Source organism: Bacteroidota bacterium (assembly GCA_016720935.1).
GTDB lineage: Bacteria > Bacteroidota > Bacteroidia > AKYH767-A > 2013-40CM-41-45 > JADKJP01.
The window spans coordinates 230,686-288,356 of record JADKJP010000003.1 but is presented as its reverse complement, the minus strand read 5'-3'; the positions used below and the strand labels follow the sequence as shown (position 1 = coordinate 288,356).

48 protein-coding genes and 1 tRNA gene (2 of these 49 only partly in view) are annotated in these 57,671 nt (G+C 41.1%); 31 read left to right on the top strand and 18 right to left on the bottom strand.

Features of this window, described 5'->3' with window-relative positions:
* From IPP86_03680 to IPP86_03665, 4 genes are all read right to left on the bottom strand, one after another.
* Positions 1-2,055, bottom strand: the start of a protein-coding gene (locus IPP86_03680; protein MBL0137617.1) for a CotH kinase family protein. 6,159 nt of this gene lie to the left of the window's left edge; only the first 2,055 of its 8,214 coding nucleotides appear in the window; it begins with the start codon at positions 2,053-2,055; the stop codon falls past the left edge of the window.
* A 207-nt stretch (positions 2,056-2,262) separates the two neighbouring features.
* Positions 2,263-2,335, bottom strand: a tRNA-Gln gene (locus tag IPP86_03675).
* A gap of 220 nt (positions 2,336-2,555) precedes the next feature.
* Positions 2,556-3,329, bottom strand: coding sequence for a class I SAM-dependent methyltransferase (locus IPP86_03670; protein MBL0137616.1), 774 nt, complete (start codon positions 3,327-3,329; stop codon positions 2,556-2,558).
* 151 nt (positions 3,330-3,480) lie between these two features.
* A complete protein-coding gene (locus IPP86_03665) occupies positions 3,481-4,638 on the bottom strand; it encodes a T9SS type A sorting domain-containing protein (GenBank protein ID MBL0137615.1) in 1,158 nt (385 codons plus the stop codon).
* Positions 4,639-5,154: 516 nt separating this feature from the next.
* Between IPP86_03665 and IPP86_03660 the strand changes: the two genes are divergently transcribed.
* The 3 genes from IPP86_03660 to IPP86_03650 all read left to right on the top strand — a co-directional run bounded on the left by IPP86_03660 (position 5,155) and on the right by IPP86_03650 (position 9,861).
* Positions 5,155-8,235: a DUF2723 domain-containing protein gene (locus tag IPP86_03660; protein MBL0137614.1), complete on the top strand. Its 3,081-nt coding sequence runs from the start codon at positions 5,155-5,157 to the stop codon at positions 8,233-8,235.
* Between the two features lie 123 nt (positions 8,236-8,358).
* Positions 8,359-8,961 (top strand): polysaccharide deacetylase family protein, encoded by a 603-nt coding sequence (locus IPP86_03655; GenBank protein ID MBL0137613.1) that lies wholly within the window; start codon positions 8,359-8,361, stop codon positions 8,959-8,961.
* 15 nt (positions 8,962-8,976) lie between these two features.
* Positions 8,977-9,861 (top strand): hypothetical protein, encoded by an 885-nt coding sequence (locus tag IPP86_03650; protein MBL0137612.1) that lies wholly within the window; start codon positions 8,977-8,979, stop codon positions 9,859-9,861.
* Between the two features lie 20 nt (positions 9,862-9,881).
* Here the strand turns inward: IPP86_03650 and IPP86_03645 are convergent, their stop codons facing one another.
* Positions 9,882-11,345 carry a hypothetical protein gene (locus IPP86_03645; GenBank protein MBL0137611.1) on the bottom strand — a complete coding sequence of 488 codons (1,464 nt, stop codon included), beginning with the start codon at positions 11,343-11,345 and terminating at the stop codon, positions 9,882-9,884.
* Between the two features lie 94 nt (positions 11,346-11,439).
* Between IPP86_03645 and IPP86_03640 the strand changes: the two genes are divergently transcribed.
* Together IPP86_03640 and ispG are read left to right on the top strand one after the other, a co-directional pair.
* Positions 11,440-12,120, top strand: a complete 681-nt coding sequence (locus IPP86_03640; protein ID MBL0137610.1) for a T9SS type A sorting domain-containing protein — start codon at positions 11,440-11,442, stop codon at positions 12,118-12,120.
* Positions 12,121-12,240: 120 nt separating this feature from the next.
* On the top strand, positions 12,241-14,256 hold the full coding sequence (gene ispG / locus IPP86_03635; protein ID MBL0137609.1) for a (E)-4-hydroxy-3-methylbut-2-enyl-diphosphate synthase: 2,016 nt from the start codon (positions 12,241-12,243) through the stop codon (positions 14,254-14,256).
* Positions 14,257-14,384: 128 nt separating this feature from the next.
* On the opposite strand, the gene IPP86_03630 is transcribed toward ispG, so the two are convergent.
* The 5 genes from IPP86_03630 to nifJ all read right to left on the bottom strand — a co-directional run bounded on the left by IPP86_03630 (position 14,385) and on the right by nifJ (position 20,839).
* Complete coding sequence (locus IPP86_03630; protein ID MBL0137608.1) at positions 14,385-14,672, bottom strand: transcriptional regulator; 288 nt, start codon at positions 14,670-14,672, stop codon at positions 14,385-14,387.
* 33 nt (positions 14,673-14,705) lie between these two features.
* Positions 14,706-15,302, bottom strand: coding sequence for a hypothetical protein (locus IPP86_03625; GenBank protein ID MBL0137607.1), 597 nt, complete (start codon positions 15,300-15,302; stop codon positions 14,706-14,708).
* Positions 15,303-15,412: 110 nt separating this feature from the next.
* Positions 15,413-16,015 (bottom strand): hypothetical protein, encoded by a 603-nt coding sequence (locus IPP86_03620; GenBank protein ID MBL0137606.1) that lies wholly within the window; start codon positions 16,013-16,015, stop codon positions 15,413-15,415.
* Positions 16,016-16,216: 201 nt separating this feature from the next.
* Positions 16,217-17,176, bottom strand: a complete 960-nt coding sequence (locus IPP86_03615) for a tryptophan 2,3-dioxygenase (GenBank protein MBL0137605.1) — start codon at positions 17,174-17,176, stop codon at positions 16,217-16,219.
* Between the two features lie 87 nt (positions 17,177-17,263).
* Positions 17,264-20,839 carry a pyruvate:ferredoxin (flavodoxin) oxidoreductase gene (gene nifJ / locus IPP86_03610; protein ID MBL0137604.1) on the bottom strand — a complete coding sequence of 1,192 codons (3,576 nt, stop codon included), beginning with the start codon at positions 20,837-20,839 and terminating at the stop codon, positions 17,264-17,266.
* Positions 20,840-20,903: 64 nt separating this feature from the next.
* Between nifJ and IPP86_03605 the strand changes: the two genes are divergently transcribed.
* The gene (locus tag IPP86_03605) at positions 20,904-21,125 is read left to right on the top strand and encodes a hypothetical protein (GenBank protein ID MBL0137603.1); all 222 of its coding nucleotides are present in this window, start codon (positions 20,904-20,906) and stop codon (positions 21,123-21,125) included.
* Here IPP86_03605 and IPP86_03600 read toward each other — a convergent pair.
* The 5 genes from IPP86_03600 to IPP86_03580 all read right to left on the bottom strand — a co-directional run bounded on the left by IPP86_03600 (position 21,112) and on the right by IPP86_03580 (position 29,907).
* Positions 21,112-23,937 (bottom strand): PKD domain-containing protein, encoded by a 2,826-nt coding sequence (locus tag IPP86_03600; protein ID MBL0137602.1) that lies wholly within the window; start codon positions 23,935-23,937, stop codon positions 21,112-21,114. The genes IPP86_03605 and IPP86_03600 overlap by 14 nt on opposite strands.
* Positions 23,938-24,500: 563 nt before the next feature.
* The gene (locus IPP86_03595; protein ID MBL0137601.1) at positions 24,501-24,989 is read right to left on the bottom strand and encodes a hypothetical protein; all 489 of its coding nucleotides are present in this window, start codon (positions 24,987-24,989) and stop codon (positions 24,501-24,503) included.
* Between the two features lie 83 nt (positions 24,990-25,072).
* The gene (locus IPP86_03590; GenBank protein MBL0137600.1) at positions 25,073-25,858 is read right to left on the bottom strand and encodes a DUF3108 domain-containing protein; all 786 of its coding nucleotides are present in this window, start codon (positions 25,856-25,858) and stop codon (positions 25,073-25,075) included.
* A 250-nt stretch (positions 25,859-26,108) separates the two neighbouring features.
* Positions 26,109-27,035 (bottom strand): SMC-Scp complex subunit ScpB, encoded by a 927-nt coding sequence (gene scpB, locus IPP86_03585; GenBank protein ID MBL0137599.1) that lies wholly within the window; start codon positions 27,033-27,035, stop codon positions 26,109-26,111.
* Between the two features lie 115 nt (positions 27,036-27,150).
* Entirely contained in the window at positions 27,151-29,907 is a 2,757-nt protein-coding gene (locus tag IPP86_03580; GenBank protein MBL0137598.1) for a leucine--tRNA ligase, read from the bottom strand.
* 250 nt (positions 29,908-30,157) lie between these two features.
* On the opposite strand from IPP86_03580, the gene IPP86_03575 reads away from it, so the two are divergent.
* The 5 genes from IPP86_03575 (at position 30,158) to queA (ending at position 34,415) form a co-directional block, all read left to right on the top strand.
* The gene (locus IPP86_03575; GenBank protein MBL0137597.1) at positions 30,158-31,033 is read left to right on the top strand and encodes a cell division protein FtsX; all 876 of its coding nucleotides are present in this window, start codon (positions 30,158-30,160) and stop codon (positions 31,031-31,033) included.
* Positions 31,034-31,317: 284 nt separating this feature from the next.
* Positions 31,318-31,563 (top strand): DUF3098 domain-containing protein, encoded by a 246-nt coding sequence (locus IPP86_03570; protein ID MBL0137596.1) that lies wholly within the window; start codon positions 31,318-31,320, stop codon positions 31,561-31,563.
* Between the two features lie 117 nt (positions 31,564-31,680).
* On the top strand, positions 31,681-32,499 hold the full coding sequence (locus IPP86_03565; GenBank protein ID MBL0137595.1) for an undecaprenyl-diphosphate phosphatase: 819 nt from the start codon (positions 31,681-31,683) through the stop codon (positions 32,497-32,499).
* A gap of 9 nt (positions 32,500-32,508) precedes the next feature.
* Positions 32,509-33,255 carry a tRNA pseudouridine(55) synthase TruB gene (gene truB, locus IPP86_03560; GenBank protein MBL0137594.1) on the top strand — a complete coding sequence of 249 codons (747 nt, stop codon included), beginning with the start codon at positions 32,509-32,511 and terminating at the stop codon, positions 33,253-33,255.
* A gap of 110 nt (positions 33,256-33,365) precedes the next feature.
* On the top strand, positions 33,366-34,415 hold the full coding sequence (gene queA / locus IPP86_03555; protein MBL0137593.1) for a tRNA preQ1(34) S-adenosylmethionine ribosyltransferase-isomerase QueA: 1,050 nt from the start codon (positions 33,366-33,368) through the stop codon (positions 34,413-34,415).
* Between the two features lie 67 nt (positions 34,416-34,482).
* On the opposite strand, the gene IPP86_03550 is transcribed toward queA, so the two are convergent.
* Positions 34,483-35,907, bottom strand: a complete 1,425-nt coding sequence (locus tag IPP86_03550) for a Glu/Leu/Phe/Val dehydrogenase (protein ID MBL0137592.1) — start codon at positions 35,905-35,907, stop codon at positions 34,483-34,485.
* Between the two features lie 133 nt (positions 35,908-36,040).
* Between IPP86_03550 and IPP86_03545 the strand changes: the two genes are divergently transcribed.
* Complete coding sequence (locus IPP86_03545; GenBank protein ID MBL0137591.1) at positions 36,041-36,388, top strand: phage holin family protein; 348 nt, start codon at positions 36,041-36,043, stop codon at positions 36,386-36,388.
* Between the two features lie 57 nt (positions 36,389-36,445).
* Here IPP86_03545 and recJ read toward each other — a convergent pair whose 3' ends face one another.
* Both recJ and IPP86_03535 read right to left on the bottom strand, forming a co-directional pair.
* The gene (recJ, locus tag IPP86_03540) at positions 36,446-38,170 is read right to left on the bottom strand and encodes a single-stranded-DNA-specific exonuclease RecJ (GenBank protein ID MBL0137590.1); all 1,725 of its coding nucleotides are present in this window, start codon (positions 38,168-38,170) and stop codon (positions 36,446-36,448) included.
* 467 nt (positions 38,171-38,637) lie between these two features.
* Positions 38,638-39,816, bottom strand: a complete 1,179-nt coding sequence (locus tag IPP86_03535; protein ID MBL0137589.1) for an acyl-CoA dehydrogenase family protein — start codon at positions 39,814-39,816, stop codon at positions 38,638-38,640.
* Positions 39,817-40,176: 360 nt separating this feature from the next.
* Between IPP86_03535 and IPP86_03530 the strand changes: the two genes are divergently transcribed.
* The 19 genes from IPP86_03530 to yidD all read left to right on the top strand — a co-directional run.
* A complete protein-coding gene (locus IPP86_03530) occupies positions 40,177-41,361 on the top strand; it encodes a DUF2029 domain-containing protein (protein ID MBL0137588.1) in 1,185 nt (394 codons plus the stop codon).
* Positions 41,362-41,366: 5 nt separating this feature from the next.
* Positions 41,367-42,563, top strand: coding sequence for a polysaccharide biosynthesis C-terminal domain-containing protein (locus IPP86_03525; GenBank protein MBL0137587.1), 1,197 nt, complete (start codon positions 41,367-41,369; stop codon positions 42,561-42,563).
* Entirely contained in the window at positions 42,541-43,407 is an 867-nt protein-coding gene (locus IPP86_03520; protein ID MBL0137586.1) for a class I SAM-dependent methyltransferase, read from the top strand. The genes IPP86_03525 and IPP86_03520 overlap by 23 nt, the downstream gene beginning before the upstream one ends.
* 236 nt (positions 43,408-43,643) lie before the next feature.
* Positions 43,644-44,006 (top strand): hypothetical protein, encoded by a 363-nt coding sequence (locus IPP86_03515; protein ID MBL0137585.1) that lies wholly within the window; start codon positions 43,644-43,646, stop codon positions 44,004-44,006.
* Between the two features lie 142 nt (positions 44,007-44,148).
* Positions 44,149-45,723, top strand: a complete 1,575-nt coding sequence (locus tag IPP86_03510) for a B12-binding domain-containing radical SAM protein (GenBank protein ID MBL0137584.1) — start codon at positions 44,149-44,151, stop codon at positions 45,721-45,723.
* A 394-nt stretch (positions 45,724-46,117) separates the two neighbouring features.
* Entirely contained in the window at positions 46,118-46,822 is a 705-nt protein-coding gene (locus tag IPP86_03505; GenBank protein ID MBL0137583.1) for a methyltransferase, read from the top strand.
* A 129-nt stretch (positions 46,823-46,951) separates the two neighbouring features.
* Positions 46,952-47,920: a hypothetical protein gene (locus IPP86_03500; GenBank protein MBL0137582.1), complete on the top strand. Its 969-nt coding sequence runs from the start codon at positions 46,952-46,954 to the stop codon at positions 47,918-47,920.
* Complete coding sequence (locus IPP86_03495; GenBank protein MBL0137581.1) at positions 47,917-49,377, top strand: B12-binding domain-containing radical SAM protein; 1,461 nt, start codon at positions 47,917-47,919, stop codon at positions 49,375-49,377. Before IPP86_03500 ends, IPP86_03495 begins: the two co-directional genes overlap by 4 nt.
* A 45-nt stretch (positions 49,378-49,422) precedes the next feature.
* Positions 49,423-50,235 (top strand): class I SAM-dependent methyltransferase, encoded by an 813-nt coding sequence (locus IPP86_03490; protein MBL0137580.1) that lies wholly within the window; start codon positions 49,423-49,425, stop codon positions 50,233-50,235.
* Between the two features lie 97 nt (positions 50,236-50,332).
* On the top strand, positions 50,333-51,754 hold the full coding sequence (locus IPP86_03485; GenBank protein MBL0137579.1) for a radical SAM protein: 1,422 nt from the start codon (positions 50,333-50,335) through the stop codon (positions 51,752-51,754).
* 73 nt (positions 51,755-51,827) lie between these two features.
* Positions 51,828-52,385 carry a sigma-70 family RNA polymerase sigma factor gene (locus IPP86_03480; protein MBL0137578.1) on the top strand — a complete coding sequence of 186 codons (558 nt, stop codon included), beginning with the start codon at positions 51,828-51,830 and terminating at the stop codon, positions 52,383-52,385.
* A gap of 3 nt (positions 52,386-52,388) precedes the next feature.
* A complete protein-coding gene (locus tag IPP86_03475) occupies positions 52,389-53,198 on the top strand; it encodes an anti-sigma factor (protein ID MBL0137577.1) in 810 nt (269 codons plus the stop codon).
* A gap of 134 nt (positions 53,199-53,332) precedes the next feature.
* The gene (locus IPP86_03470) at positions 53,333-53,659 is read left to right on the top strand and encodes a hypothetical protein (protein MBL0137576.1); all 327 of its coding nucleotides are present in this window, start codon (positions 53,333-53,335) and stop codon (positions 53,657-53,659) included.
* Between the two features lie 45 nt (positions 53,660-53,704).
* Positions 53,705-54,259 carry a YceI family protein gene (locus tag IPP86_03465; GenBank protein MBL0137575.1) on the top strand — a complete coding sequence of 185 codons (555 nt, stop codon included), beginning with the start codon at positions 53,705-53,707 and terminating at the stop codon, positions 54,257-54,259.
* A 33-nt stretch (positions 54,260-54,292) separates the two neighbouring features.
* Positions 54,293-55,177, top strand: a complete 885-nt coding sequence (locus IPP86_03460; GenBank protein ID MBL0137574.1) for a hypothetical protein — start codon at positions 54,293-54,295, stop codon at positions 55,175-55,177.
* 127 nt (positions 55,178-55,304) lie between these two features.
* Positions 55,305-56,261: a DUF4271 domain-containing protein gene (locus IPP86_03455; GenBank protein MBL0137573.1), complete on the top strand. Its 957-nt coding sequence runs from the start codon at positions 55,305-55,307 to the stop codon at positions 56,259-56,261.
* Positions 56,262-56,438: 177 nt separating this feature from the next.
* Positions 56,439-57,188 carry a uroporphyrinogen-III synthase gene (locus tag IPP86_03450; protein MBL0137572.1) on the top strand — a complete coding sequence of 250 codons (750 nt, stop codon included), beginning with the start codon at positions 56,439-56,441 and terminating at the stop codon, positions 57,186-57,188.
* A gap of 8 nt (positions 57,189-57,196) precedes the next feature.
* Complete coding sequence (locus IPP86_03445; protein MBL0137571.1) at positions 57,197-57,613, top strand: ribonuclease P protein component; 417 nt, start codon at positions 57,197-57,199, stop codon at positions 57,611-57,613.
* A protein-coding gene (yidD, locus tag IPP86_03440; GenBank protein MBL0137570.1) for a membrane protein insertion efficiency factor YidD crosses the window boundary here: on the top strand, positions 57,591-57,671 show its 5' portion. Its footprint extends 144 nt past the window's final position; 81 of the gene's 225 nt are visible here — the first part of the coding sequence; the start codon lies at positions 57,591-57,593; its stop codon lies off the right edge, out of view. The genes IPP86_03445 and yidD overlap by 23 nt, the downstream gene beginning before the upstream one ends.

The following is a 57,671-nucleotide window of genomic DNA, read 5'->3' as shown; positions in this document are numbered from 1 at the left end:
ATCCATCATGGTTGCCATAGTGGAATAATACGATGCACCAGAGGGTGAACTGGTGGTCGCGTAATTGTACATCGTCCAGAAAGCAGCGTCACTTCCCTTTTTCACTTCTATCGTTGGATAGAAATAACTTTCTTTTAAAAGATCTATTTCGTCTTTCTTGTATCCGTAGTTCCCTTCTATCCAATGGTGATCATCATTCTCTCTTGTATAATAAACTCCCCAACTTTGTCCATTGATATACAAGAGACAAGGTTCATAAGCGAGGTAATCTATATTGGTAGGCTTCAACAAACGCTCCATCATTGGATCACGCATGTGACATACACCACGATCATTTCCGGTTGTATGCAGGATGAAATCATCCCATTTATCATTCCAGGTTTTGTCTGATTCAAGCGGGTAATTCAGTTTTGATAAACCGTATTTATCACTCAGCATAATCTCCAGACTTTTCTGATCCGCCATACGAGACCATCCACCTGTAATTTTTAAACCGGAATTAAATTTGAAAGCTCTGATTTTATCTCTGTCAAAATACTCAAGGTAGATAGGCTTTTCCCAATCCATCCAGTAGTTGGCACCGAAGTGCGGACTTGAAGCCTGTGCATTGGGACCTTCCACGAAAATTCCGTTGTTGTAATCGTACAGATTGTAAGGATCAGTTGTCAGAGCATATACCGGCAAACGACAATTCAGATTAATAAAAAAAGTACTCGTGACCGTCTGGCTGGCAAGAGCGCTTGTAGAAAAGACACGCGCTTTTACCGTGGTTGTGGTGCTCAATGAAATGGGTCCTGTATACAATGTTGACGATGAAGTAACATCAGTTCCATCCAGAGAATAGCGAATCTGGCTGTTCGGAAAAGATGTACTTAAAACCAGGGATTGAGTAACCGGATAAAATCCGGAAGCCAGTGAAAAAATCGGAATAGTTGCGTATCCGTTGAAACAGGTGACGCTGTTATTGCTTGTTCCGGGAGTAGGTGTGGCACTGATACACCACGTAGAACTACCATCAGGGTTTCTCCCTAAAGAATTATCCGGTTCGATAGAACCTGTAAATTTGCTGTCCAACAAATTCCCTGATCCATCCACAAGAAACAACTTCTCACCTGCACGATTCAATTTAAACTTTGCATGAAGGTATTGTACAGGCGCCGGATGAAACCAGGAAGGAATCGGGCCAAAGTAAGAGATAGAATTATCGACAAGGAAACTCAGCCAAACCCGACCACTCAAATCGGTACTTGTCGAAGTCTGATTGTGTACTTCAACTGCAAGTACGTTTGTACCATTACGAAGAAGTGATCTTAAAACATTTTTTGACAGGTAAAATGAATCCGGAAATCCACCGGAATACATTACTGCTTCACGTGATGCTGGAGCTAAATCATTCCAGGCCGGACGAACACCGGCTGTACCCACATTAACACGGGCAATCTCTACTCCATTCAGGTACGCGACAAAACCATCATCGTAATCGACATTCAATACACTTTCAAAAATTTTTGAGGTATCCGCAATTGTAAAGGTCTTTCGGGAGTAAACGGAAATACATGTTGCTACTGTGGTACCATCATCAGTATCACCAAAACCAATTCCTCCTGTTCCACCTGACCACGACCCGTCATTGAAAGATACATTTCTCCAGTTAGTATCGGGAGCAGCAGTTGTGTTAGCGCGGTATTTCCAGGTATCATTTTCCTTGACTGCAGTCTCCCAGTGAGTGTTTACAGAAGTTTTATTTGTATCCGAAGCAAAAATTAAAAGATAGCCTCCGGAAGCAATGCTCATGCTCGGAAATGTAAAACGATAGTAATTCGTCGAGTCATCTGTCAATCCATATCCATTCAGGTTGACCGCACTTGCTCCGGCATTATACAATTCGATCCAGTCATCATATTGTAAGTACTCATCCTGGATGGTGGTAAGATTTGATGTCTGGATTTCATTGATAAGAATCTGTGCAGGAACCTGGAGAGAACCTATCAATAAGAATAAGCAGGCAAGAAGAAATCTGAATCTTTTGGAATTGAAGAAATAAGAAGAAATCATTGAGGTAAATTTTGTTCAGGTACCCCAAATTGTCATTTTTTTAGCCAAAATTCAAGCATATTTGACCAACGTCATGTTTTACTCCGTAAACGATAGGTTAAAAATTGGTAGAAATACGAAACAACTTGGCAAAGTGTTAAAAATAATTAATTGATATTCAATAAGTTAAAATCAAAAACGGTGGCCTTTAGGGGACCACCGTTTTTGTTGACCTACTAGGGCTCGAACCTAGACTCTTCTGAACCAAAATCAGACGTGTTGCCAGTTACACCATAGGTCAATTTTGGGAGGGCAAAAGTAGAAAAAGGATATTCAAGAACAAAGATTTTTTGGAGAATTCACAGATGGCTCTGTTGAATTGGTATAAAGTATTAGGTATTAGGTATTAGGTATTAGGTATTAGGTTCTTGATGCTTAGGTTCAATAACTTAATAACTCAATAACTTAATAACTCAATAACTTAATAACTCAATAACTTAATAACCAATTAACTCAACAACTCACTTCGTCGCAATCAGGTAAATATCCCAGCATTTGTCCAGATTGCTTGTTTGCAAATGAAAGTCCTTGGTGCTGATGTCAGTGGTGGTGCTCACTTTTTCTTTGAGCTTACTCCGCATCATGTTGGTAACCAGATTATAAGGTTTAGTAAGCCATGCTGATGGCAATCTTTGGTGCAATTTGAACACATCCCATTTCAGGATCATGCGAACAAATTTTCCGTTTTCTTCATAGTATTTATTTACCCTCTCATTTCCGTTCAATCCCTGAAGCTCAAACGTTTTGGTGATCGTGGAAACTTCGGTTCTCATTTCATCAAAAGTGTATTCATGCACGTGAAATGGATTTCTTGCAAGAGACATCTTATTATTAGGAGTCGTAACCAGGAGTTTTCCACCCGGCTTCAATACTCTTAAACATTCTTTGATGAATTCAGCACGTGGGTGGATATGTTCGATAAACTGAAAAGAGGTAATCACATCATAACTCTGATCGGCTAATGGCAAAGGCGGAATGACCGCCCTTTCAAAATTCAGATTTTTAATTGAAGCATATTGGTTCCTGTTCGACTGAATGGTTGACTCATCATAATCCAGACCTGTAATTTCAGAAGCGGATTCAGCCATAAGGGCTGTGCCATAGGCATTGCCACATCCGACATCCAGTACTTTTTTGCCTGTGATAAAAGGCCTTGCGAATTCGTATGCAAACTGACATCGCTGATACGTTACATTATTGGCCTCATCATGGTGGGCACGCTCGTGTGAACTCATAGTTTTTTAATAAGGGCATCAAAGGTAAAAAGTTCACTAAACTTCTATCAGAATTTCTAAAAATCAAAAAGCCCCTCAAATTCCTACAAACAAAAAAGACGAATTCCCGGTCATTTCCGGAGAATTCGTCTTCAAATTTCTTTAGATCTTCTTAGTGTGAAACCACCAGACGTGCAGTTTTCAACTCTCGTCGATCCGCAACAAGCTTGTAAAAATAGACCCCATTCGGTAAATCAGCAGTTTCCATCCGAATCATGGATACCGGCTCTTTTACAATCACTTCTCTAACCATTTTGCCTGTCAGATCAAACAAACGAAGTTGTACTCCTTCTGTATGCGGTGTTGTTAATTGAATGGAGAAAGATGCATTTGCAGGGTTCGGAGCCGCGGTAATATTTTCGTTATCAGAAATGGTATGATCCGAAACACCTGTAAGTGTTGCGGGAACCCATGCACTAAGATCAATATAATAAAGGTGATTGCCACTGCCGTTATCTTCGTCTGTCAGGTAAATTTCATTACTGCTCCAGAAAGTAACTGCTTCTTTTTGTGTCCAGGTACCACTGATATTAATTTGTGTGTGCTGACCTTCAAAGAAATTACTTCCCTGAAAATTTCTGAAGAGATGTAAATGTGTATTTGAAATAAGTATCAATGTTGAACCATCAGGACTGATGTCCGCAGAAGTGGTTCTGTCGTTGGTATAAAAACTATCTACGAGAGTAGCAACATAAGTACCGGGAACATCCGGCAAAGAATACATTTTAGTATAACCTATTGCTGATCCATCCGTTTTTGTAAAAAGAAAAAGATGTCCATTGTGATGAACAAACGATTCCACATCAAAATTCATCCATGGAGAAGGAAACTGCTGCTGATCTGGATATGTGAAATTGATTACTTCAGCGGTAACTGATGAGCCGGAAACAGTGGAAGGATAAGGAGTACGGTAAATGTGCAGATTTGTACGATCACAGGCATTATTTCCGAAATCTCCGATAAACATGTAGGTCCTGGAATAATCATGGGTAATGTCTTCCCAGTCGTAATTCACAGCTCCAACAACATTCACTGTACGGGTGAGTGTACCTGAATTGCTGACTTTATAAAGATTATTATCACCATAACCATCGTTATGAGTCCAAAAACTTGATCCACCCGTGAAATCCACACCCGATGATTCAACCAATTGTCCGGGTAAATTGCCCATAACCGTAGCGTTCACTGCAAGAAGCCTTGCGCTGGACAAGCCCAGTACGGAGCAGACAATAAAAGTTCTAAAGAAGAAATTAAGTAGTGTGTTTCTCATTGAAAATTATATTTTGATTAAGGATTTTTCTTCCCCTCTGAAGGAAAATGAATGACCAAAATATACAACGGCGCAAATGTAAAACAATTCTTAATTAAATGATATTCTTACAGTTAAATACCAATTTCCCCCTCTTCATTTTATCAACAACCTAACTCGGTTTTTGAAATAAAAAGGGACTCTTTCTTAAATTGGGAATGAATTTAACATGAAAAAAATTGTTGTTTAACATAATACTGAATTGAGGACGTCGATTTTTCCTTTCATGAACTATTGGAATGAACAGAATGACTATCAAAAATCAGTTTCCGGCTCAAAATATTAGTGCCTACAGGTCAAAGTTTTAATAGCCGACATCCGATTTTTCAGAAAAAGCATTGCAATCCAGTTTATCTCCTTTATCCACCCAAGGGCCGGAATTCTTGAGAATCTAACCTGTCTGACTGTACTTAAAGCGTTTTTAGATGTGCCCTTATTTTATACCTTCGCAGGCTATCAAAATTTTTATAATCTCCTATGAATTATAAACGTACCAACAACCTTGTCGGCTGGTTCACGTTCCTCATCGCCGCGTATGTGTATATCTCTACGATCGAGCCAACAGGAAGCTTTTGGGATTGTGGTGAATTTATCGCCACAGCTCACAAACTGGAAGTAGGTCACCCACCGGGCGCTCCACTGTTTCTAATGCTTGCACGAATCTTTATCCTTTTTGGGGGAGATGATGTCCGCATGTATCCGATTGCTGTGAATATATTATCAGCATTGATGAGTGCTTTCACAATCCTTTTCCTGTTCTGGACCATCACTGCACTGGCACGCAAAATTGTAATCGGTAAAGGAGAAATTTCCACTGATAAACTCATCGCTGTCATGGGAGCCGGGCTCGTTGGTGCACTGGCCTATACATTCAGTGATTCATTCTGGTTCTCTGCTGTAGAGGGTGAGGTATATGCGAGTTCATCGTTCTTCACCGCGATTGTTTTCTGGGCCATTTTCAAATGGGAAAATGCCGCTGACGAACCTCACAATTTACGATGGCTGATCCTGATCGCATATCTGATGGGGCTTAGTATTGGAGTCCACTTGTTGAACCTCCTTACCATTCCCGCGCTTGCCTTTGTGATCTATTTCAAAAAATACAAAGTATCCACAAAAGGAATTATTTACACTGCTATTCTCGGGACACTTGTACTTGGTTTTATTCAGTATGGAATTATCCAGGGAGCAATAACACTTGCCGGAACATTTGACCGGGTCTTTGTGAACGGCTTCGGAATGCCATTCGGTTCAGGAATTATTTTTTACGCATTACTTATCGTCGCAGGTGTTATCTGGGGCTTGATCTACACGAAGAAAAAAAATCATCCGATCTGGAACACGGCAATTCTTTGTTTCGTTTTCATCATGATCGGTTATTCTTCCTTTGCGCAAATTGTAATCCGCTCCGCGGCGAATCCTCCGCTCGATGAGAACAATCCTGAAAACGTGTTCAATTTCATTTCCTATCTGAAACGTGAACAGTATGGAGAGCGTCCGTTGTTTATCGGTCAATACTACAATGCAAAAGTTATTGATCAGAAAGTTGGCGATGATACCTGGGCAAAAGTGGAAGGCGAATCAAAATATATAAAAGGTCCTTCTAAAATCGATCCGGTTTACGAACAGGATAAAACTACTGTCTTCCCACGAATGTGGAGCAATCAGCAAAGTCACATCAACGAATATAAAAAATGGGCAGATGTAAAAGGTGACCGCACACCAACCTTTGGAGAAAATCTGAAATTCTTCTTTGTTTATCAGATGGGAGAAATGTACTGGCGTTATTTCATGTGGAATTTCGCGGGACGTCAGAATGACCTACAGGGACCCGGAGGAATTACAAAAGGCAATTGGTTGAGCGGTGTAAAATTCATCGACGAAATGCGTCTTGGCCCTCAGGATAACCTACCGGAAACAATGACCAACAATAAGGCACGCAACTACATGTATTTCCTGCCTTTCATTCTCGGTATCATCGGAATGGTTTATCACTATTCCCGCGATAATAAAGATGCCTGGGTTGTTATGTTGCTCTTCTTCTTCACCGGTATCGCGATTGTAATCTATCTGAACGGAACACCACTCCAACCACGTGAACGGGATTATGCTTATGCAGGATCCTATTATGCATTCGCGATCTGGATAGGCCTTGGTGTACTTTCACTGTATGAGTTTTTGAAAAAACGTGTCCCTGCTACTGCTTCTGCTGTAGTTACCACAGCTCTTTGTCTTGTCGCAGTTCCTGCAGTGATGGCCAAAGCGGAATGGAATGATCATGATCGTTCTAACCGTTATACTTCACGCGATTTCGCGACTGATTATCTCAACTCCTGTGCACCGAACGCGATTTTGTTTACAAATGGAGACAACGATACTTTCCCCTTATGGTATGTTCAGGAAGTTGAAAATGTGCGTACAGATGTGCGTGTTGTCAACCTGAGCCTCCTGAATACGGAATGGTACGTTGATCAGTTGAAACGTAAGTATTATGATTCTGATCCAATAGCGATCAGCTGGACTCAGGATAAGTATATGCTTGGACGCCGTGACTATATTCCGTTCTATGATCGCGGTATTAAAGAGCCGGTTGAACTGAAAGAACTTGTCGATTTCATGGGTAGTGATGATCCACAGGCAAAAGCCCGCACAAATTCAGGCGAAGAAATCAATTATTTCCCGACTAAAACAGTAAAACTCACCATTGATTCCGCTGAAGTAATTGCTAACGGTGTCGTTCCTGCAAAAGATGCGGATAAAATCGTGAAAGTGATGCAATGGACACTCGATGGAAGCTACCTCATGAAAAATGATCTCATGATCCTGAACATCCTGGCCAACAATCACTGGAAACGCCCGGTTTATTTCGCGACAACAGTTGGTTCTGAAAATTACCTCAATCTTGAACCTTACTTCCAGCTTGAAGGACTCACCTACAGAATTGTTCCTATCCGCACTGAATCCAGGAGCGAAATGGTTCCCGGACGTGTAAACACTGACATCATGTACAATAACGTGATGACAAAATTTGTCTGGGGCAATATGAAAGATCCTGCTGTATATCTGGATGAAAACAACATGCGGATGACTACCAATTTCCGAATTAATTTCAGCCGTCTTGCGGAAGAATTGATGAACGAAAACAAACGTGACTCAGCAATCAAGGTTCTTGATAAATGTGTGGAAGAAATGCCTGATAAAACTATTCCATACAATTATTTCATGACCAAGATCGCTGAACTCTATTATCGTGCAGCAGGTGCTTATAACCGTCAGGATACGCTGATGGCAGCCGATATGGAACTCACAAAGAAAAATGAACTTATTGCAAAAGGCAATGCTATCTCAGAACGTATCGGCGCGATATATGGTGATAACATGAAGTATTATCTTTCACTGAAAGGAACAAAGTATTACAAACTTCTGGATCAGGACATGAACCAGGCTTTGTATATCCTTCAGTCTTTAACAAGTATTCTGAAACAAACCAACCAGAAAGAGCTTTCGGACAAAACAGAAAAAGCTTTCCTTGGCTTTGCCAAAGAATCCGGATACTAAAACAATTCTATTTTCCATTTATAAAAAGGCTGCCTCGATCGGGCAGCCTTTTTTATTCTTCAAATATCATTGTAATCCTTCCCGCTTTTCGATAATTTTACAGACAACCGGAATTCTTCAATCATGTTTCGATTACTTTCTTTCTTTTACCCATCTCTGCTTTGGCATGTCCCGGTTAAAGACAAAATTCTTTATCTCACATTTGACGACGGACCGATTCCGGAAGTCACACCCTGGGTTTTGGAAGAATTAAAAAAGAGAAATGTCAAAGCGACATTTTTCTGCATCGGAGATAATGTAAGAAAACACCCAACGATATTTCAAAGCATTCGTGAAAATGGTCATACTACAGGGAACCACACATATCATCATTTGAATGGATGGGATACAGCAGACAAAAAATACAGCGAAGACATTGAACTTGCCAACAAATTAATTTCTTCCAGACTTTTTCGTCCACCTTATGGAAAAATCAGGATTTCACAGATCTCCGCGCTCAAAAAAAAATACAGGATTGTGATGTGGGATGTTTTGAGCAAAGATTACGATACCAACCTGAACGGTGAGCAATGTTATCAAAGGGTAATAAAAAGTGCTCTGCCCGGCTCAGTGATTGTTTTTCATGACAGTCTTAAAGCACAGGATCGCCTTCGGCTTGCGCTGCCAAAAGTCATGGATCATTTTATCAAAATGGGTTATACATTTGCAGCCTTACCAGAAAATTAAAACAAACATTCCAATTTGTCACGGCTCACATTCCTTTTACTTTTTATTTTCTTCATCCCCTTAAATTCAGGAGCACAGGAAGCACGTGGAGTCATGGGTGTAGGTCTTTCAGCAGGTGCATCCAATTACGCGGGTGAACTCGACGATAATTTCACCCTCATCTTCACCCGGCCGGGGTTTGGCGCGCATATCAATTTTCTGTTTTTCTCCCGGGTCCATATTCGACTTGCCGCTTTTCACGGCCGTGTAACAGCCAGTGACGCGAATGGAGTCAACTTGTCCGGAAACCAGTATCGCAATCTGAGTTTTTATTCCGATATCGATGAAGCAGGAATTCATTTCATCTATAAACTGGAAAACCGAAAAAGAGGATTTTCAAAACGCAACATTCTTGCACCTTATGTCTTCGCCGGTTTCGCTTATTTTCAGTTCAACCCGAAACGTGACCTGAACGGAAAGACTTATGAATTGCAAAAAGTAGGAACAGAGGGACAATACCTCCAGGGACCATATCCTAAACCCTACTCCCTTCAACAGTTTTCAATTCCTGTGGGAGGAGGTTTTATGCTCAAAGTGACTCAACATTTTGATGTTGGCGCGGAAATCGGTTTCAGAAAAACTTTTACCGATTATCTAGACGATGTAAGCACACATTATCCCGACAAACAAGAATTGCTCGCAGCCCAAGGACCTGATGCTGTCTTTTTATCCGATCCATCCAATGATCCGGATTATCCCGGTGGCAAACCAAATTTTGGCGCAAGAGGAAATCCCGACAATCTTGATTGGTATGTGTACACCAATATTAACTTTACATATTATTTTACGACCAATCTCTTCAAAGCCTATAAACCAAAAAATAAATTCAAAGGCGATACATGCAAAGGGCTTTTATTCTGAAGCAGGATTTTTTCCGGAAATTACATTGTTAGTTTTTCCTTCAACCAGGTTTTATAATTCAATATTTCGGAATCTCCTGAATCTTCTTCTTCCGATGTAAAAATAAGTTGCTTTACTTTTGCCATCAGATTTTTTTCTTGTTTAAGTGAATCACTTTCGATGAGTTTTCCAATGACGCTGACCATTAAAATCTCCCTTGAATTCACCTGCTTGTTGAAGAACTCTTTGAAATCCTTTTTCACCTGACGGATTTTATTTTCGAGGACATCAAAATCTTTCAATTCATAACGAATCATTAATTCGGCAATCGCGATTTTAAATTGCAAAGAACGATCGGCTTTCGCGTAACCGTCAAGCAGATAAAGCTTGTTGAGATTACGTATCGACAAATGGAAATCCTTTTTATCGAACCATGAAACAGCAAGGTTGAGATAAACAAACATCTCGTAAAATGGATTGGAACGGATTTTTTCATTCCCTTTCATCTCTTCCAATATTTCTATCGCACGATTACGGTCGAGACGTGAATAGTTGATCACAAGAGAATTGTAATAAAAGAACAGGTACTTGTCATAATACAAACGCTGATATTCCTCCATCGCCAAACGCAACTGTTCGGTGTAATGCAGGGATTCTTTCAGCTTATTGTTTTTGAAAAGTGAGTTCACCAGGTACACCAGCATCTGCAATTTCGTATCATGATTGGTCCTGACAAAAAGTTTTTCTTCATTAAATTCCTTAAAGACAGATAATAAATATTCTTCAAGTGCTTTGTAATCTCTTTTTTGAAGCAATATCTGAGTAACCGCATGATATATCCTGAACCTCAATTTCGCGCTGCGGATCAGTTCTTTGTCCTGTGAATAATTTTCTACCGTTTGCTGTAGCAATGGGAGAATTGGATTTTCATCAGAAGCGAAGTTCTGAGTCAGTTTCATTTTATAACTGACCACGGCCAGAATATCCTCGATCGCACGCAGCTGGCGGATTTGTTCCTGGTTTTCTTTTCTTTTCTGAATGTATTCTTCAGGATTGATGGATAACAATTCATGAGAAAGCCGGATGAAATCCCCGTAAATAATATCGAGCAATTCAAAATTCTCAGTCTTTCTCGCCTCTGCTTCCGCCTTTTTCAAAAAATAATTCGCTACCCGTGTATTGTTCCTGCTGAAATAAAATTTTTCAAGTGCCAGCAAATGCAATGTATAACCGGTCTCATCATCATCGTAATGTTGAATGAGGGTGCTTTTATTAAGATCCTGCAGCAAACGGTTACGCAACCGGTAAAAGGAATTTTTATCTTCAGAATGATATAGTTTTTTGAAGATTTTCTCTTCATCGTACTCCTCCCCGGTCTTACGCATGTAATCAAAAAGCTGGATATCGAGCCGGTCGTCACGGTCGTGACTTCGACTGAGATACACTTTGAAATACCGGACCTGTTCTTTGCTCATGCCGGCCACAATGGAATTCAATATGTCCATATTCTGGTTTTGAACGGGTAAGAAATATAGAAAATATATTTCGAATCTGAAACAGATTTTGATACATTTGATCAACTTATTAAAACGGACAGGTATGAAACTTCGAAGCTTATTGATTTTCGCTTTTTTCGGGCTCGGTTTGCAGCTGAGTTTTGGGCAGGCGAGGCTCTCAATTACCAGCCTGGCAAACTTTCCGGTCGCCAGCCAGGATACCGCATATGATATTCAATCCTATGATTCTGTTACCATAAATATCAGCAACACCGGAAACCAAACATTTACCGGAGCTTTTGACGTTTTGGTACAGGGTAACCCGGGTGTAACGGACACAATTTATTCCGACAGCAGTGCAACTCTTCAGATCTTTCCGGGCGACTCTGTTATTGCCAGACCACTACCCTATCAATTTGATTTGACACATTACGACGATGGTGATAACATCGTAGTCGTATGGCCTGCGGCAAGAACCGCCGGTGTTCAATCCGACACCCTCACGGTGCATGTGTATTTTGTTCGGCTGAGTGGAATTGAAGAACCCGGAACGCAGTCAATTCTGGCCTATCCGAATCCTGCGGTACAATTTATCAGGCTGGAATCGAGCCCGGATAACGATGTTAAATACGTAAGAATTATTGATTTAAAAGGGGCTGTATTGTATTACTCAACGGTGTTTAAGAGTTACCTGGATGTGAGCCAATTGAGCCCGGGAAATTACCTGATCGAACTTGGTCGTAAGAATGGAAAATCCCGTTTCGCGAAAATTATCAAGGAATAAATAGCGATAAATAAAGAGTATTGTTGAGTTTAAGGTTTAGGAATAGAAACGCCGGAACAATCCGGCGTTTCTATTTTCAGAAAATTGAAACATGTTTCCCCTATCTTTGTTCAGTTTTTTATGGCAAAAATTCTTTCTTATCCGGCCTATTGCACCAGCCTTACACGTTACTCCCGTTATGTGACACGGGAAGTGAAAGTTGGTGATCTTGGTATCGGTGGCAAAAATCCGATTCGTGTTCAATCCATGACGACCACGGATACCATGAACACCATAGCCACAGTTGAACAAAGCATTCGGATGATTGAAGCCGGATGCGAGCTTGTACGCATCACAGCGCCAAGCATCAACGAAGCGAAGAATCTCGAGAACATCAAAAAAGAACTACGTCAACGGGGATACAATACTCCTCTGGTTGCTGATATACATTTTACTCCCAATGCAGCTGAATGGGCTGCGCGTGTAGTGGAAAAAGTACGTGTGAACCCAGGCAACTACGCGGATAAAAAGAAATTCGAATCGATAGATTATACCGATGCGGCTTATGATGCTGAACTGGAAAGAATTCGAGAACGTTTCACTCCTCTTGTAAAAATCTGTAAAGAATACGGTACTGCCATGCGAATCGGCACCAATCACGGTTCGCTGAGTGACCGCATCATGAGTCGTTATGGTGATTCTCCTCTCGGTATGGTTGAATCCGCCCTTGAGTTTTTAAGAATTTGCGAGGAGAACGAGTACAAAAATATTGTGCTCTCCATGAAAGCGAGTAATCCACAAATCATGGTTCAGGCTTACCGGCTTCTCATCCAAAAGATGGAATTGGAAAACATGAATTATCCTTTGCATCTCGGTGTTACTGAAGCAGGCGAAGGAGAAGATGGAAGAATAAAATCAGCCGTTGGAATTGGGACGCTCCTTGAAGACGGCATCGGAGATACTATTCGTGTGTCTTTGACGGAAGATCCGGAGTTTGAAATTCCTGTAGCGCTTTCATTGGTGGGACGGTATGGTGAGAGGGAGAAAGTTCAGGATGAGATTGTGGTGATTGAAAGAAGGGACGAGGGACGAGGGACGGGGGACGATGGGGCTGAACATAAGCTGACTTTACCCTATTCGCCGTATGAATATAATCGAAGAAATTCTTTAACGGTTTCAAACATTGGTGGTCATGAGGTACCTCGTGTAATCGCGGATTTTAGTCATAAGGAAAAAATTACTGCCGCTTCCTTATTTCCGGTTGGATACAATTACGCGGTAGCAAGCGATAAATGGAACCTGAGTGATCAGGCATGCGATTATATTTATACAGGAGATAAAAGTATCGACTTTGAAATTCCCGGAACGTTGGGTGTCATACTAAATGCTTCGATATGGCAGAATCTGAAAACACGGGATCGACATTTTCCTTTGCTCACTTTTTCTGAATTTCTAAAATCAGGAGTACTAAGCGGGCAATTAAATTTTATTTCTGTTACAATAAGTGATCTGTTAAAGGCGGAGTTTTCTTCATCAATACAAAAGGCATCAAAGTCTGTATTGATTCTGGAAACTTCAAATCCGCACGGGATGGCAGAACAAAGAAGAGCGATGATTGCCTTGATGGAAATGGACTGCCAGATCCCTGTCATCCTTAAAAGGAATTACTCAGGAATTTCAAGCGATGATTTGCAGCTTCATGCATCAACCGATTTCGGAGCTTTGCTTCTGGATGGTTTTGGTGACGGTATCTGGGTTTCAGCTCCTGAAGTCGCTTCAGAAAAAATGATCAACGCGACAGTCTTTGGAATCTTACAGGCTACACGTACGCGCATTTCAAAAACAGAGTACATCAGTTGCCCAAGCTGCGGACGAACTCTTTTCGATTTGCAGGAAACTACAGCGAAAATCCGTTCACGCACGGATCACCTCAAAGGCGTAAAAATCGGGATCATGGGTTGTATAGTAAACGGTCCGGGTGAAATGGCGGATGCGGATTACGGATATGTTGGAACCGGACCGGGAAAAATTACCTTATACAAAGGCAAAGAAGTTGTAGAACGAAACATTGATGAAAACCAGGCGGTGGAAGCACTTGTTGAGTTAATTAAGAAGCATGGGGACTGGCAGGAAGCGAGGGCTTTGATTGATTGCTGATTGTAGATTGTAGATTGTAGATTTGATGCGCGATTTGAGAATTTCTTTGTGTGCTTTGTGAACCCTTTGTGATGCAGGATTTTTTCAAAATTTAGGTTACAGTTATTAATTTTCGCAATACCTGAACTTCATTTTGTTCCAAGATAGCCTTTAATACTTTCAACATATTTTTCGAAAGCCTGAATACCTTTAGGGGTAACCTTACACGTGGTAAGAGGATAATTGTCGCGGAAGGTTTTATTTACAGTTATGTAATCCGCTTCCGATAATTTTGTGATTTGCACACTCAGGTTTCCTGCAGTTGCACCGGTTTTCTCTTTGAGAAATGAAAAATCCGCTTCCTTCACGCTGATGAGCAAGGACATGATTGCCAAACGCAATTGAGAGTGAAGGAGCGGATCGAGATCTTTAAACATCTTGAATTGTTTCGAAACAAATTTATTTTCTGATCAGGAATTAACCAGGTTGTTTTCTTTGGTAAATTTAGAACGTAACATGTATCCGGGTACAATATAACCGAAGAGGACCGCAGCAGAAAGTAGAATCAGTTGTGATTCAAAATTTACGAACATAGCGATACAAGCGAGTGACCAGTTAATGACACCTCCAAGAATCAAAGGCTTGAATTTCATCGCGCCGCCGGAAATGAACAACCAAATACCGTACACGACCATTACCATTGGATAGGTTTCAAGACCCAGTTTATTCATGAAGAATAATACAAAGAACAATGAAAAAGCAAATGCGCCCAATACATACATCATGACTTCATCAAGGTAGCTTTTGTATTGCTGTTTTTTACTTTCTTTTCTTCCATAAAAAAAACTGATCACACCACCCAAAGGCATCAGAATCATCCAGCCTATCCAATTGTATTCGAAATTAATTTTAAGCAAAACATAATTGGAAATACAGGCAATGAATACAAACCATCCCCAGAGGAGATAGAAAAATCCATTGTCTTCAAATTGTTTTTTTGCCGAGTGAATCATTTTGTGAATGAGTGCCAGGCTTTCTGCTTCGGTGAGGGGTTGGTTGGACTCCATGGTGGTTAGTGGTTAGTGGTTAGTGGTTAGTGGTTAGTGGTTAGTGGTTAGTGGATGTGGATGCGGCTAAAATCTAAAATCAGCAATCTAAAATCAAAAATTTGAGATTCTTATTTCTTCCGACATTCTTCCAGCATCTTCATTGCAAGGTCGGCTCCCCAGTGTGGGGCGACGGGCGAAATGGGTTTTTCGGTGGAGAATTTATTCACTGCTGCTTCCAGAGTTGGTAAGGCGATCTTTTTCCCTCCGCCATATTCTATAGGTGTATACATATCGGAAACGCCACGGAGATACAATGCGCGCGGATTGTCAGGAGAAATCTGCATGGCACTGTCAAGATAAGCTCTTGAAAGGATGCCAAACTTTTGTCCTCTGTTATATGGATCCACTGTGATTTTCATGCATGCTGCATAACAACGAAGAATCAAAATTTCCGCATTGTGTGGATTGAGTGAATCGGCAAGAGCTGCGAATCGCGTTGCCTGATCATAATATTCATCTTTCATCCTGCTTTCCTTTTGAAACATGCCCAATTGCAAAACAGAATACCCTTCATAATAAACGGGCAACCATTCTGCCGGTCTTTCAGAGGAAAGATTTTCAAATGCATGAAATAAATCGCTCCAGGTTTTTTCGTCTTTCGCCGAATCGAGTTGTGATACTCTGATTTCTAAACTATCAATATCGCTTTGAGCAAAGGATGAAATGCTCATCAGAAAGAAAATTAACCCGAGACTCTTTTTAAGATTCATATGTAATTTCATCATCATGGGCACAAACATAAAGTAGTTTATGTTATAAACCATAATAATTCGATAAAATATTTTTCATTTAGCTGATTATCAGCCTAATAATTTTGATTGAAGATTGCTTTTACAGCGGATTGATAGAGGAATCCTGGAAAAAAGTATGACTTACATACCAAAAACTTCCCTTGCGACCCAACCTTTACCCCAGTTTTCCATCTCTTCCGCATTCCAGAGTTCAGGATAAAAAACACGTTTTTGAAAACGCGGTGGGAGATATTTCTGCCAGTTGGTTCCTCCTGTCGCTTTGATGTCTTCAGGATCTTTTTGCAGATAACGGACAGCTGATTTGTAATGACTCAATGGCCAGTTGACATTGACATTCGTATCCAGCATCTTCAGGGCATTGATGATTTGCGGATTGCTCTGATCCGCTTCAGGAAGCATTTTATAAAGTTGCCACAAGTTGCAGGAATTGTATTTCCGTGCGAGCTCGATTAAATCTTTTGAATATTTTTCTTCGAATTGTTGCAGAGTAAGTGTCTTCTTTCCGGTTGCAAGTTCCGTCGCTCCGGCCTTCCAATAGATCTTTTCAAACATCTGGGGAATAGAAGCATTTTTATGTTCGAATTGAGCTCTTGAATTTTTATCTACCAGGTGAATGAAATCCGTAGAGCAAATTTCGATCATACGGTATTGCGCACTCTGAAAACCACTCGCCGGTAACAAACTCATTCGGAATTTCAGGAACTGATCCGGATCCATTCCGGTGACCATGATGTCGAAGGAACGAACGAGGTTTTCGAAATAGCTGTTGATGCGATTGACCCGTGATAAAAAGTATTTGCCATCGAGCGGAGATGCATCTGCCAGTTGTTTGTATTCATGCAGACTGAGTTTGAAATACAACTCGGTAATCTGATGATACATGATGAAAATTTCCTCATCCGGAAAACTGGTCTTGGGATTCTGCAGGGATAGTAAAGTATCCACGTGGATATAATCCCAATAGGTCAGATAATCCGCGTAGAGCAAGCCATCCAGATAAGACAGGATATCCTGTCCCATTGTGCTAAATTTCTTTTCCAGAGCTTCCAGCTTCTGGACCAGTTCGGGTTTCATTTCCATGGGTTGTAAGGTCGGAAACTCTTAGGAAATAGCAAAAAATGACTTTGCGTCTTTGCGTGAAAAAATTTCACACAAAGACACAAAGGTTTACATGCCTTTTAACATTTCAAGTCGTGACCAGCGGTCTTTGATTTCTTCGCTGGCGTGGTTCATGAAACTCAATGCGAGTTCGGGGTCTTTGGTTTTTACTACAGTGAACCGTGTTTCGCCGTCGAGGAAGACACTGAGTGGCAGAGAAGGTTCTTTGGAATCCAACACGAAGCGTTCGCCTTTGGGTTTGGATGGGTTGTAATGGAACAATGGCCAGTAACCGGTCTTCACCGCGTTTTGTTGATGTGTCGGTCCCATGCACATGTCGTAACCGTGCGCGATGCAATGGCTGTATGCAATGACAATAGATGGTCCGGGATAGGCTTCTGCTTCACGCAGGATGCGAACTGTTTGCGCGTCGTTGGCACCGATGGCAATTTGCGCGACGTAGGCTTTCTCGTGCGCGATCGCCTGCCATGCGAGATCTTTCTTGCCTGTGGTTTTTCCGTTGATAGAAAACTTCGCGCTCGCACCGAGTGGTGATGCTTTGGATTTTTGTCCGCCTGTATTGGAATACACTTCCGTATCCAGTACCAGGATATTTACATTCTCTCCGGTAGAAAGTACGTGATCGAGTCCGCTGAAACCGATATCGTAAGCCCATCCATCACCACCGACAATCCAAATGGATTTTTCGCTGAGGTAATCGGCCAGTTCAAAAAGATTTTTCGCTTCCGGTGTTCCGATTTCTTTCAACTTATCTTTCAATGTCGCGATCTGGTGTCTTTGCAACTGAATCGCTTTCTCATCGGTTTCTTTTGTATTGATGATGGCTTCGCTGAGATCCGCTCCAACTTTATCTTTCATCTTGTTCAGCAGGTATGTCGCCAGCTCACGTTTTTTGTCGGTTGCCAGTTTTATTCCCAATCCGAATTCCGCGTTGTCTTCGAACAGTGAATTCGCCCATGCCGGTCCCCTGCCCTCATCGTTTACTGTCCATGGTGTAGTAGGAAGATTTCCGCCAAAGATGGATGAACAACCTGTAGCATTGGCGATGATCATTTTTTCTCCATACATCTGAGAGAGCAGCTTGAGATACGGAGTTTCTCCACATCCTGCGCAGGCGCCGGAGAATTCAAAGAGTGGTTGCAGCAACTGTGTTCCTTTGACAGTGTTTTGATTCACACGGGAACGATCAATTTCTGGTAAGTCAAGAAAGAATTCCCAATTTTTCTTTTCCTTTTCTTCGAGAGCAAGTTTGTCGACCATGTTGATGGCTTTGTGTCCGGGTTCTTTCTTGCTTTCAACAGGACAGAACTCCACACAAAGATTACAACCGGTACAATCCTCCACAGAAACCTGGAGAGTATAGGCTTCATTCTCTTTCACAAATTCTTTTCCGATAGGATCCACATGCATGAATCCGGCAGGTGCATTTTGCAATTGTGTTTTGTCATACACCTTTCCGCGAATTGCAGCATGCGGACAAATCAGATAACACTTACCGCATTGAGAACAAAGTTCCGCGTCCCAAACAGGAATTTCATCCGCGATGTTCCGCTTCTCCCATTGTGATGTAGCAGTAGGAAAAATTCCATCGGCAGGGAAAGCGCTCACCGGAAGCTGGTCGCCTTCTCCGGCGATGATGCGGGCAATCACACTGTTTACAAAATCCGGAGATTTAGAAAACAGAGATGTTTGCATGTGACGCGTTCCAATCGGAAGATTCGCGTAATCCAATTGATACAGGTTTTCAATGGCTTTGTCGACAGCATCATAATTTTTCTGTACGACTGATTCTCCTTTTTTCCAATAGGTTTTATAAATCGCCTGTTTGATTTCCGCGATGGCTTCTTCCTTTGGAATTACGTTACTGATAGCGAAGAAGCAGGTTTGAAGAATGGTATTGATACGGCTTCCCATTCCGGTTTCCCTAGCCACCTTACCTGCATTCACCACATAAAATTTCAGCTCTTTGTGTTTGATTTCCTGCTGGATTTCTACCGGGAGTTTGTCCCAGACTTCTTCTTTTGGATATGGAGCATTGAGCAGGAAGGTCGCGCCTTTCTCCGCGTCTTTCAGAATATCGTATTTGATGAGGTAATTGAAATGATGACAGGCAATGAAGTTCGCGGAGTTAATCAGATACGCTGAACGAATTGGATTTTTTCCGAAACGCAGGTGAGAAACCGTCAGTGATCCTGATTTTTTTGAATCATACACAAAATAACCCTGTACATAATCGTCGGTTTTATCACCAATGATCTTGATAGAATTTTTGTTAGCACTAACGGTTCCATCCGCGCCAAGTCCGAAGAAGAGGCCACTGAAAAGATGTTGTTTCTCTATTGAAAATGAGGGATCATAATCGAGGCTGGTAAAAGTGACATCGTCTTCGATTCCTATTGTAAAATGATTCTTTGGTTCTGTTTTGGTGAGTTCCGTAAATATGGACATCACCATTGCAGGAGTAAATTCTTTTGAAGCGAGCCCGTAACGTCCTCCGATGATATCCACCTGTTGTGATTTTCTTCCTTCACGGAATGCGTTCACTGTATCCATGTACAAAGGTTCTCCTATGCTTCCCGGTTCTTTGTAGCGATCGAGTACGGCGATTCTTTTTACAGTTTTTGGAATTGCTTCGATAAAATCTTTGACAGAGAAAGGGCGGTATAATCTCACCTTCAGAACGCCGACTTTTTCACCGCGAGGATTAAGGTAGTCGACGATTTCGTGAACCGTTCCTCCACCGGAACCCATGATGATAATGATACGGTCAGCTTCCGGATGTCCGCAGTATTCGTACAGCTTGTAATTTCTTCCGGTAAGCTTGCCGAATTGTTTCATCGTTGCATCCACAACTTGCGGAACATTCATGTAGAATGTATTGGCCGCTTCGCGGCTTTGGAAAAACACATCCGGGTTTTGGGCTGTTCCTTTCAGACTGGGATGATCGGGAGAAAGTGAACGATTGCGGTGCGCGTGAACAGCATCTTTATCGATCATCTCATCAATGATTTCATCGGAGATCACTTCCACCTCTGATAATTCATGAGAAGTACGGAATCCGTCGAACACATTCAGGAATGGAATCCGTGCTTTCAAGGTCGCGGAATGCGCGATCAGCGCCAGATCCATTGCTTCCTGCGCGTTGTTTCCAAAGAGCATCGCCCATCCTGTAGAACGAACCGCCATAACATCACTATGGTCACCGAAGATTGATAATGCGTGTGTGGACAAAGCGCGTGCTGCAATATGAAAAACTGTCGGTGTAAGCTCGCCTGCGATCTTGTACATATTCGGGATCATGAGTAACAATCCCTGCGAGCAGGTGAATGTTGAAGAAAGAGCTCCGCCTTGTAATGCGCCGTGAATAGCACCGGCTGCACCGGCTTCACTTTGCATTTCGATGACTTTTGGAACTTGTCCGAAAATATTTGTTTGTCCTTTTGCCGACCATTCATCCACCCATTCACCCATCGCTGAGCTTGGGGTAATTGGATAAATCGCGCAAACTTCATTGGTTTTATAGGCGATATAAGCCGCGGCTTCATTTCCATCCATGATGGAAACATTTTTACGCTCTGTTAAATTCTTTTTTTCCTCCTGTACTTTTTCGACGCCGGTATCCATGTAAATCGATTGATTTTGAATAATTAATAACATCGAAAATTAGGTGCTTTCAGCGTTATAAAACATGATACAAATCAGAGCAAAAATGGGCCGTAGAGGGGAAAGTATGAGAAAAGTCATGTATCGACAATCGCAAAAATCTTTGCGCTCTTTGCGTAAAAAATTTCTCGCAAAGACGCGAAGAGCGCAAAGTCAATTTATGAATGAATCCCAGCTCAAAAAAGAAAGCCCCGCTGTTGGGCGGGGCTTTCGGGAATTGCATTTAGAGCAGATTATTGTTTTATGAGTTTCTTAGAAACTGTTGCTCTGCCTTCTGATTGTAAACGGAGGGTGTAAACTCCATCAGCCTGATCTTTCAAATCGATCACCTGGATTTGTGTACCAGCGGATGTAAAGTGTTTCGCGAACACTGTTCTACCCATGAGGTCACTAACAGTGAGTGTAAAGTCACCGGCGCCTTGTGTAAGGACATTGAACAGGTTGTTTGAAGGGTTCGGGTAAACGCTTACTTTGGCTTCCGCGAGAGGGTTGCTGATACCAACTGTAGTAACAGTCATACACTCTGAAGTATCAGAACAAGCGCCTACAGTGACAACAACCGCGTAGTTACCATTTGTTCCAACGTGGAAGCTTTGTCCGGTTTCACCGGAAATCGCCGCATTTCCATTGTTACAATCGATCCACTGGTAAGTTGCACCTGTCGCAGCCGCGATAAGAATTGTATCGGATGCGGAAACATCTGTCATAGGAATTGACAATGTATCACTCACAAAATCAGTACATCCGTTACCGTTCGTGATAAACAAATCGGCATATTTTACTCCACAGGTAGTAAATGTCTGAGATGGATTAGCTGACAAAGAATAGGTCAGGTAGTTGTAATTCTCATCGTAGAAATTCCATACATAAGATGTAATGTTTCCAACGGATGTACTTGTGAAATCTACAGTGTTACCATTTTCTGAATACGTGAAATCCGCATAAGGATCACTTTGTACCTCTACATTTTTCTGGATGTAACTGCTACAACCGGTTGCAGTAGTCACGGTATGCCACACTGGCTTTCTGCCTCCACAAGTGAATGTATGAGTCGGGTTCGGGTCAGTGGATGAAGCTCCATCAGCGAAATCCCAGTAATGAGTCAAACCTGTTCCTGTAGATGCATCTGTAAAAGTTACAGTTGAACCATTTACGCTATAAGTATAATCAGCTACCGGGGAACCAGAAATTTCGACTCTTTGATAAGTTACAACGTTGCATGTATTGCCATAAGCTGTAAGAAAAACATAGTATGCTCCGGGGCAAGCGTAGACGTGCGTTGGAGCAGACTGGTTGCTGGTTGTACCATCACCGAACTCCCACAGAAAACCGGTTGTGGTTCCGGTAGATGTATTACTGAAGCTTACAGTCTGATTTGGTAAAATGTTCGGGATAAATCCGGGATTAGGATCACCTACTACAACAACTTCTTTGTAGATATAAGAAGTGCAACCTGTAACATTCGTAATTTCGAGTGCAACATTGTATCTGCCTCCACAACCAAAATCATGAGTTGGGTTTGCGCTACCGTCCTGACCTCCATCACCGAAATACCAATGATAAGTAAGCGCTGTACTGGAGACAGAAAGGTCTGTGAAGTTCACAATTGTTCCTGAAGCACTGAAGCTGAAATCCGCCTGAGGATCACCGGTAACAGTAACATTTCTGGAACTTTGGTTAGAGCATCCGACCGTATAAGCAGTAAGACGAACAAAATAATTTCCCGGGCAGAGATAAGTATGAGTCGGGTTAGGTGCTGTACTGTTAGAACCATCACCAAAATCCCACTCGTAATTTGTAATACCTGAACCCGTAGAAGTGTTCACAAATGTTGCAGTCAATCCAGTGCTGGTTGAGAAGAATGAAGCTGTCGGGCTTCCAACAACTGTCACATTACGCGAAAATATCCTGCTGGTACAAGGACCAAAAGAGTTTACTGTGAGCTGGATGTTATAATTTCCAGGGCAAGCATATGTATGCGAAGGATTTTGTGTGTTATCAGTATTTCCATCACCGAAATCCCAATTCCAGGCAAGGTTTTGGCCAGTTGATTCATCTGTCAAACTAACAGTAGTTCCATTGACTGATGCAATCGAGAAAGAAGCCTGAGGATCACCATTTGCATAAATTCCATCGGTATAGCTGCTGGTACATAAATTGATATCTGTAATTGTTAAGGTCACAATATAGGAACCTGAACAAGTGTAGGTTTGAACGGGAGACTGCGCGATACCTGTTGAACCGTCACCGAAATCCCAAAGATAAGATGTTGGTGTACCTGTAGAAGTATTTGTGAAGCTAATCACATTACCTGCAGCAGAAGTTGTGAATGAAGGAGAAACAAGTGCACCTGAAACTGTCACACTATTTTGGTATTGGGTTGAACAACCAGTTGCATCAGTGATTACTAATGAAACAGTATAGGTACCCGGACAAGTGTAAGTATGAATTGGATTCTGAATATTATCAGTACCACCATCACCAAAATTCCATTGCCAATCAGTAATGTTTCCACTAGAGGCATCTGCAAAATCAACAGTATTACCGTTTACAGTGGTATTGTATGATGCAGAAATGTTTGTAGTCGCCTGGTAAGAAACCGCGAAATTACCGCCGATATAATCCCAGTCATCAGTTACAACGAGGAAATACCATTGAGAAACAGTAGCAGTGTAAGTTAAAATTGAAAGGTAGGGACGAGGATCGTCACATGCGTCTTCATTGCTTGCCATGAAGGTTCCGTCAGGCCAATTGTAAAGTGCCAGATAGGTGTCAAAGTCAGCGTATGCACCGTCACCGCAGCCCGTTTTAAAAGTATAAGTTGTACCGGCGTTACCAAAGAAATAATACCATTTGCAATTTCCGCCCGGTGCAAAATCGTAAAGTGTTTGCCAGGAACAGGTAGGATCTGGTGAAAGCGCAGCATACTGATAATTGTTATAGACGGTTGTTGCGTCACAACTTTGTGCTGATACGGACAAATTGGATCCGGTCAGTAAAGTCAGAAGCAACAGGAACCATCCCTGTCGATTGAAGAGATTTAGTAATTGTTTTTTCATGTTGGTTTTTGGTGTTTAGGTATGAGAGATTAGTTGTTAGTGGTTGGTGGTTAGTGGTTAGTGGCGTGGGATTGCGGATTGGGTCTCAATCTTATTATGAATTGATTTGCGGGCAATTAAATGTCATTAGTTTTTGGGGAAACAGGACAACAGGAATGTTGACCAATCATAGTTTAGAATTAATCAGTAAAATAATCCGATGCGAAGAGTCGCACAGAAATTCAATCGTTTAGCAGTTTAATAGGTAATGGAAGCTTAAGTGTTCAGGCTAATTTATTCAACAGGGCAATCAATTCAATATTTCAATAAGTTAATCAATGATTAGGTTAATAGGGTATTCAAGAAGGAGTTCAAATATATCAAAAATTGATTAAAAACAAGCATTTTTGAATAAATTAGTTGAATCGAAAAAAAGATAAAACAGGCAGTTAACCTAAAAAACTTCACTAATGAGCTGAAATCAATCCGGCCCGGGTTATTTGCAATAAACCAAGTTCTTTATGCAATCTGATTAGATGGCCTCTGAGGTGGTGATTTCCAGGGTTCCTTCCCGAATCAATTATTTATCGAATGCCTTGTAAAAAATCCAGATAATCCTGACCACGCTTTTCGGCAAAAAAATCCAGCGAGAGCATGAGGGCTGATTGAATGAACAAGCCGATTCCAATACCTTTCAGGAAAAATGACTGATCGAACAAAAACATCAACAGCAAACCGGAAACAAGAAGTACAATTTCTACATAACGATAAATGATAAAGTTTTTCATCACTACCTGCATGCGTGGAATTTCTTCTGAAGATATTTTCTCCTTTTCAGTTTGAATAATTGATGTTACCCGTTGAATATCTTTCGGACTTCGAAAATATACCGAAGTGCCTACAGTGATTTGTATAAAAGCAATAGCAATCAAGGGCCAACACATGCCATTGTAAAAAGGTTGTTTGATCTGCAGAATAAAATATGCTGAAACTGAAATCGCGATTATTCCGACAAGGATAAAAAGAAGGCTTTCGGATTTTTCGGCGTTAAAATAATTTATGACTGGCTCCATCAGGAATTACATTATAAATCTTTGCGTTCTTTGTGTGAAATAATTTTCGCGCAAAGGTGCAAAGAGCGCAAAGATTTTCTTGATTATTTTTTAGTGATCGCCGGTTCGTTGGCGAGGTTATCAAAATCGACAAGATCCATTTTGATCGATCCGATCAGGATGTCTGTTTGTACGCGTACGGGAATTCTGTTTTTATCGTCGCTGATCCAGACTGTCATGTCCTCCTGATCTTTGAATACTCGTCCTTCCTGTAACATCGGACGAAACTTTACACATTTAAATGTTCCCTTTTTTGTTTTCACTTCTTCCCTACCAAGAAATTTCAGGTTGAGCGGAATGGTGGCATCATCCAGATAACCCATGATTGGAAAAATATCTCCTTCCTTTGCATTCGCGAAATCGAGTGTGCGTGCATAATAAAATGCGGAAATAAGGTCCTGGGTATTTTCCGGAATTGAAATCGTTTTTTTCTCGCTGTAAGCGGAGTCTTTGTAATGATTGAAACTGACGTTTTGATTGATGATATAACCGCCTTCATTCACGCGACGGATAAACATCCATGGAAGCATTGCATCTTTGTCAACTACACTTTCATATCGGTCCCTGACTTTAAAAAACCAGTCGAATGCTCCAACAGTGCTTCCGGTGCCGACAACATGATAACAATCGCGGCCACCAAAATTTTTCAGATCACTTTTAACTTCCAGAATGGCTTCTCCGGCATCCATAAATCCGTAGTGAATGCGGAATTTTAGAATTTCTCCGGGTTTGAAAGATTCATTCTTGATTGTACGGAGCTTCTTTTGCGCTGGGACAACACCGCTTGCACCGAAGGAAAAAAGAATGAAGAGAAGGATGAGCTTTTTCATGAAGGGGGAGAAAGCAAATACCGGACCGGACCGCTGATTATGCTGATAAGGATGATGAATAGGATGGTCCATGTGATGGCAAAGATAGGGGCAAATTTATGAAGGACAGAATCGGAATGTACTTGCTGTCCAAGGAATAAGTATCCTATAATCAGCGGTTTAAGTGAAAATTTAGGATACTAAGAAGCCGGCTGATTTCGTCCTTTTTAACGAAAACCGGCCGGCTTTAGTTTATTCTTGATTTATTTTCTCAGGAAGGATCAGCTTCCCCGCGAAATTCAGAGTTTTCTTCGGTGACATTTTCATCCGTCGACTCGACCTGGTTCTCCATAAAAATAGATTTCCGATCCGGGATCTGCAGGTCCTCCTCCTCCCCCATGACCGGAGGAATTTCTTCTTCAGAATTTTCTATTTCAACCTCTTCTTCAGCAATGACTTCTGGAAGATTCTCTGACTGTTCAAGAGAATTTTCTTCATTGCTTTCTTCTGAATTCACAACTGCTTCAACTTCTTCTGAAATTTCAGCTGTAATCTCTATGCCTTCAGTTTGTTCTGTTCCCAAAACATCTTCAGGCGTCATTTCGACAGGTGTATTGTCTTCGAGTTCAGAATCGGCATACTCGCTGGAAGAACCGATTTCATTCTGTTCGATGTGAAGGTCTTTGAGCTGTGGAAGATCTTTCACGGATTTGATTCCGAAGTAATCCATGAAACTCTGGCTGGTGCTGTACAATACCGGACGACCGGGACCATCGCTTTTTCCGGAGATGGAAATAAGATCTTTTTCCAGCAGTTTCTGAATCGCATAATCGCAACTTACTCCACGAATATGTTCCATTTCAGACTTGGTGATGGGCTGGCGGTATGCGATGATGGACAAGGTTTCCATCTGCGGAACAGACAACTTCTTTTTTGATTTGTGCTGGATCAGGGCGTTGATCGTAGCATGGTATTCCTTTTTGGTCATGAACTGATAACCTTCAGAAATTTCCACCAACTGAAAAGAATAGTCTTCCCCTTCGTATTTGGCTTTGATCTCTTCGATGGCCCTCAGGATCGCAGCTTCGGCAGGTTCCCAGTCAAAAGTTAATTTCAGCGAAGCGGCGATTTCTTCGAGCGAAATACTTTGCTCGGAACAGAAGATCAGGGCTTCGATATGCTGATTTAATTGATTCATAATTAGTTAAAGGGGAGAGAATTAAATGATGTCGCAAATTAGAATTTTTTGCAGAATCTGACCAAAAAATCAATTCACAATCCAAATAACCCTCTGTAAGTAAAGGTAATAGTTTTTACACAACGATGTTTACGATTCTTCCGGGAACTACTACTACTTTTTTAGGAGTTGTTCCGCCCAGGAGTTTTTTGACCTCCTCCGCATTCATCACTTCCCGTTCGATTTCCTCTTTTGATAAAGAAAGCGCGATGTTGAGATTGAATTTGGTCTTTCCATTTACTGAAATCGGATAATCGAAAGCATCTTCAGTCATATATTCCTCACGGAATTCAGGAAAGGAAGCCTTCGTGATACTTTCATTGTGCCCAAGCTTTTCCCATAATTCCTCAGCAATATGCGGTGCATAAGGAGAAACGATGATGGCAAGGGGTTCAAGGATGGCACGTTTATTACATTTCAAATCCGTGAGTTCATTTACACAAATCATAAAATTACTAACTGATGTATTGAAAGAATACCGATCAATATCTTCAACTATCTTCTTGATGGTTTTGTGAAGTGCCTTCAACTCGGCTTTTGTCGGTTCTGTTTCAGAAACATCCCAAACGAGATCTCTGCTGGCTGCATCCTGACGGTGGTAAAGCTTCCACAGCTTGCGAATGAAATTGGAAGTTCCGCTGATACCATTGGTATTCCAGGGTTTTGAGAGCTCAAGGGGACCGAGGAACATTTCGTATAGACGAAGACAATCAGCGCCATAACGGTTCACCATGTCATCAGGATTTACAACGTTGTGCCAGCGTTTGGACATTTTTTCAATTTCACTTCCGCAGAGGTATTTACCATTCTCTAAAACGAATTCCGCGTTTTCAAATTCAGGTCTCCACAACTTGAATTTTTCAATATCGAGTTCATCATTTTCAACAAGGTTTACATCCACATGCAAAGCTGTTGTTTCGTGATTTTTCCTCAGTCCGAAGGATACATATGTATTCGAATCTTTCACTCTGTACACAAAATTTGACCGTCCCTGGATCATCCCCTGGTTGATCAATTTTTTGGCTGGTTCCTGCACAGGAATATATCCCAGGTCATACAGAAATTTTGTCCAGAAGCGAACATAGAGCAAATGCCCGGTGGCATGTTCAGCGCCACCCATGTACAGATCTACATCTTGCCAGTAATTAAGCGCTTCTTTGGAGGCAAATTCTTTGTTGTTGTTTGCATCCATATACCGCAGAAAATACCAGGAAGATCCGGCCCATCCGGGCATAGTCGTAGTTTCAAAATCGTATTTGCCCTGGTATTTCCAGTTTTTTGCTCTGGCCAATGGTGGTTCTCCATCTTCTGTCGGAAGATACTTGTCTACATCGGGAAGAATTACCGGCAAATCTTTTTCATCTACTGTATAAGGAATTCCATCCTTATAATACACCGGAATCGGTTCTCCCCAATACCGTTGTCTTCCGAAGATCGCGTCACGCAAACGGAAATTTACTTTGCCTGTTCCAATCTTTTTCTTTTCGATTTCTTCGATCGCCTTTCGTATTGCCTTTTTTACTTCCAGTCCGTTCAGGAAATCTGAATTCATGCATTTGCCTTCTTTTGCATCAAAGGATTGTTCCTGAATATCGATTCCTTCAGGGGATTCTACGACCTGGATAATCGGCAAAGCAAAATGTTTTGCGAATGCATGATCACGTTCATCATGACCGGGAACAGCCATGACGGCTCCGGTTCCATAACCGGCTAACACATAATCTCCAATCCAGATTGGAATTGCTTTTCCTGTAAAGGGATGCTCCGCATAAGCTCCGGTGAAAACACCGGTAATGCGTTTTACTTCGGTCATTCTTTCACGGTCGCTGCGATTCTTTGCTTCTTCTACATATTTCAGGACAGCAGGTCTTTGTTCTTCTGTTGTGATTTCTGAAACAAGTGAATGTTCCGGTGCAAGTGTCATGAATGAAACTCCGAAAATTGTATCCGGACGGGTGGTGAACACCTCGAAAGCCTTGTTAGAATTCATCACTTTGAATTCAAGCTGCGCTCCTTCACTTCGGCCTATCCAGTTACGCTGCTGTTCTTTTAGAGAGTCAGTCCAGTCGATGGTATCCAGATCATCGAGCAATCGTTGTGCATACGCAGTAATCCGAAGGCTCCATTGTTTCATGAGTTTGCGTTCGACGGGATATCCACCGCGTTCGCTTACACCGTCTTTTACTTCTTCGTTGGCAAGTACTGTTCCCAGAGCAGGACACCAGTTGACTGTCGTTTCACTTAGAAAGGCGAGGCGATAGTCTTGCAAAAATTCCTGTTGAGATGCTATGGAAAGTTCATTCCACTTTTTATTCCCGGGCACAGAGATCTTTCCAGCGTTGATTTTTTCGATCAGCGTATCGATGGGTTCTGCCTTGTTAGTTTCAGAATTGTACCAGGAATTGAACAGTTTGATAAAAATCCACTGAGTCCATTTGTAATAAGAAGGATCGCTTGTTCTGACTTCCCTGCTCCAGTCAAAAGAAAAGCCGATGTTATCAAGTTGCTCCCTATATCTGGCGATATTTTGTTCTGTGGTAATCGCGGGATGTGTCCCGGTTTGAATCGCGTATTGTTCAGCAGGCAAACCGAATGCGTCATATCCCATCGGATGCAGGACATTGAAACCTTTTAATCTTTTATAACGGGAATATATATCCGAAGCGATATAGCCAAGTGGATGACCGACATGCAATCCAGCTCCTGAAGGATATGGGAACATATCCAATACATAATATTTGGGTTTTGACAGATCAATATCCGCCTTGTAAACCTGCTGTTCCTTCCAGCGGTTCTGCCATTTTTTTTCTATTGATTTGAAATTGTACTCCATTGTTATTGGTTTCGGGTTTCGGGTTGGTTAGTTGGTTATTGGGTTATTGGGTTATTGGGTTATTAGGTTATTGGAAGATTAGGATACCGAATTCAAATATTTCCAAATTCTTTTCTGCAATCAGTTAAAAGCTGAACCCGGAACCAGACAAATCTTTGCCAACATGCGAATGTAGAAAAATAAGACGACAGGTTGGATTTGGCGGGTTTGGGAGGGGGAATCTTTATGTACTTTCGTGATTCGAATTTTCATGGAAAAAGATCCCCAAAAAGACAGCAATAAGCGCTTACGTTCATCTTACGTTTCCGCTATCATCAGTATTTCACTGGTGCTTTTCATGCTCGGTTTGCTGGGTTTATTGGTCATCGATGCCCGGAAGATTTCAGACTATGTAAAGCAACATGTAGAACTGAATATTTTCCTTCAGGACCAGGTCTCTGACGCGGATGTACAGTCCTTCAGGGAAATGCTTCAAACATTGCCTTTTGTCAGTAACACACGTTATGTATCGAAAGAAGAGGCTTTGGACAGTCTGAAAAAAGACCTCGGAGAAGGTGCCGTGAGCATGCTGGAATCAAATCCATTACCTGCAACGATTGATATCAGTTTGAAAGCGGATTACGCTCAAACCGACAGCTTACGACTGATCAGTGAATTGTTGTCCCAGAATAAACTGGTGAGAGATGTGGTTTACCAGGAAACCGAAATCAGCAGGATGAACAAAAACTTCCGGACGGTTGCTTTGGTAATCCTCTTCTTTTGTCTGCTTTTGTTTGTTGTGGCGGTGGCTCTCATTCACAACACGATTCGTTTATCCATGTACTCCAAAAGATTTTTGATCAAGAGTATGCAGCTGGTAGGTGCGACAAAAAATTTCATACGATGGCCTTTTATCCGAAAAAGTCTGGCTCACGGATTGTATGCGGGTTTCGTCGCCATAATATTGTTAGGTGGTATTGTATACCTCATTGAAACAAGATTTCCTGTCCTGGGCCAGTTGTCGGATTTGAACATTATGATTTTACTTTTTGCCTGCATTCTTGTACTCGGTATTTTACTATCAGGTTTAAGTACCTATTTCGCGGTGAATAAATATCTCCGGCTGAGAACAGAAGAATTGTATTAAAGTTCTTTCGAGCTGCCATGCTTCAATACGAACAATCCTGAATCACAAAGTGCTCCAAAGTTTCACAAAGTTCTACTAAGATTTTTGGATTAATACTCACAGTGTTCTTTGTGAAGTCTTAGTGTACTCTGTGCTTCAAGAGTGTTTTGTCAACCGGAACGATCCGATAATAAGAAAAGCAAAAACGCTTAAAATCCCTCTTTTCTTGAATTTTCACCTTGTTTTCAGGTGGATTTAAGAGAAAACAGTATACTTGCAGCTCTATTCAGGTGAATTCAAAGAACATGGCTAAAAAAGAAAACAAACCGACGATTGACTTTGCATTTGGCAAGGAGAATTATGTATTGATGCTGATTGCCATCGCGCTGATTTTTATTGGCTTTGTTTGCATGTCAGGCGGAGGTTCGAAAGATCCTTCCGTTTGGGATCCATCCATCTTCAGTTTCCGCAGGATTACACTTGCCCCTATCCTTGTGATCGGAGGACTCGTTGTAGCGGTTGTTGCGGTATTGAAAAAAACGAAAGAATAAAACTAATACTTCCTGATGTGCAGATACTGAAGGTATAGATCTTCCTGTCTGCACATTTTTTATTGAAGGAATCTTCTGATCAGATCGATCTAATAAACTTAGTTTTCTTATTCTGCTATGAATTATCTCCAGGCGATTATCCTTGCCATTATTGAAGGGCTGACCGAATTCCTTCCTGTTTCATCTACAGGTCATATGATCATTGGTTCTTCTGTGATGGGAATCGCCAAGGAAGACTTTACAAAAACCTTTACAGTTGTCATCCAATTTGGCGCTATCCTTTCGGTGGTCGCATTGTATTGGAGAAAATTTATTCCGACCGATGGAAACTTGCAGAAAAGTTTTGCTTTTTACCGACGTCTTTTGCTCGCGTTCATTCCAGCCGTGGTATTCGGATTGCTGTTCAAGAAGTACATCGATATGATGTTGGAGAATGTAATCGTAGTAGCTGTTTCACTTTTACTTGGAGGAATATTATTCCTGATGCTGGACAAATGGTTTGCCAGGGCTGAAGAGCGTGGATCTCCTGACTTGGAATCCAATTCGAAAGCTGTCAAAATAGGTATGTTCCAGGTTATCGCGATGATCCCCGGTGTTTCCCGTTCTGCAGCAACAATTATCGGCGGACTTACACAGGGATTAAATAAAAAAGCTGCAGCTGAATTTTCATTTTTTCTTGCGGTACCAACTATGTTCGCAGCAACGGTAAAAGATTTGTACGATTTGTACAAACATGGCGGAGGTTTTCAGGGAAATCAGATTGAATTACTGATCGTAGGAAATATAGTTGCATTTTTTGTGGCCATGCTTGCCATTAAATCATTCATTGGCTTTCTGACGAAAAATGGATTTAAATTATTCGGCTATTACAGGATTATCGTCGGCGGGACAATCTTAATTCTGTATTTCCTGGGTTTCGAACTTACTTTGTTCTAATTCCGAAGTATGGCATATGATTTCATCCGGGATGCGGAACAATTAATCAGCGGACAAATATTCCTGATCAATAAACCCTATCAATGGACCTCATTTGATGTTGTTCGAAAACTCAAAGGAGCGCTGAGCGCTTTTTACAAAAGCCGGCATACCGGAGAAAAAGAAATCCGGAAATTAAAAATCGGTCACGCAGGAACTTTGGATCCTTTGGCTACAGGTTTACTCATTTTGTGTACGGGAAAATTCACAAAGAGAATTTCAGAGATTCAGGATGCTGAAAAGGAATACACCGGCACTTTTGTTTTGGGGGCAAATACGGTTTCCCATGATCTGGAATCCGAAGTAATTGCCCGACCGAATGTGCGCCTTCCAAAGGCGGAAGAATTGCTATCCATTGCTAACCAATTCATTGGCATACAAATGCAAACACCTCCGGCACATTCTGCGGTGAAGGTTGGAGGAAAACGAGCCTACCAGTTAGCAAGACAAGGCAAAGAAGTAGAAATCAAACCTAAAGAAATCGAAATCAGAGAATTTGAAATAACCCGCATAGAACTCCCTGAAGTGGATTTTCGTGTGGTTTGTACCAAGGGAACATACATCCGGACACTTGCTTTTGATTTCGGTGAAAAACTTGGAACGGGAGCCTACCTTTCGGCGCTTTGCAGGACCCGTATCGGTGAGTACAAATTGCAGAATGCGGTTGACCCGATAGAATTCTCAAGTCAAATTACTGACAAACAGATCATTTCATAGTTCTTGTCAATCAAAAATAATTATTCACAAACCCTTTACAAGGGGGGTAGCGGTATATTATCTTTGCCGCCCCTATTTGATTTTCAGAGGGTTTTACATATCGAACAGAAATGAAATTATCCCAGTTTAAAATTAGCATCCCCGAAAGCCTTATTGCCACACATCCGGCAAAAAACCGAGAAGACGCTCGTCTGATGGTTTTAGACAGGAAAACAGGAAAAATTGAGCACAAACATTTCAAAGACATCCTTGGTTATTTCAACGAAGGTGACGTGATGGTTGTGAACAATACCCGTGTATTCCCTGCACGTTTGTATGGTAACAAAGAAAAAACCGGCGCCAAGATTGAGGTCTTTTTGCTGCGTGAATTGAACCGTGAGAGCCGTCTTTGGGATGTATTGGTAGACCCTGCAAGAAAGATCCGTATCGGCAACAAGCTGTATTTCGGTGACGATGATTTGCTTGTCGCGGAGGTTATTGACAATACTACCTCACGCGGAAGAACTCTTCGGTTCCTTTTTGATGGTCCTTATGAAGAGTTCAAAAAAGCGATTACTCAGTTGGGAAACACTCCGCTTCCAAAATATATCAAGCGTAAGGCTGAACCGGAAGATGTGGAGCGTTACCAGACTGTTTTTGCAAGACATGAGGGAGCTGTAGCAGCACCAACAGCCGGATTGCATTTCAGTATGCCACTTGTGAAAAGACTTGAACTCAAAGGCGTTCATTTTGCAGAACTTACTTTGCATGTTGGACTTGGAACTTTCCGTCCTGTTGAAGTTGAGGACCTCACCAAGCACAAAATGGATTCCGAGCAAGTGATTATCCCGAAAGATTGCTGCGAAATTGTCAACAAAGCCAAAGGAGCTAAAAAGAGAATTTGTGCTGTTGGAACAACTGTAATGCGTGGTATTGAAACTTCGGTTTCAACACAAGGTGAGTTGAAACCATTTGATGGCTGGACGAATAAATTCATTTTCCCTCCTTACGATTTCAGTGTTGCCAACACCATGATCACCAATTTCCACATGCCGGAATCAACGTTATTGATGATGGTTGCTGCGTTCGGCGGTTATGAGCATGTTATGCATGCTTACAAAGTAGCGATCAAAGAAAAATACAGATTCTACAGTTATGGTGATGCGATGTTGATCATCTAAACACAAGGATCAAAAAAAAGAGGCGGCCCCAAACTGGTGACCGCCTCTTTTTTTTGTGCAATACAAATCAAGGGAAAATTCCCAGGTTCTGATAAGCAACACCAAGCTTACGGATACCGCAAACAAAAGCCGCAGTTCTGAGGTCCTTGATGCGTGAATCTTTCAGACGAATATCACGAATGTCGTTGAAGGCATGAATCATTGTTTCTTCCAGTCCGGAACGTACGATATCGATTTCATCCGCTCCGTGAGTTAACACTTTGCGTTGTTTCGCGTCGAGATTTTTCCCGGTTATTTTTTCAACTGCGCCAATCAATTCAGAATTCGACATTTCCTGAAAACGTTTTTCCATACGTCCAAAGTGAACGTGAGAAAGATTTTTCAGCCATTCGAAATAGGAAACTGTCACACCACCGGCATTGAGGAATAAATCCGGAATGATCATGACGTTTCTTTGGAGCAGAATATTTTCAGCATTAGGAGTCACCGGACCATTTGCACCTTCAGCAATGATTTTTGCTTTCAGTCGTGGCGCATTATCTTTGGTGATTTGGTTTTCAAGAGCAGCCGGGATGAGAATGTCACATTCCTGTTCGAGGACTTCAAGGGAGTTTGTGAAATTTTTTGCTCCGGGATAATTCAGAATTGACTTGCTTGCCTTACGGTGTTTGAAAACAGCCTCTACATCCAATCCGTTTTCGTTGTAGATACCACCTTCATATTCAGCGATACCAACAATGATTCCACCTCCGTCGGAACAGAATTTTGCGGCATAATAACCTACGTTACCAAGACCCTGAACGATGATGCGTTTTCCCTGAATACCGGTGGTAAGTCCGATTTCTTTCATGTCTTCCGCATTATTCAATGCTTCGCGAAGACCAAAATAAAGACCTTGTCCGGTAGCTTCTGTACGTCCATGGATACCGCCCAAACCAAGAGGTTTACCGGTCACGCAACCCATTGCATTCAAATCGTCGTATTTAAATGTAGCGTAGGTGTCTGCTATCCAGGCCATTTCACGGGATCCACTACCATAATCAGGAGCAGGTACATCAATCGCGGCTCCGATCATGCTTTTCTTGATCAGTTCGGTCGTATAACGACGAGTAATTCGCTCGAGTTGGCGATCTGTATAATTTCTTGGATTAACCTTGATACCACCTTTTGCTCCACCGAATGGAAGATCCACCACGGCACATTTGAAGGTCATCAAAGTAGCCAAGGCTTTCACCTCATCTTCGTTAACAAATTCACTGTAACGAATACCACCTTTGGTAGGAGTACTGTGGTGACTGTGCTGAACACGAATCCCCTCGATTACTTCTATCTTCCCGTCCACTTCAAGAGGGAAATAAAATTTATAAATACTGTTACAGGTTTTAATCTGGTTTAACAGTCCGGGCTCAAAATCAGTAAATGCTGCAGCTTTATCAAATGAAGAAAGAACACCATCATAGAATTTCCGGCCATTTTCAATATCGTTGCTCATATTCGGTTTTTTAAAGAAGGCTGCAAATTTAGTCAAGTTTTCTACGGTTTTTCCCTCGAATGAAATTTCTAATTTTTAACTACAGGATGGGGGAAAAATCCTGAACTCTTCATAATTTCACCAAAATTTTAAAATGGAATTCTTAGGAAGATTGTTTATGAGCGCTTTGGCTGTGATCGTGACTGCCCTGATCCTGCCCGGAGTACATATTGACGGAGCATTAACCGCTTTAATTGTTGCTGCTGTTTTGTCACTGCTCAACGCGATTGTAAAGCCAATTCTCGTTTTTTTAACAATTCCCATTACCTTGTTATCTCTGGGATTATTTCTCCTGGTCATCAATGCGGGGATGATCCTGCTGGTGGACAAGCTGGTAGATGGATTTCATGTCCAAGGCTTCTGGACAGCGCTTTTCTTCAGTATTATTTTATCGCTGGTAACGTCCATCTTCAGTTCCTTTAATTCAAAAGAACAAAAGTGATTCCCATTGAGGAATGAAATGAAGAAGTAAAAAATGGGACTATCCGGTGATTCCGGATTATTTCATTCTGATGTCTTTAACATTCATCTGAATATTTGTTTTGCCATTGAAGGTATTTTCTTCAAGTGTATAACAAATATCAAAAGGAATGCGACGGGAAATAAAAGGATAGTATTGACCCATTTGAAAAGCAATTCCATCCAATCCAAAACGTGTTGTTTCATCTTCAGCGAGATTCAGCTTGAGATGATTATTACCTACGATGCGCGATAAACCTGTATCCCGAACATTTTCTGTGCGAAAAACCGGACTCATATTTCCGGGTCCAAAAGGGGCAAACTGTTTAAGTACACTGAAAAAGGAAGACGAGATTTCATTCAGTTTGAGAACAGAATCGATTTCGATTTCCTGTGTAAGCGACTTTTCATCGATGGTCGCGGAAACAATTTCTTCAAAACGCTCAGAGAATTTTTCGAGGTTTTCGAGTTTAAGTGTTAGTCCGGCCGCATACATATGTCCTCCGAATTGTTCCAGAAGATCACTGCAGGATTCTATGGCATTGTAAATATCAAAGTCTTTGACAGAGCGTGCTGAACCTGTTGCCAGTCCATTGGATTCAGTAAGAATGATCGTCGGGCGGTAATATTTTTCAGTGAGCCTGGAAGCTACGATACCGATGACACCTTTGTTCCATTCCGGGTGAAACAACACTGTAGATTTTCTTTTTGCAAAGAATGAGTCTTCCTGAATGATGCGTAATGCCTGTTCGGTAATATTTAAATCAAGGCTGCGGCGTTCAGAATTTTTTTCGTCGATATTTTTTCCTTCAAATAAAGCCTGTGCTGCATTCGCGGAAATCAGGAGATCAACTGCCTGTCGCGCATCCTGGATTCTACCGGCTGCATTGATACGCGGACCGATGATGAATACAATATCGTTGACTGTGAGCTCGCGTTTCACTTGTGCCAGTTCCAGAATCGCTTTGATTCCGGGTCTTGGATTTTTATTCAGCCATTGCAAACCGTGATACACGAGTACTCTGTTTTCACCAACAATGGGAACAATATCCGCTGCAGTACTTACCGCGACGAGATCCAGATAAACTTCTAGTTGTTCGAAAGGAATGTGATGACGTTGCGCGTAAGCCTGAATCAACTTAAAACCAATTCCACAACCGGATAATTCTTTAAAAGGATATTCATCGTCTTCGCGTTTTGGATCAAGAACGGCACTTGCATCCGGAAGGAATTCACCCGGACGATGATGATCGCAGATGACAAAATCAATTCCGCGTTCTTTGGCGTAATTCACTTTATCGTTTGCTTTGATTCCACAATCCAGAGCGATGATAAGGCTGAATCCATTTTCTTTCGCGTAATCAATTCCGGCAAAAGAAATTCCATAACCTTCTTTGTGACGATCGGGCAGATAATAATCTAAGTCGTTGTAGAAAGTTTTAAAAAAGGAGTAAACAAGAGCGACGGCAGTAGTACCATCGACATCATAATCTCCGTAGACGAGAATTTTTTCATTTGATGCCAATGCCTTTTCAATACGGTCGATAGCCTTTTCCATATCCTTCATCAGGAATGGATCATGCAGATCCGTCATTTTGGGACGAAAAAAAGTTTTGGCCTCCTCAAATGAAGTGATGCCGCGTTGAACCAACAAATTGGCCAGGGTAGAACTGATGTTCAATTGTTTCGCCAGTGATAAGACCAACGAATTTTCACCCTGGGGTTTCAGCGCCCACCGCTTCTCTTTTATTTCGACTTCCAACATTTCATGAAAAAAATGATTTGCAAGGTAATTAAATTGACGGTATTACGAATCCTCATAAAGTAAAATATCTTCACAGCATTTGGTGAATCGACGGAAATAAGGGATTGAGGATTGAGGATTGAGGATTGAGGATTGAGGATTGAGGATTGAGGATTGAGGATTGAGGATTGAGGATTGAGGATTGAGGATTGAGGATTGAGGATTGAGGATTGAGGATTGAGGATTGAGGATTGAGGATTGAGGATTGAGGATTGAGGATTGAGGATTGAGGATTGAGGATTGAGGATTGAAAAAAAAATTAACTAAATTTTATACAAGAATAAGGGTGAAAAATTTATCATTTGATCGAATGAACGTTACAACATCAGTTTTTTTGGGAAAATGTTAAATCCGGAGAGGTAGATCTATTGGGAAACGATCTTCCTGTCCGGATTGACATTCGAAATTAAATTCGAAAACTTTATGATTTATTCAAACGCATTGAAGCCAGTCACATCAAGTCCGGTGATGAGCAAATGGATGTCGTGTGTTCCTTCATAAGTAATCACCGATTCCAGGTTCATCATGTGACGCATAATCGGATATTCTCCGGTGATACCCATTCCACCATGAATTTGTCGTGCTTCACGTGCGATTTGGAGAGCCATATTCACATTGTTTCTTTTTGCCATTGAAATTTGCGCAGGAGTTGCACGGTTTTCATTCTTCAGAACACCCAATCTCCAGGTAAGCACCTGTGCTTTGGTAATTTCTGTGATCATTTCAGCCAGTTTCTTCTGTGTCAGCTGAAAACCACCAATAGGCTTACCAAACTGGATTCTCTCCTGAGAGTATCGAAGTGCTGAATCATAACAATCCAGTGCCGCGCCCATGGCTCCCCAGCTGATTCCGTAGCGTGCTGAATTCAAACAGCCGAGTGGCCCTTTCAATCCTTTGACATTTGGAAGAATATTTTCTTTAGGAACTTTCACATTATCAAAAACCAATTCTCCGGTCGCGCTTGCACGCAAGGACCATTTACCGTGTGTTTCCGGAGTAGTAAAACCGGGCATTCCGCGTTCAACGATCATTCCACGGATTACACCTGCTTCATCTTTTGCCCAGACGACAGCGATATCGGCAAACGGAGCATTTGAGATCCACATTTTTGATCCGTTCAACAGGTAATGATCTCCTTTGTCTTTGATATTGGATAACATCCCATTTGGGTTCGAGCCGTGATCCGGTTCTGTCAATCCAAAACATCCCATCATTTCACCTGAAGCAAGTTTAGGAAGGTATTTTTTTCTCTGCTCTTCACTTCCATAGGTATAAATAGGATACATCACCAAAGAACTCTGAACAGATGCAGTTGAACGCAAACCGGAATCTCCTCTTTCAAGTTCCATCATAATCAGTCCGTAGGCAATCTGATCCAAACCACCACCGCCATATTCTACAGGGATGTAAGGTCCAAATGCGCCAATCTCAGCAAGACCTTTGATCCATTGTTTCGGGAAGGTCGCTTTCTGACATGCATCTTCTACAATTGGAGATACTTCTTTTTTAACCCACTCACGAACACTGTTACGAATGAGTTTATGTTCTTCGGTTAATAATTCGTCAACGAGATAGTAATCATGGTATTGAAATCTGTCAGTTGCCATATTGTTTTTTGAAATTAGTGCTTAGTGGGTAGTGCTTAGTGGTTGGTGCTTAGTGGTTGGTGCTTAGTGGTTGGTGCTTAGTGGTTGAATGATGCAGAGAAAATAATTGAATAGTGTGTCCTGTTTACTATTCACTCTTCACCACTAACCCTCCTCCATTCACTGTAAGCGCTTATTTCCTAATTCTCCTAAGGGTGCTTGTTTTAGCGCTGCAAATTTAGCAAATATTCATTCCTTTGTTTTGAAATGAAATCTCTAAGTATACAGCTGTTTTTCAAACCAGGTAAATGGATATTTCCCGCAATCATCGTATTGTGCCTATTTCCATTGCTTTTGGGTATACTGCCTGGCTGGAAAAAGATGCAAAGTGATTTCCCCAATTATTTTGTCGCGGCAAGCATTGTTGTTGAAGGTCAAAATGCAGACAGTTTGTACCACTCAGATTGGTTTCAAAATCAATTGTACAGCCATGGCTTTTCAGAACAGGGAAAATTCTCGCCTTTTCCGCCTCCAACAGCATTTATTCTCTTGCCTTTTGTTGGTTTTGATGCTCTTACAGCTAAACGTATTTGGCTAATTTTCAATATTTTGTTGATTATCCCCATTGTTTTACTTATGAGTCGGATAACAGGACTGCCAGGACCGATGAGCCTGCTAATATTCCTGATGAGTGGAATGGCATTGGTGAACAATTTATATCTGGGTCAGATGTACCTTATGCTACTATTGTTTCTTCTCACCTCCTATTTTCTTGTACTTAAAGGATATGCAAGCAGTACAGGATTTTTTCTGGGGACAGGGATTGCAATCAAATATTTTCCACTTGTTTTTATACCCACGCTGATCAGTGAAAGAAGATGGAAAACGCTTCTCTCCGCATCAGCTGTCTTTTTGTTGTTTCATATTGTGGCTCTGATTCTTTTAGGAAGTAATGTTTACTCTGATTATTTCCACAACGTATTATTTCAACATTTGAATGGAAATCTTGAAGGTCAATCTCCATGGTCATCAAGTTTTCAATCCTGGAACTCACTGGGTCATCAATTGTTTTTACCAGACAACATTGAAAATCCACATCCATATTTTCCATCTGAAAAAATATATGTTGTATTTAAATTCTTAATCTATTCCTTCACTTTGATTGCCGGTGTTATTCTCTATTTAAAATTCAGAAAACAACCGGATTTTATAGAAGCATCACTATCTCTAACGGCAATGACGATTCTTGTGCTTTCACCTGCCTCAGCCAGTTATCACGGCTTGCTACTATTATTTCCCGTTAGCTTGATGGGAAATATTTTATTAGTAAGAGGGAACGCCAGAGGATTTATTTTGCTAATCCTTCTGACGGGATTGATCGGGTTTCTTCCATGGTTATTAGAAGTATTGTCTATACGATCTACATCGATAGCTCTGACTTATACTCGTTTATGGCTGAATGCAATTTTGTATGTGGTGATTTACATTCAGTTGTTCAATTACAGTAAAAGCAATCCGCTGGATGTAATTACAGGTTCTTCTCCAAATCGGAGTGTTATCAATTAATCCGGATGGCCACGCTCAAAACAGTCAGACGATTTCAGCTCATTGCATTGAATGCATTGTCAAACATGTCATCTCCGATTGGAAGCATGATTTGTTCATGGCTGGTGATTCGTTTGATTTCACCTGAATTATGGGGAGCTTATACAAAAATTATTTTGTGGTTCATGCTTGCCACACAACTGACAGGATTCGGCAATAAGGAATATCTTCTTCGTGAATTCAGCAAAAACCCAAAGGATATATTTCCCGCATTGAAGTCAGCTTTCCTCGCAAGATCCCGGGTTTTTCTAGCGGCTGCATGCATCATTCTGTTTCTCCCCATAACAATTATTTTAAAATGTATTCTGATTGGCTGGTTGCTGGCAAGGTTTGTTTATTCCAGCTTCGACCCCTTATTATTATTTGAAAGAAAATTTTCAATTACATTGATATTGGAATCAATTGCTGTGCTTATATTTTTCCTATTGATCATGAACCGTCCGGCTGAAGCGGGACTAAGCTGGTTATTAATTGCATTTCTTGTTATCGAGGTTTTTAAAGCCGGTGTACTTCTGCTCATTTATAAAAAACAGCTTTTTACTTTTTCCCCGCTCACTCCAGCCTTTCCATTTTACAGAGGAGCCGGCCCCTTCTTACTATTGTCTATATCGGGTTTGATCAGTTCGAGAGCGGATCTCTACCTTGTGTCAATTTATCTTGACAAGTATCAAATCGCTCAGTATAGTGTCTTGTTGAATTTTCTGATTTACCTCCAGGCATTATCAAATTACGTCTTTCAGCCTTTCATGAAAAATTTCTACCGTATTCATTCATCCGGTAAGAAAAAAATCACCTATCGCTTCATTGGACTTGGAATACTCATCACACTTTTCGGAGTTCCTGTGGTTTGGTGGGTCACTAACAATTTATTTCATCTTTCTTTTGATGCAAATTTCATTTGGCTGGGAATGATCTATGTATTGCCTATATTTTTATACCTGCCGGTAATTTATCTTCTTTACAAATCCGGAAAGGAACATGTTGTGTTGTTTTTAAATCTTTTTGGCATCGTGCTGAACATACTTCTGAATATGATATGGCTACCATCCTTAGGAATGAAAGGAGCCTTGTTATCCGCAGCTGTGGTACAACTTTCTGTCGCACTGATTTATTTTTTCAATACACCAAAAGAAAAAGAAAATGATCTCCTTGCTGTGTCCTGAGTGTTTTCTGCCTCTACACGAAAGTAGTCTGCAGTGCGCAGCCGGTCACAAGGTGAAGGTGTCCGATGGTATCATTGAATTATATTCCGAAGAGTTCGGGAAAAAGCTGGAGCGCTTTCTGGTCAATTATCATCGTGCATGGACAAAGTTGAATTCTGTTTGGACAGAAAATGAAACGAACACCTCCCCGTTTTTTTATTCGGGCGAACGTAAAAAGGATTGGGCTTACCGAAGAGAAAGTTTAGCAATCCTGAATGATGTCATTCGGAGTGAAAAAAAATTGTCCGTTCTGGAAATCGGTCCATGGAATGGTTGGTTAAGCCGGCAAATTCTTAAAGCAGGCCACCGGCTTGTAGCTTTGGATTACTTTCTGGAGAAACCGTATGGTTTGAAGTCAGTCAACACTATTCCCGGTCAAAAAATCTGTATCCAGACAAACCTGTCTGACCTGAGTCTCATCAATGAAAAATTTGATTTGATAATTGTGAATCATTGTTTGCAGTTTATGGAAAATCCGGTGATGACAATTTCGCATTTGAAGGAAAAATTATTATCGGGAGGAAAATTGTATATCATCGGTTCACCTGTTTATTTGCAATCACAAAAAAAGTCTCAAAAAATTCAGCTGCAGAAAAAACTCTTTTTTAAGGATTTCGGTTTTGAGTTGTACTTTCAGGCAGGGAAAGGATATCTGGATGCGAATGACCAGGATGAGTTGAGCAAAGAGGGTGTTCATTTTAAAGCATATCCCGGAGCCGGCTTTAAAAATTTTGTTTCCGGAATGTTAAGTTCTCGTCCGCTGTATTTATTTGGTGAGTTCCAAAATGACTCAGATAATTTGTAGTTTTTTTTCGTTAAAATCAAAATAGCACGAATTGTTTCTTTCATAAAAACACATTCTTGTATCACAGAATATTCCTGGCTGATGTTGGAATAATTTCGTTTTCAATTCATGTATGTGTATTTCAGGGAAGTAGGAGGAATTTCAAATAGCATGTTCCTGAAAATGAGCAACGGTTAATAATTTTATGTCGCGGATTGAGATCTCTGAATTACATTCGCTGCCTATTTAAGAAAACCATGCTCAAGGTAGAACTCAGTCCTGTTGAGGAAAAAATAATTCGTCACCTTTGTGATGTTCAGATAGAATCTTTTACAAAGCTCAAAGAAAAGGACGAAAGCATTGATATAGATTCTCAGCTTTCCGCAGAGCAAGTGAGTGCTTCAGAATTTATGCAAATTGTAAATGACGAACTTGAAAAGTACCAGCTGGTAAAAGAAACACCAGCCAGGATGTTCAATCTGGAACACATGCTTTTTAATACTTTGAAAGAAATCACTCTTAATTACGAAGAAGAACTTGCGGAGTTGTATGGTGAAGATCTGAGTGACTTTTGGAAAAAACTTTTTCTGGCAGAGTATGTTTGGGGGAATCTGAACTAGTTAGGTGTTAGGTGTTAGTTGTTAGTTGTTAGTTGTTAGTTTTTAGTGATTGGAGGGTCGATACGCAAGCATGGTCTTTTAACTTCCAACGTCTTATTAATCTATTGTTTTCTGCTTTAAAGCTTTTGTACCTTAGCAAGCCATGAATAGCTTGCGTCCGAGTGTACTTTTATTCAATCCACGAGCAGCGAAATCTAAACCTCGCCTGCCCAATAGCATTCTTTCGATTGCCGCATCTGTTGATGGAAAATATCCCTGGATGATTGTCGATGGAAACCTCGAAGATGATCCCTGGCCGAAATTGCATCAATATCTTAAAGAAGGGGCCGTATCCTATTTTGGTTGCACTGTAATGCCGGGTCCCCAACTGAAACAAGCCATTCCGCTGACAAAAAAAATCAGGCAAGAATTCCCTGATGTTGTTATTATCTGGGGCGGATATTTTCCGTCCAATCAATACGAGGTTGTGTTGGATTCAGGATTGGTTGATGTGGTTGTGAATGGACCCGGAGATTATGCATTTCCAAAAATTATTGAAGCCATTGAAGAAGGAACCATTCAACCAGAAAGCATTGGAAATATAATTTACAGAAAAGGAAATTTCCCGAAAAAGAAAATTCTTTCAGAGGCAAATAAAGATCAACAAGACCATTCAAAAGGATCGTTCATCATTACTAAAAAAGATGATTTGTACGATCAGGATTTACTTCCGCCGCTGCCTTATCAGAAATTGAATTCCTTTTATCCAATTCAGAAATATCTGGGTAAAACTTATCTCGGAACGAAAACGATCGCTTACCACTCCAGTATCGGGTGTCCTTTTACCTGTTCTTTTTGCGCGGTTGTTCCCATTTACCAGGCTAGATGGAAAGGAAAATCAGCGGAGCATATATATCGTGATATTAAATTGTTGAAAGAGCAGTATGGTGGTAATGCCATCGAGTTTCATGACAATAACTTTTTTGTTTCCGAAAAGAGAACAGTGGATTTCTCCCGACTGATTCAACCTGAAAATATGATCTGGTGGGGAGAAGGCAGGATTGACACCATTGACAAATACAGTGATTCATCTTTGGAGCAAATGCGGAAAGCCGGTTGCAAAATGATTTTTTTCGGAGCGGAAACCGGAAATGATACTGTTCTGAAACAAATGGATAAAGGCGGCACACAAACAGGTTCGCAAATCAGAAAATTTGCAGCCCGGATCAAACAGTTTGACATTATTCCCGAATATTCCTTCGTACTGGGTTTTCCTGCTGAAAACGAAGCAAAAGCCTGGAAACAGATCCGGGAAGACATCTCCTTTATCCGGGAGATTAAGGAGATTAACCCACAAACAGAGATTATTATTTATATCTATAGTCCGGTCCCGACTCCCGGTAGTGAGATGTACAATTCTGTTCTGGCTTCAGGATTTAAATTCCCTCAAACACTTGAGGAATGGATTAGTCCGCATTGGGAAAATTTTGATCTCCGTAAGAATCCTTTAACACCCTGGCTCACGCCGGATATGATTGATCATATTCGGAATTTTGAAACAGTATTGAATGGTTATTATCCTACTGTTTCAGATATCCGTTTAAGTTCATTTCAATCCAGAGCAATTAAAACATTCAGCAGTTTTCGGTATAAAAAAGAAATTTACAGCTATCCATTTGAAATAAAGGCTTTGCAAAAGATCTGGAAATATAGGCAGCCTGAGGTGGAGGGGTTTTAGTTGGGTTTCGAGATTGATTGAGATTGAAGATTGATGATTGATGATTGGAGATTGGAGATTGGAGATTGGAATAGAAAAAAGGTATTAAAATCTGGACTACTACGACTAATAACTAGCCACTAACCACAATGCACTAAGCACTAACCACCAACCACTAAGCACTAACAACCGACCACTAAGCGCCAAAAAAAGTACAACCTGAAATTCAAAAGCAGCCTTTGCCGGGGAAGGGCCGGTGCTTCGAGGAGGGGGTTATTCCCGTTCGGTACCCATTTTTTCCGGTTCAGCAACAAAAAGTCCCAAATGAATGCGATTTGGTTGATTTTTAGGCTTAATTCTGAATTTAATCGCTAAGAACGCCTCCACTTCGATGCAAAATTTACACACCAGACAGTTGCGAAAAAACCCCATTCGTACCTTTGAAAAGAAGATATTGGACAGATTATACAAGCCACTGGTGAAATGGTACACCGGTCGTGAGCGTCCATATACTTTCAGAAATATTCCAATAACTGTGCTTCCCGGGGTGTTTCATCCGGGCTTATTTTACAGCACTAAATTCCTTCTGGATTATCTTGAGTTTGTCAATTTACAACGCAAGACAATTCTGGAATTGGGAGCCGGAAGCGGCCTGATCTCTGTGATTGCCGCGACAGAAGGAGGTTTTGTAACCGCCACCGATATTCATCATACTTCAATTATGAATATCCGGATCAACCGTGACCGTAACCTCAGCCGTATTGAACAAAATGATGGCCGTCTGGAAGTGATTCAGTCTGACCTGTTTCAAAACATCAACAAACAAACATTTGACATCATTGTCATCAACCCTCCTTATTACAATGGAAAGATTTCCGTTCCGGAAGATTATGCATGGTATTGCGGTGAAAGCTTTGAGTATTATAAAAATCTGTTTAGTAACATCAGTTCATACATGCACTATGAAACAGAATCCATCATGATTTTATCCGATGACTGCGACCTCGAAACCATCAAAAAAATTGCCGCGGATCATGGATTACAACTGAAACTGAAGCTCACACGCAGAAATCTTATTGAAAAGAATTTCATTTTTCGAATCAAGCCATTGGATGCCTGAGACTAAAGAGTCTGAACAAATACGACCATTTTTAATGTTCTGATTTGTCACCAATAGGTTAAAATTCATCATCTTCTTAATTTTAAAGGAAAAATTCATTCTTAATCAGATTGAATTACCTTTGAAAACATGAATCTGGCTTTTACTTCTGTTTCTCAACCCAAGGGGAATGCAGTTGTTTTGTCTGCAATCGAAAAATCGGTTGTTAGATCTCTGCTGTATTTTGAAATTTTCAATCATCCCTTACGAATGGATGAGATTATCCAGTGTTTGGATATTCCTGTTTCTGAACCTGAATGTGTGAAGATTCAAATCGAACAACTGGTTGAGAATGGATACATCCGCCAGCAAGATGGATATTACTTTATCAATTGCAAGCCTGATGTGATTATCCGCCGCATTCAAGGGGAAGAACTTGCGATTAAATCCTTAAAAAAAGCAAAATTTTTTTCCTCTATCATCGCAAGGTTTCCATTTGTGAGAGCAGTTAGTCTTTCCGGATCTATTTCCAAATATTACATGGATAAAGATTCGGACATTGATTATTTCATCATCACTACACCGGGGAGAATGTGGGTAGCCCGTACACTTCTGGTTTTGTTTAAGAAATTGGTCCTGCTGAATTCCAAGAAATATTTTTGTGTCAATTACTTTATCACAGAGGAATCTCTCGAGTTAAAGTCACGCAACGTGTATTCCGCGACTGAATTAACGTCCATTATTCCTACGTACAATTACGGTTTGTATCAGTTTTTAATAGCCCGCAACTCCTGGGTAAATGAATACTATCCGAATTTCCCTGTGCGTTGTGAAAAATGGTTGGTTAAGGACCGTAAATATTTTTTGAAAAAAATATTTGAGAAATTACTCTCCGGGAAACTTGGTGAAACACTCGATATTCAATTTTACCGAATGACTTTGAGACACTGGAAAAAGAAATTCAGTCACTTTGATGAATCAACATTTGATCATCGACTGCGCAACGGAAGGAATGAATCCAAACACCATCCTCTGGGTTATCAGCAAAGAGTACTGCAGCAATTGTCGGAAAAAATCGGGAACTACGAACATCGATTTGAATTGTCATTGCGGAAATGAAAAAGATTCTTTTTACACATAGTTATTTTCTCCGCTTTGATCCGAAGCAATGGAAATTGCAGCAGCCATATCCTCCCCTGGCTCCGCTCTATGCAGCCGCACATATTCGGGCAAAAGGATTTGATGTTCGGTTTTACGATACCATGTTCAGTCCTGATACAAAAGAGATCGTACAGGTCTTGAATGAGAATGCACCTGAAGCTTTGATCATTTATGATGATGGCTTTAATTACCTCACGAAAATGTGCCTCACCAATATGCGTGAAGCGGCATTTGAAATGATCCGTTTCGCAAAAGAAAAAGGCATCACAGTAATTGTTTCCGGAAGTGATGCCACGGATCAAAGTAAACTTTACCTCGATGCGGGCGCGGATTTTATCATCGCGGGAGAAGGAGAACAAACTTTGTTTGAGCTTCTTCAGACACTCAAGGCTTCAGGTAAAGTAGAAACTGAAATTCCCGGATTAATTTACAAGGATGAGTCAGGGCTTGTGATAAAAAATAAAAAGCGTGAAGTATTGCGCAATCTTGATGAACTGCCCCATCCGGCATGGGACTTAATCAACCTTTCAGAGTATAAAGAAAGATGGATAAATCAAAACGGATATTTTTCGATGAACATCAGTACTACCCGTGGTTGTCCTTTCCATTGTAACTGGTGTGCAAAACCAATCTATGGAAACAGATACAATGTGCATAGTCCTGAATGGGTAATAGAAGAGATCAAAGTCCTCATGCGTGAATATGGTGCAACACATTTTTGGATGACGGATGACATCTTCGGACTAAAACCCGGATGGATCAATCGATTCGCGGAACTGGTAGAAAAAGAAAAATTAAAACTTCGGTTTAAAATCCAGTCCAGAGTGGATTTACTACTTGAAGAAGAGAACATAGCAGCTTTGGCAAGAGCCGGTTGCGAATCCGTTTGGGTTGGCGCTGAAAGCGGATCGCAAAAAGTGCTGGATGCAATGGACAAAGGAACCCGTGTGGAACAGATTTATGAAGCGACACGTCTGATGAAAAAGAAGGGAATTAAACCTGCATTCTTCTTACAGTTTGGATATCCCGGAGAGACTGATCAGGACATTCAGGCAACCATTCAAATGGTGAATGAACTCATGCCGGATGATATTGGTATTTCTGTGAGTTATCCATTACCGGGAACAAAATTTTACGAAAAAGTCAAAATGGATTTAAAAGAAAAAGCGAACTGGACCGACAGCGATGAACTCGCCATGATGTTCAGGAATTCTCATCCTTCTTCTTTCTATAAAGAGTTGCAACGCTATGTGCACAGGACGTACCGGACAAGACAGGGTTTTAGCGAGTTTAAAAACCTAATGAGCAATCCTGTGAAGATTTCACTTCAGCAATTGAAAAGAATTGTTGCTATTCCTGTTCATGCCACAGGAACATTTGTACAAAAACAAAAATTAAAGAAGTACAAATTGTAAAGTGCTTGCTCTTTCCCTGTTCAACCCATACCTTTCTTCGTGTAAATGGCAAGCTCTTTCGATACGGTCGCTCATAATTACGATGAGACATTCACCTTCACACAAACAGGGAAATATCAACGTGAGCGTGTGTGGCATTATCTCGACAAATTAAATCTCAATAGCAAGGATGTTTCCGCTTTAGAGATCAATTGCGGAACCGGTGAAGACGCGGTATACCTTGCCAGTCGGTTTCAAACAGTGGTCGCGACTGATTTATCATCCGAAATGATTCGAATCGCAATTGAAAAAAGTAAACAGAAAAAAATAGACACAATAGAATTCTTGGCAACGGATATGCTTGAGATCCGCAACAGACTTCCCGGACGTCAATTTGATATGATTTTCTCAAATTTTGGCGGACTCAATTGTCTGAATGAAGATCAGATTCAAAATTTGAGTTCGGAATTGGAGGCAATGTCAAACCCGGGTGGAAATTTGATTTTGGTAATCATGGGAAGAAGGTGTTTATGGGAAAAATTATATTTTTTTCTAAAGGGAAAAACATCCATGGTAAATCGCAGAATGATCAGTACAGGAGTGAACGCGAACATAGGAACGACCCATCAAAAGACATATTATTATTCCCCGAAAGAGATAAAAAATCATTTTTCAGGAAATTGGAGTTTTAGCCGTGTGATCCCGATCGGCTTGTTTCTCCCACCCTCCTACCTGGATCCGTTTTTTTCGAAACATCCCTGGCTATTAAAATTGCTCAGATCAGCAGAAAAAATATTTGGAGGTCTTTCAGTCGGTGCGGATTATGCCGATCATTATCTCATTCATTTTACAAGAAATGAGATGAAAAAAGAGAAATAAAATTCTGCAGCAGAAATTCCCGAATCTAATTTCTAAAACTGAATCAATTCTCCTATTAATATCCAGGGATTCGTACATTCGGTCATTGGTACAAAACATGTCATCCATCTTACTTACGCACGCATATTTTCTCAACGAAGATCCTAAGGAAAAGGAAATTATGAAGCCGTATTCTCCTTTGGGAATCCTTTATATTTCAGCCTATCTGGAGGAGCATGGATTTGAAAACGATGTTTTCGATTCAACTTTTTCTTCTTTTGAAAAGTTGTGCGATGAGATTATGAACAAGCAGCCCCGCATCATTGGTATTTACACCAATCTGATGACCAAAATCAATGTTCTGCGTGTCATTCGTTTTGTAAAAGACCAGCCTTCACTTAAAAAATGCAAAGTGATACTCGGAGGTCCGGAAGTAAAAAACCATGCGGAAAATTTTCTGAAATATGGTGCGGATGTATTGGTTCTTGGAGAAGGGGAAGAAACGATGCTTGAGTTGGTGAAGTTATTTTCAATGGATGAACATATTCGGGGCGATGAGAAATTAAAACTTGAAGAAATTCCGGGAATCGCTTTTTTGAAAAGTGACAATTCGCTGATGATAACACCCGGCAGAGCGCTGCTGAAAGACATGGATTTGTTACCTTTTCCGAATCGAAAAAAGATCCGTCTGGAAAATTACTTCGAAGCCTGGAGTTCAAGGCACGGAGCCAGCGCTATTTCAGTGAGTACCATGCGGGGTTGTCCATATACATGCAAATGGTGCAGCCGTGCTGTCTACGGACAAAGTTACAGACGCAGAAGTCCGGGAAAGGTCGTTGAAGAATTAAAAATTCTCCGGAAGACTTATGCATTCGATACGATTTGGTTTGTCGATGATGTGTTCAGTATAAGTCACAAATGGCTGGAGGAATTTCGGAATGAAGTTGTAAAAGAAGGATTGGAAATTCGATATGAATGCATCACGCGGGCCGACAGGATGAACGAAGAAGTGATCAGAATGCTCAAAGAGAGTGGCTGTTTCCGGGTATGGATTGGCGCGGAGAGTGGTTCGCAGAAAATAATTGACGCGATGGACCGGAGGGTGAAGGTGGAACAGGTGCGGAATATGATTCAACTTTCAAAATCCATGGGGCTTGAGACAGGCACCTTCATCATGGTTGGCTACCCTGGTGAAACGGAAACGGATATTGAAGCAACCATTGAACATCTGAAAATTTCCGATCCTGATCTCTACACGATTACAATAGCCTATCCGATCAAGGGAACACCATTGTACCAGGAGACTGAAGCTGATTTTATAAATCCTCCGCTTTGGGAAACAGCGACTGACCGTGAGATTGATTTCAAACGGACCTATTCACGTCGCTATTACGAGTTTGCAATCAGAAGGGTTTACAATGAAGTGGCGGCTTTCAAACTCCGCAAATCCGGCCGTGGTGGAAATTTTTTGCTGACCAAACTGAAATTGAAATCGATAATAGCGAAGAGTGGAATGTTGTGGGAAAGAAGTTTCCATTGATCGAAAAGCATCATTGTTATTTTTGTTTCTTTGTCGCCTGAAAGAACCACACCTTTATCTCATTCAAAATCACTTGGGTCGTCGGATAAAAATAGAAGAGGAAGAGCTGGTCCAATTACTCTCATCGAGGGAAGTAAAAGGGCTTGAAATTCTCTACGATAATTACTCCCCTGTCCTGTATGGTGTGATTTTCAGAATTCTTCGCAATGAATCGCTGGCGGAAGAGGTTTTGCAAGACACTTTCCTGAAAATCTGGAATAATTTCACACAATACGATAGTGCTAAAGGCCGTTTATTCAGCTGGATGATAAATATCGCCAGGAATTCAGCTCTGGATAAAATTCGTTCCAAGGATTTTATTTCCGGACAGAAAAACCAGTCATTTGAAAAATCCGTATACTCAGATAAAGATGAATTGCAAACTTCTTATAATCCTGACACAATCGGTATCCAGCAAATGGTGCAAAGACTTGAACCGGAATATCGTCAGATTTTAGAGTTGCTTTTCTTCGGCGGTTATACTCATTCAGCTGTTGCCGAAAAATTAAATATTCCCCTGGGGACTGTGAAGACAAGATCGAGGGCAGCCTTGCAGAAGCTGCGCACTTATTTTGATTCTGATGTAAATTAAAAGATGGATATCAAAGAATACATTGCTTCAGGTGTTGTTGAGCTTTATGCCATGGGATCATTGTCTCCCGAGGAGAAGAAGGAGTTTGAGCAAAAAATGCTGGTATATCCTGAAGTTGCCGCTGAGCTGAAAAATGTACAGGAGACCCTTGAAGTTTATTCTCAGAACAGCATCCGTAATCCTCGTCCCGCGCTTCGTTCAAGTATTCTTTCCAAAGTTTATAACCAGGCATCTGAATCACCTGAAAAATCGAAATTAAAAAGCCTGGATCCTTCACACCGCCTGACTTACAAATACCTCATTGCAGCAAGTCTTGCCGCTTTGCTGATCAGCACTTTCGCTTCCTGGTTTTTCTATAAAAGCTGGAATGACGCGGAAGACCGGTACGTATCCGTGATGAAAGAAAAAAATCAGATTGCACTTAATTACAATGTTATCAAAAACACTTTTGATCATACCTATAGTGATCTGATGATGATGCGGGATGAAAATGCTAAAGTAAGCATGCTCATGCCAATTGATAGTACCAAGCATTTCCAGGCCAGAGTTTATTGGAACAAATACACACAGGAAACCTATATTGATATTCTGGCTTTACCTGCACCGGATTCCGGGAAACAATATCAATTGTGGGCAATGGCTGGCGGATTGCCGATTGATGCAGGGGTTGTTGGAATGCAGATGGAAGATGACGGGATGCAACGGATGAAAAACATTCCGATTGCGGAACAATGGGCAATCACTCTGGAGCCTTCGGGTGGCAATATCAGTCCGACAATGGATCAAATGGTTCTTTTTAGCAGCAGTAACTGATCATTTACTTTTTCCAGGACAATTCGAACCAAGGCCTGGTTTTTGAGGTTACAAAACTCAGCAATGATTTCATTAAAATCTGATAGTTCTTTTTAGGATTCAGAATATTTTTATATTTGCTAATCCTGATTTATATGGTAAAAAACCTATTCATCGTTTGTATTCTCCTCTTTGTAATTTCCTGCACCAAGGATATACAGGAGCAAGTGCTGACCCCTCCTCCTGGATGTGATAGTGCTGAAATGCACTATGCCAGTGATATTAAACCAATCATCAGTTCGTACTGCAGTTATTTTGGCTGTCATAGTCCGGGTGGCGAAGGAAGTTTTGATTATACGACTTATGAAGGGCTCGCGAACAGAATCCGTGCAGGAAGGATGCTTGATCGCCTTGCTCTTCCTGTCGAGAATCCTCAACACATGCCAGAACATCATTATCCTGGACGCCTGTCAGCTATATAAACTGAGACTCTGGATTGCCCAGGGATATCCTAATAATTAATATCGATGTTACGTCTTCTTTTCCCCCTGTGCTTTGTCTTGCTTTCTACTTCCGTATTCGGCCAGGCGGTCTGGATCAGCAAATCCGCGGAAGTCACTTTTTTTTCGGAAGCCGCGGTTGAGAATATTGATGCAAAGAATACATCTGTAAATTCTATTCTCAATGCGGCTACCAACGACATTGCATTCATTGTTTCCATTCGTGGATTCAAGTTTCAAAAAGAACTCATGCAGGAGCATTTTAATGAAAAGTACCTCGAGAGTGATAAATATCCACAGGCAACATTTAAAGGAAAAATAAACGACACTCTGGATTTTTCAAAAGACGGTATTTATCCGGTCACCGCAACCGGCACTTTATCTATTCATGGTGTAGAAAAAACTGTTACAGAAAAAGCAAACATGGAGATCAAGGGTAAGAATATTCACCTTGACGGGAACATGCTTGTCGCGATTGCCGACTACAATATTTCGATCCCAAAGCTTTTATTTCAAAATATTGCAGACACGATAAAGGTTGACATGAAGGTGGATTACATTCCCTACCAGAAAAAGGATTAAAAGGTTCTCCTTCCCGTTTAATTCAGTATGATTATGAAAAAAAATATACCCTTAATTTTCTTTCTTCTCCTGGCAACTTTCACAGTTTATGGTCAGGACGATCTTTTAAAACAATTGCAAGCTGAAACACCTCCGCCTAAAAACGAGCCGGTACTGGCGACATTTAAGGGAAATAAAATCATCAACATCCAGACAAATGAAACAGTAAAGAAGAGCAACCTGGATATCCGGATCAACCATTTGTTTGGAAACATTGGGAAAAAAAGTGGCGGTTCATTTCATGATTTGTATGGATTTGATCAGTCCCAGGACATACGCATTGGCGCGCATTACGGAATTACCGACCGACTGATGACAGGTTTCAGTCGTTCCAAACGTCAGGAAAACCTGGAATTGCTGATCAAATACAAGGCACTCGAACAAACCACTAACCATAAAATTCCAATAGGAATTACTTTGTATGGAAATGCGACTTATTCCACAAAATCAGAAATACTGATTGATAAAGATATCCACCGACTGACTTATTTCGGTGAGGTGATCATTACAAGGAAATTTTCACCCAAATTTTCAATGGCATTAGCTGCAGGTTATTTACATCGTAATCTGGTGGGGCCATACGATGAAAATGACAATGTGAGTCTGGGAGGCGGTCTCAGGTGGAAATTCACCCCCAGCACTTCTTTGATAGCTGATTTTGCCCATACTTTTGGAAGGGAGAAAATGAAAGACATTTCGGACATCTACGATGTAGCTGGTGCCGGAATTGAAATTGAAACCGGAGGCCATGTGTTCACCATCATGGTCACAAATGCCTCTGGCATCCTCGAAAACGATTACCTGGTGAATACACAAGATAGCTGGGAGAAAGGTGGGATTAAATTTAGTTTTATCATCTCCCGAATGTTTAAATTCTGATCCTGATATTATCCAACAGGGTATTTCCAATTTAAGTTTTTCAATGATTGTTTTTAGCTGACAACTGTTGTTGGTAAACCTATGATTATTCGTTCCTAAACTTTTTCATTTCCTGTATCTTTGAAGCGTGAGCACGTTTCAAGATTCTGTACAGCAAACTCATCCGGCACTCGCCACCGACAGTCAGCATGTATTTGGCACTGACAGTCTGATTCGGCGACCTGTGCGCAGGCTTGTTCCGATGCAAAATGAAACCACCGGAAATTTTCCGGCCGGTTTGGTATCGGGCCATGATAGTTTGAGTGATTCTATACAGCAATCAAAACCGCTACAGCTCTTTACTTCTCCAATCACCCCGCATCATCCAACGACGAAATATCTGGATCTTTATAAGGGTCATGAGTTGCATCCCAGAAATTCAGAACCCATTGTAAGGAAGGATGTATCCCCCGATTGGTTTTTCCCGATTTTGATGCTGGTCATCTTTGTTTTCACCTGGTTAAGAATTTTTTACTCCAAGTATTTCAGTCAGATGATTCAGGCCTTGCTCAATAACAATCTGACAAACCAGATCGTCAGGGATGAAAACATCCTTGTTCAAAGAGCTTCCGTATACCTAAGTGTAGCTTTTCATCTCATTGGCGCAATGTTTCTGTATCTCGTTAGTATCCATTACAAGTGGGACCTTGGTGGAATCGGGAATGGCTTTCCAAGATTCTTATTTTTCAGCATCCTTGTTTCGGCTATTTATTCCTTAAAATTTCTTTTCCTGAAGATCTGTGGTTGGTTATTTGATCTGGACAGGGAAATGGCAACCTATATTTTTAATATTTTTCTGATTAACAATGCAGTTGGTTTGGCCTTGATACCGATCATCGCTTTATTGGCATACAATCAGTGGATTGCTTCCTCCTATCTGATCATAGCCGGTGCGATCCTGGCGTTTGCGGGTCTGTTTTACAGGTCTATCCGTGGAATATTTATCGGTTTTTCGACTCCGGGGTTTTCACTGCCCTACCTTTTACTCTTCTTATTGACCTTTGAACTTGCTCCGTTGATGGTCATCATTCGCCTAATCCTGTAAAACACCGATTCTTAGAGCAAAAAAGCACATTTCCTCTTGGCAGTCTTTTCATCTCAAAAGGAGTTTTTTTGTTATCTTTGCACCCTTGAAAATGGGCCCTGTTGGATCCCGGGAGAGAAACACCTGTGATTCCGACCTGTGCGACAGATATTTTACTCACGAAACGGAAATTCCTGCATGAGTTTGAAAGTTAAAAGTATCCTGGTTACACAGCCAAAACCTGAAACTGATAAATCACCGTATTACGATCTTTCCAAGAAGTTCAATGTAAAGATTGACTTCCGTCCTTTCATTCATGTTGAGCCGATTTCGGCAAAGGATTTCAGAAAGGACAGGGTGAGTTTACCGGATCATACAGCTGTGATTCTTACCAGCAGGAATGCTGCGGATCATTTCTTCAGGATTTGTAACGAAATGCGAATCACGGTTCCTGAGACCCTGAAGTATTTTTGCATTTCCGAATCTACAGCATACTATCTTCAGAAATTTGTTGTTTATAGAAAGCGTAAAATCTTTTTTGGCAAACAAACCATCAATGATCTGATGGATTTGATAAAAAAGCACAAGAAGGAGAAATTTCTTGTTCCATGCACTGACATTCACAAACAAGAAATCTTCGAAACGCTTGATGCACAAAGCATTGACTACACAAAAGCCGTGATTTACAAAACAGTTGCCAGTGATCTCAGTGATTTGGCTAACGTAAATTACGATGTACTTGTATTTTTTAGCCCTTCAGGAATAACTTCACTTTTTAAGAATTTTCCAAAATTCAAGCAAAACAATACGCGTATTGCCGCTTTTGGGCCAACGACTGCCCAGGCTGTACTGGATGCAGGCTTACGTCTTGATATTCAGGCACCAGTTCCCGCCGCCCCGTCAATGACCATGGCTTTGGAGCAATACATCAAGAAAGCGAATAAATAAATTTTCAGATGACAAGGAGCCACCTTCCTGTCGGCCGGCAAACATTCCGGAAACCGGAACGGCTGGTTAGTCGTAAGATTATCGAACAATTGGTTGAGAAAGGGCGTTCCATTCAGACCAATCCGTTCCGATTAATCTGGATGGTGCATGGATTGCAGGTCATGAATCCGGTACAGGTTGCCTTCTCTGTTCCAAAAAGAAATTTCCGATCAGCTGTTGATAGAAACAGGATCAAACGATTGATGCGGGAGATTTATCGTAAAAATAAAACAGACATTTATTCGTTCATTTCTGACAAAAACCTTCAGCTTGCCTTGCTCATAGTATATACCGGGCGTGTCATTCCGAAGCACTCAGAAGTCGAACATAAATTAACCTTAACTTTACAAAGATTTGTGGAAGATTTTCAAAAACATTCTGGCTAAGCTATTCATTTTGCTTATCAGGTTTTACCAGGGCGCAATCTCTCCACTGCTTCGCCCT

Coding starts and splice junctions, on each gene's coding strand:
- IPP86_03640 (MBL0137610.1), top strand. CDS start 11,440: ATGAAACTTCGAAGCTTATTGATTTTCGCTTTTTTCGGGCTCGGTTTG.
- IPP86_03595 (MBL0137601.1), bottom strand. CDS start 24,989: ATGGAGCCAGTCATAAATTATTTTAACGCCGAAAAATCCGAAAGCCTT.
- IPP86_03605 (MBL0137603.1), top strand. CDS start 20,904: ATGATACAAATCAGAGCAAAAATGGGCCGTAGAGGGGAAAGTATGAGA.
- IPP86_03445 (MBL0137571.1), top strand. CDS start 57,197: ATGACAAGGAGCCACCTTCCTGTCGGCCGGCAAACATTCCGGAAACCG.
- recJ (MBL0137590.1), bottom strand. CDS start 38,170: ATGTTGGAAGTCGAAATAAAAGAGAAGCGGTGGGCGCTGAAACCCCAG.
- IPP86_03490 (MBL0137580.1), top strand. CDS start 49,423: ATGGCAAGCTCTTTCGATACGGTCGCTCATAATTACGATGAGACATTC.
- IPP86_03660 (MBL0137614.1), top strand. CDS start 5,155: ATGAATTATAAACGTACCAACAACCTTGTCGGCTGGTTCACGTTCCTC.
- IPP86_03630 (MBL0137608.1), bottom strand. CDS start 14,672: ATGTTTAAAGATCTCGATCCGCTCCTTCACTCTCAATTGCGTTTGGCA.
- queA (MBL0137593.1), top strand. CDS start 33,366: ATGAAATTATCCCAGTTTAAAATTAGCATCCCCGAAAGCCTTATTGCC.
- IPP86_03530 (MBL0137588.1), top strand. CDS start 40,177: ATGCAAAGTGATTTCCCCAATTATTTTGTCGCGGCAAGCATTGTTGTT.
- IPP86_03625 (MBL0137607.1), bottom strand. CDS start 15,302: ATGGAGTCCAACCAACCCCTCACCGAAGCAGAAAGCCTGGCACTCATT.
- IPP86_03450 (MBL0137572.1), top strand. CDS start 56,439: ATGAGTTTGAAAGTTAAAAGTATCCTGGTTACACAGCCAAAACCTGAA.
- IPP86_03485 (MBL0137579.1), top strand. CDS start 50,333: ATGTCATCCATCTTACTTACGCACGCATATTTTCTCAACGAAGATCCT.
- IPP86_03580 (MBL0137598.1), bottom strand. CDS start 29,907: ATGGAGTACAATTTCAAATCAATAGAAAAAAAATGGCAGAACCGCTGG.
- IPP86_03460 (MBL0137574.1), top strand. CDS start 54,293: ATGAAAAAAAATATACCCTTAATTTTCTTTCTTCTCCTGGCAACTTTC.
- truB (MBL0137594.1), top strand. CDS start 32,509: ATGGCATATGATTTCATCCGGGATGCGGAACAATTAATCAGCGGACAA.
- IPP86_03495 (MBL0137581.1), top strand. CDS start 47,917: ATGAAAAAGATTCTTTTTACACATAGTTATTTTCTCCGCTTTGATCCG.
- IPP86_03470 (MBL0137576.1), top strand. CDS start 53,333: ATGGTAAAAAACCTATTCATCGTTTGTATTCTCCTCTTTGTAATTTCC.
- IPP86_03565 (MBL0137595.1), top strand. CDS start 31,681: ATGAATTATCTCCAGGCGATTATCCTTGCCATTATTGAAGGGCTGACC.
- IPP86_03545 (MBL0137591.1), top strand. CDS start 36,041: ATGGAATTCTTAGGAAGATTGTTTATGAGCGCTTTGGCTGTGATCGTG.
- IPP86_03515 (MBL0137585.1), top strand. CDS start 43,644: ATGCTCAAGGTAGAACTCAGTCCTGTTGAGGAAAAAATAATTCGTCAC.
- IPP86_03550 (MBL0137592.1), bottom strand. CDS start 35,907: ATGAGCAACGATATTGAAAATGGCCGGAAATTCTATGATGGTGTTCTT.
- scpB (MBL0137599.1), bottom strand. CDS start 27,035: ATGAATCAATTAAATCAGCATATCGAAGCCCTGATCTTCTGTTCCGAG.
- IPP86_03575 (MBL0137597.1), top strand. CDS start 30,158: ATGGAAAAAGATCCCCAAAAAGACAGCAATAAGCGCTTACGTTCATCT.
- IPP86_03535 (MBL0137589.1), bottom strand. CDS start 39,816: ATGGCAACTGACAGATTTCAATACCATGATTACTATCTCGTTGACGAA.
- IPP86_03570 (MBL0137596.1), top strand. CDS start 31,318: ATGGCTAAAAAAGAAAACAAACCGACGATTGACTTTGCATTTGGCAAG.
- IPP86_03665 (MBL0137615.1), bottom strand. CDS start 4,638: ATGAGAAACACACTACTTAATTTCTTCTTTAGAACTTTTATTGTCTGC.
- IPP86_03465 (MBL0137575.1), top strand. CDS start 53,705: ATGTTACGTCTTCTTTTCCCCCTGTGCTTTGTCTTGCTTTCTACTTCC.
- IPP86_03670 (MBL0137616.1), bottom strand. CDS start 3,329: ATGAGTTCACACGAGCGTGCCCACCATGATGAGGCCAATAATGTAACG.
- IPP86_03615 (MBL0137605.1), bottom strand. CDS start 17,176: ATGGAAATGAAACCCGAACTGGTCCAGAAGCTGGAAGCTCTGGAAAAG.
- IPP86_03510 (MBL0137584.1), top strand. CDS start 44,149: ATGAATAGCTTGCGTCCGAGTGTACTTTTATTCAATCCACGAGCAGCG.
- IPP86_03590 (MBL0137600.1), bottom strand. CDS start 25,858: ATGAAAAAGCTCATCCTTCTCTTCATTCTTTTTTCCTTCGGTGCAAGC.
- IPP86_03525 (MBL0137587.1), top strand. CDS start 41,367: ATGGCCACGCTCAAAACAGTCAGACGATTTCAGCTCATTGCATTGAAT.
- ispG (MBL0137609.1), top strand. CDS start 12,241: ATGGCAAAAATTCTTTCTTATCCGGCCTATTGCACCAGCCTTACACGT.
- IPP86_03645 (MBL0137611.1), bottom strand. CDS start 11,345: ATGGACATATTGAATTCCATTGTGGCCGGCATGAGCAAAGAACAGGTC.
- IPP86_03500 (MBL0137582.1), top strand. CDS start 46,952: ATGAATCTGGCTTTTACTTCTGTTTCTCAACCCAAGGGGAATGCAGTT.
- IPP86_03655 (MBL0137613.1), top strand. CDS start 8,359: ATGTTTCGATTACTTTCTTTCTTTTACCCATCTCTGCTTTGGCATGTC.
- IPP86_03475 (MBL0137577.1), top strand. CDS start 52,389: ATGGATATCAAAGAATACATTGCTTCAGGTGTTGTTGAGCTTTATGCC.
- nifJ (MBL0137604.1), bottom strand. CDS start 20,839: ATGGATACCGGCGTCGAAAAAGTACAGGAGGAAAAAAAGAATTTAACA.
- IPP86_03620 (MBL0137606.1), bottom strand. CDS start 16,015: ATGAGCATTTCATCCTTTGCTCAAAGCGATATTGATAGTTTAGAAATC.
- IPP86_03520 (MBL0137586.1), top strand. CDS start 42,541: ATGATCTCCTTGCTGTGTCCTGAGTGTTTTCTGCCTCTACACGAAAGT.
- IPP86_03600 (MBL0137602.1), bottom strand. CDS start 23,937: ATGAAAAAACAATTACTAAATCTCTTCAATCGACAGGGATGGTTCCTG.